The organism is Lentzea sp. NPDC054927, assembly GCF_053610285.1.
The window spans coordinates 1-55,600 of sequence record NZ_JBSGXZ010000008.1 but is presented as its reverse complement, the minus strand read 5'-3'; the positions used below and the strand labels follow the sequence as shown (position 1 = coordinate 55,600).

At 68.6% G+C, this 55,600-nt stretch carries 55 protein-coding genes and 2 pseudogenes (1 of these 57 cut by a window edge); 34 read left to right on the top strand and 23 right to left on the bottom strand.

Annotated elements, in window-relative coordinates:
• Positions 1 to 219, top strand: partial view of a hypothetical protein gene (locus tag ACWGE0_RS14940; RefSeq protein ID WP_452261454.1) — the end only. The gene continues 381 nt to the left of window position 1, outside the view; only the last 219 of its 600 coding nucleotides appear in the window; its start codon lies off the left edge, out of view; the stop codon is at positions 217 to 219.
• Entirely contained in the window at positions 216 to 3,419 is a 3,204-nt protein-coding gene (locus ACWGE0_RS14935) for an ATP-binding protein (RefSeq protein WP_452261453.1), read from the top strand. Before ACWGE0_RS14940 ends, ACWGE0_RS14935 begins: the two co-directional genes overlap by 4 nt.
• A gap of 42 nt (positions 3,420 to 3,461) precedes the next feature.
• Here ACWGE0_RS14935 and ACWGE0_RS14930 read toward each other — a convergent pair whose 3' ends face one another.
• Entirely contained in the window at positions 3,462 to 4,106 is a 645-nt protein-coding gene (locus tag ACWGE0_RS14930) for a hypothetical protein (RefSeq protein WP_452261452.1), read from the bottom strand.
• 217 nt (positions 4,107 to 4,323) lie between these two features.
• Here ACWGE0_RS14930 and ACWGE0_RS14925 point away from each other — a divergent pair, with 217 nt between their 5' ends.
• Together ACWGE0_RS14925 and ACWGE0_RS14920 are read left to right on the top strand one after the other, a co-directional pair.
• Complete coding sequence (locus tag ACWGE0_RS14925; RefSeq protein WP_452261451.1) at positions 4,324 to 4,503, top strand: hypothetical protein; 180 nt, start codon at positions 4,324 to 4,326, stop codon at positions 4,501 to 4,503.
• A gap of 100 nt (positions 4,504 to 4,603) precedes the next feature.
• On the top strand, positions 4,604 to 5,788 hold the full coding sequence (locus ACWGE0_RS14920) for a helix-turn-helix domain-containing protein (RefSeq protein ID WP_452261450.1): 1,185 nt from the start codon (positions 4,604 to 4,606) through the stop codon (positions 5,786 to 5,788).
• Here ACWGE0_RS14920 and ACWGE0_RS14915 read toward each other — a convergent pair.
• Positions 5,779 to 8,664, bottom strand: a complete 2,886-nt coding sequence (locus ACWGE0_RS14915; RefSeq protein ID WP_452261449.1) for a tetratricopeptide repeat protein — start codon at positions 8,662 to 8,664, stop codon at positions 5,779 to 5,781. The two genes, ACWGE0_RS14920 and ACWGE0_RS14915, sit on opposite strands and share 10 nt — an antisense overlap.
• Positions 8,665 to 8,813: 149 nt before the next feature.
• Between ACWGE0_RS14915 and ACWGE0_RS14910 the strand changes: the two genes are divergently transcribed.
• Positions 8,814 to 9,386 carry a vWA domain-containing protein gene (locus ACWGE0_RS14910; RefSeq protein ID WP_452261448.1) on the top strand — a complete coding sequence of 191 codons (573 nt, stop codon included), beginning with the start codon at positions 8,814 to 8,816 and terminating at the stop codon, positions 9,384 to 9,386.
• Positions 9,387 to 9,476: 90 nt separating this feature from the next.
• Positions 9,477 to 10,415, top strand: coding sequence for a hypothetical protein (locus ACWGE0_RS14905; RefSeq protein WP_452261447.1), 939 nt, complete (start codon positions 9,477 to 9,479; stop codon positions 10,413 to 10,415).
• Here ACWGE0_RS14905 and ACWGE0_RS14900 read toward each other — a convergent pair.
• Together ACWGE0_RS14900 and ACWGE0_RS14895 are read right to left on the bottom strand one after the other, a co-directional pair.
• Positions 10,410 to 10,811, bottom strand: coding sequence for a PPOX class F420-dependent oxidoreductase (locus ACWGE0_RS14900; RefSeq protein WP_452261446.1), 402 nt, complete (start codon positions 10,809 to 10,811; stop codon positions 10,410 to 10,412). The genes ACWGE0_RS14905 and ACWGE0_RS14900 overlap by 6 nt on opposite strands.
• A gap of 33 nt (positions 10,812 to 10,844) precedes the next feature.
• Positions 10,845 to 11,351: a hypothetical protein gene (locus tag ACWGE0_RS14895; protein ID WP_452261445.1), complete on the bottom strand. Its 507-nt coding sequence runs from the start codon at positions 11,349 to 11,351 to the stop codon at positions 10,845 to 10,847.
• Between the two features lie 36 nt (positions 11,352 to 11,387).
• On the opposite strand from ACWGE0_RS14895, the gene ACWGE0_RS14890 reads away from it, so the two are divergent.
• The 7 genes from ACWGE0_RS14890 (at position 11,388) to ACWGE0_RS14860 (ending at position 17,343) form a co-directional block, all read left to right on the top strand.
• Positions 11,388 to 11,876 carry an HAD domain-containing protein gene (locus ACWGE0_RS14890; protein ID WP_452261444.1) on the top strand — a complete coding sequence of 163 codons (489 nt, stop codon included), beginning with the start codon at positions 11,388 to 11,390 and terminating at the stop codon, positions 11,874 to 11,876.
• 89 nt (positions 11,877 to 11,965) lie between these two features.
• Positions 11,966 to 13,087 carry an ABC transporter substrate-binding protein gene (locus tag ACWGE0_RS14885; RefSeq protein ID WP_452261443.1) on the top strand — a complete coding sequence of 374 codons (1,122 nt, stop codon included), beginning with the start codon at positions 11,966 to 11,968 and terminating at the stop codon, positions 13,085 to 13,087.
• Positions 13,088 to 13,182: 95 nt separating this feature from the next.
• A complete protein-coding gene (locus ACWGE0_RS14880) occupies positions 13,183 to 14,001 on the top strand; it encodes an ABC transporter permease (protein ID WP_452261442.1) in 819 nt (272 codons plus the stop codon).
• On the top strand, positions 13,989 to 14,792 hold the full coding sequence (locus tag ACWGE0_RS14875) for an ABC transporter permease (protein ID WP_452261441.1): 804 nt from the start codon (positions 13,989 to 13,991) through the stop codon (positions 14,790 to 14,792). The genes ACWGE0_RS14880 and ACWGE0_RS14875 overlap by 13 nt, the downstream gene beginning before the upstream one ends.
• Before the next feature lie 4 nt (positions 14,793 to 14,796).
• A complete protein-coding gene (locus ACWGE0_RS14870; protein WP_452261440.1) occupies positions 14,797 to 15,834 on the top strand; it encodes an ABC transporter ATP-binding protein in 1,038 nt (345 codons plus the stop codon).
• A complete protein-coding gene (locus ACWGE0_RS14865) occupies positions 15,831 to 16,940 on the top strand; it encodes a low temperature requirement protein A (protein WP_452261439.1) in 1,110 nt (369 codons plus the stop codon). The genes ACWGE0_RS14870 and ACWGE0_RS14865 overlap by 4 nt, the downstream gene beginning before the upstream one ends.
• A 7-nt stretch (positions 16,941 to 16,947) precedes the next feature.
• A complete protein-coding gene (locus ACWGE0_RS14860; protein ID WP_452261438.1) occupies positions 16,948 to 17,343 on the top strand; it encodes a VOC family protein in 396 nt (131 codons plus the stop codon).
• A 32-nt stretch (positions 17,344 to 17,375) separates the two neighbouring features.
• On the opposite strand, the gene ACWGE0_RS14855 is transcribed toward ACWGE0_RS14860, so the two are convergent.
• Complete coding sequence (locus tag ACWGE0_RS14855; RefSeq protein ID WP_452261437.1) at positions 17,376 to 18,569, bottom strand: RNA-guided endonuclease InsQ/TnpB family protein; 1,194 nt, start codon at positions 18,567 to 18,569, stop codon at positions 17,376 to 17,378.
• Positions 18,570 to 18,718: 149 nt separating this feature from the next.
• On the opposite strand from ACWGE0_RS14855, the gene ACWGE0_RS14850 reads away from it, so the two are divergent.
• Positions 18,719 to 19,879 (top strand): MFS transporter, encoded by a 1,161-nt coding sequence (locus tag ACWGE0_RS14850; RefSeq protein ID WP_452261436.1) that lies wholly within the window; start codon positions 18,719 to 18,721, stop codon positions 19,877 to 19,879.
• 15 nt (positions 19,880 to 19,894) lie between these two features.
• Here the strand turns inward: ACWGE0_RS14850 and ACWGE0_RS14845 are convergent, their stop codons facing one another.
• The gene (locus ACWGE0_RS14845; RefSeq protein WP_452261435.1) at positions 19,895 to 21,376 is read right to left on the bottom strand and encodes an LVIVD repeat-containing protein; all 1,482 of its coding nucleotides are present in this window, start codon (positions 21,374 to 21,376) and stop codon (positions 19,895 to 19,897) included.
• A gap of 149 nt (positions 21,377 to 21,525) precedes the next feature.
• On the opposite strand from ACWGE0_RS14845, the gene tnpB reads away from it, so the two are divergent.
• Both tnpB and ACWGE0_RS14835 read left to right on the top strand, forming a co-directional pair.
• Positions 21,526 to 22,881, top strand: coding sequence for an IS607 family element RNA-guided endonuclease TnpB (gene tnpB / locus ACWGE0_RS14840; RefSeq protein ID WP_452261434.1), 1,356 nt, complete (start codon positions 21,526 to 21,528; stop codon positions 22,879 to 22,881).
• A 17-nt stretch (positions 22,882 to 22,898) separates the two neighbouring features.
• A complete protein-coding gene (locus tag ACWGE0_RS14835; protein WP_452261433.1) occupies positions 22,899 to 23,501 on the top strand; it encodes a DUF305 domain-containing protein in 603 nt (200 codons plus the stop codon).
• Here ACWGE0_RS14835 and ACWGE0_RS14830 read toward each other — a convergent pair.
• Together ACWGE0_RS14830 and ACWGE0_RS14825 are read right to left on the bottom strand one after the other, a co-directional pair.
• Complete coding sequence (locus tag ACWGE0_RS14830) at positions 23,467 to 25,872, bottom strand: tetratricopeptide repeat protein (RefSeq protein ID WP_452261432.1); 2,406 nt, start codon at positions 25,870 to 25,872, stop codon at positions 23,467 to 23,469. The two genes, ACWGE0_RS14835 and ACWGE0_RS14830, sit on opposite strands and share 35 nt — an antisense overlap.
• Before the next feature lie 14 nt (positions 25,873 to 25,886).
• A complete protein-coding gene (locus ACWGE0_RS14825; protein ID WP_452261431.1) occupies positions 25,887 to 26,216 on the bottom strand; it encodes an antibiotic biosynthesis monooxygenase family protein in 330 nt (109 codons plus the stop codon).
• Between the two features lie 80 nt (positions 26,217 to 26,296).
• Between ACWGE0_RS14825 and ACWGE0_RS14820 the strand changes: the two genes are divergently transcribed.
• Positions 26,297 to 26,887, top strand: coding sequence for a TetR/AcrR family transcriptional regulator (locus tag ACWGE0_RS14820; protein WP_452261430.1), 591 nt, complete (start codon positions 26,297 to 26,299; stop codon positions 26,885 to 26,887).
• On the opposite strand, the gene ACWGE0_RS14815 is transcribed toward ACWGE0_RS14820, so the two are convergent.
• Together ACWGE0_RS14815 and ACWGE0_RS14810 are read right to left on the bottom strand one after the other, a co-directional pair.
• Entirely contained in the window at positions 26,880 to 27,704 is an 825-nt protein-coding gene (locus tag ACWGE0_RS14815) for an SDR family NAD(P)-dependent oxidoreductase (protein ID WP_452261429.1), read from the bottom strand. The two genes, ACWGE0_RS14820 and ACWGE0_RS14815, sit on opposite strands and share 8 nt — an antisense overlap.
• Before the next feature lie 3 nt (positions 27,705 to 27,707).
• Positions 27,708 to 28,616 (bottom strand): SDR family NAD(P)-dependent oxidoreductase, encoded by a 909-nt coding sequence (locus tag ACWGE0_RS14810; protein WP_452261428.1) that lies wholly within the window; start codon positions 28,614 to 28,616, stop codon positions 27,708 to 27,710.
• A gap of 71 nt (positions 28,617 to 28,687) precedes the next feature.
• Here ACWGE0_RS14810 and ACWGE0_RS14805 point away from each other — a divergent pair, with 71 nt between their 5' ends.
• From ACWGE0_RS14805 to ACWGE0_RS14785, 5 genes are all read left to right on the top strand, one after another.
• Positions 28,688 to 29,596, top strand: coding sequence for a LysR family transcriptional regulator (locus tag ACWGE0_RS14805; protein ID WP_452261427.1), 909 nt, complete (start codon positions 28,688 to 28,690; stop codon positions 29,594 to 29,596).
• A 79-nt stretch (positions 29,597 to 29,675) separates the two neighbouring features.
• Positions 29,676 to 30,569 carry an ABC transporter ATP-binding protein gene (locus ACWGE0_RS14800; RefSeq protein ID WP_452261426.1) on the top strand — a complete coding sequence of 298 codons (894 nt, stop codon included), beginning with the start codon at positions 29,676 to 29,678 and terminating at the stop codon, positions 30,567 to 30,569.
• Positions 30,553 to 31,278: an ABC transporter permease gene (locus tag ACWGE0_RS14795; protein ID WP_452261425.1), complete on the top strand. Its 726-nt coding sequence runs from the start codon at positions 30,553 to 30,555 to the stop codon at positions 31,276 to 31,278. Before ACWGE0_RS14800 ends, ACWGE0_RS14795 begins: the two co-directional genes overlap by 17 nt.
• 9 nt (positions 31,279 to 31,287) lie before the next feature.
• Positions 31,288 to 32,442: a sensor histidine kinase gene (locus ACWGE0_RS14790; protein ID WP_452261424.1), complete on the top strand. Its 1,155-nt coding sequence runs from the start codon at positions 31,288 to 31,290 to the stop codon at positions 32,440 to 32,442.
• Positions 32,443 to 32,835: 393 nt separating this feature from the next.
• Positions 32,836 to 33,459 (top strand): response regulator, encoded by a 624-nt coding sequence (locus tag ACWGE0_RS14785; protein WP_452261423.1) that lies wholly within the window; start codon positions 32,836 to 32,838, stop codon positions 33,457 to 33,459.
• Positions 33,460 to 33,542: 83 nt separating this feature from the next.
• Here the strand turns inward: ACWGE0_RS14785 and ACWGE0_RS14780 are convergent, their stop codons facing one another.
• The 9 genes and pseudogenes from ACWGE0_RS14780 to uraH form a co-directional block, all read right to left on the bottom strand.
• Positions 33,543 to 33,905, bottom strand: a complete 363-nt coding sequence (locus ACWGE0_RS14780) for an allophanate hydrolase-related protein (RefSeq protein WP_452261661.1) — start codon at positions 33,903 to 33,905, stop codon at positions 33,543 to 33,545.
• Positions 33,906 to 34,023: 118 nt separating this feature from the next.
• A pseudogene (locus ACWGE0_RS14775) lies at positions 34,024 to 34,845 on the bottom strand (XdhC family protein); the annotation flags it as partial.
• Positions 34,846 to 34,905: 60 nt separating this feature from the next.
• Positions 34,906 to 36,309 (bottom strand): annotated as a pseudogene (locus ACWGE0_RS14770) (NCS2 family permease); the annotation flags it as partial.
• A gap of 93 nt (positions 36,310 to 36,402) precedes the next feature.
• On the bottom strand, positions 36,403 to 36,864 hold the full coding sequence (locus tag ACWGE0_RS14765) for a nucleoside deaminase (protein WP_452261422.1): 462 nt from the start codon (positions 36,862 to 36,864) through the stop codon (positions 36,403 to 36,405).
• A 25-nt stretch (positions 36,865 to 36,889) separates the two neighbouring features.
• Entirely contained in the window at positions 36,890 to 39,076 is a 2,187-nt protein-coding gene (locus tag ACWGE0_RS14760) for a molybdopterin cofactor-binding domain-containing protein (protein WP_452261421.1), read from the bottom strand.
• Positions 39,073 to 40,425 carry an 8-oxoguanine deaminase gene (locus ACWGE0_RS14755; RefSeq protein WP_452261420.1) on the bottom strand — a complete coding sequence of 451 codons (1,353 nt, stop codon included), beginning with the start codon at positions 40,423 to 40,425 and terminating at the stop codon, positions 39,073 to 39,075. The genes ACWGE0_RS14760 and ACWGE0_RS14755 overlap by 4 nt, the downstream gene beginning before the upstream one ends.
• Positions 40,422 to 40,883, bottom strand: coding sequence for a (2Fe-2S)-binding protein (locus ACWGE0_RS14750; RefSeq protein ID WP_452261419.1), 462 nt, complete (start codon positions 40,881 to 40,883; stop codon positions 40,422 to 40,424). Before ACWGE0_RS14750 ends, ACWGE0_RS14755 begins: the two co-directional genes overlap by 4 nt.
• Complete coding sequence (locus tag ACWGE0_RS14745; RefSeq protein WP_452261418.1) at positions 40,874 to 41,734, bottom strand: FAD binding domain-containing protein; 861 nt, start codon at positions 41,732 to 41,734, stop codon at positions 40,874 to 40,876. Before ACWGE0_RS14745 ends, ACWGE0_RS14750 begins: the two co-directional genes overlap by 10 nt.
• 2 nt (positions 41,735 to 41,736) lie before the next feature.
• Complete coding sequence (uraH, locus tag ACWGE0_RS14740) at positions 41,737 to 42,051, bottom strand: hydroxyisourate hydrolase (protein ID WP_452261417.1); 315 nt, start codon at positions 42,049 to 42,051, stop codon at positions 41,737 to 41,739.
• 127 nt (positions 42,052 to 42,178) lie between these two features.
• Between uraH and ACWGE0_RS14735 the strand changes: the two genes are divergently transcribed.
• From ACWGE0_RS14735 to ACWGE0_RS14680, 12 genes are all read left to right on the top strand, one after another.
• Entirely contained in the window at positions 42,179 to 43,618 is a 1,440-nt protein-coding gene (locus tag ACWGE0_RS14735) for a PucR family transcriptional regulator (RefSeq protein ID WP_452261416.1), read from the top strand.
• 9 nt (positions 43,619 to 43,627) lie between these two features.
• Positions 43,628 to 43,933, top strand: a complete 306-nt coding sequence (locus ACWGE0_RS14730; RefSeq protein ID WP_452261415.1) for a hypothetical protein — start codon at positions 43,628 to 43,630, stop codon at positions 43,931 to 43,933.
• 66 nt (positions 43,934 to 43,999) lie between these two features.
• Complete coding sequence (locus tag ACWGE0_RS14725) at positions 44,000 to 44,323, top strand: hypothetical protein (protein ID WP_452261414.1); 324 nt, start codon at positions 44,000 to 44,002, stop codon at positions 44,321 to 44,323.
• Positions 44,324 to 44,373: 50 nt separating this feature from the next.
• Positions 44,374 to 45,138 carry a hypothetical protein gene (locus ACWGE0_RS14720; RefSeq protein WP_452261413.1) on the top strand — a complete coding sequence of 255 codons (765 nt, stop codon included), beginning with the start codon at positions 44,374 to 44,376 and terminating at the stop codon, positions 45,136 to 45,138.
• Between the two features lie 123 nt (positions 45,139 to 45,261).
• The gene (locus ACWGE0_RS14715; RefSeq protein ID WP_452261412.1) at positions 45,262 to 46,104 is read left to right on the top strand and encodes a helix-turn-helix domain-containing protein; all 843 of its coding nucleotides are present in this window, start codon (positions 45,262 to 45,264) and stop codon (positions 46,102 to 46,104) included.
• Positions 46,105 to 46,354: 250 nt separating this feature from the next.
• Positions 46,355 to 46,537, top strand: a complete 183-nt coding sequence (locus tag ACWGE0_RS14710; RefSeq protein ID WP_452261411.1) for a hypothetical protein — start codon at positions 46,355 to 46,357, stop codon at positions 46,535 to 46,537.
• Positions 46,528 to 46,968 (top strand): Imm1 family immunity protein, encoded by a 441-nt coding sequence (locus ACWGE0_RS14705; RefSeq protein WP_452261410.1) that lies wholly within the window; start codon positions 46,528 to 46,530, stop codon positions 46,966 to 46,968. The genes ACWGE0_RS14710 and ACWGE0_RS14705 overlap by 10 nt, the downstream gene beginning before the upstream one ends.
• A 101-nt stretch (positions 46,969 to 47,069) precedes the next feature.
• The gene (locus ACWGE0_RS14700; RefSeq protein ID WP_452261409.1) at positions 47,070 to 47,981 is read left to right on the top strand and encodes a superoxide dismutase; all 912 of its coding nucleotides are present in this window, start codon (positions 47,070 to 47,072) and stop codon (positions 47,979 to 47,981) included.
• A 364-nt stretch (positions 47,982 to 48,345) separates the two neighbouring features.
• The gene (locus tag ACWGE0_RS14695; protein WP_452261408.1) at positions 48,346 to 50,547 is read left to right on the top strand and encodes a nitrate- and nitrite sensing domain-containing protein; all 2,202 of its coding nucleotides are present in this window, start codon (positions 48,346 to 48,348) and stop codon (positions 50,545 to 50,547) included.
• Positions 50,544 to 50,978, top strand: coding sequence for a roadblock/LC7 domain-containing protein (locus ACWGE0_RS14690; protein WP_089913172.1), 435 nt, complete (start codon positions 50,544 to 50,546; stop codon positions 50,976 to 50,978). The genes ACWGE0_RS14695 and ACWGE0_RS14690 overlap by 4 nt, the downstream gene beginning before the upstream one ends.
• A complete protein-coding gene (locus ACWGE0_RS14685; RefSeq protein WP_452261407.1) occupies positions 50,978 to 51,343 on the top strand; it encodes a DUF742 domain-containing protein in 366 nt (121 codons plus the stop codon). Before ACWGE0_RS14690 ends, ACWGE0_RS14685 begins: the two co-directional genes overlap by 1 nt.
• On the top strand, positions 51,324 to 51,908 hold the full coding sequence (locus tag ACWGE0_RS14680) for a GTP-binding protein (RefSeq protein WP_452261406.1): 585 nt from the start codon (positions 51,324 to 51,326) through the stop codon (positions 51,906 to 51,908). The genes ACWGE0_RS14685 and ACWGE0_RS14680 overlap by 20 nt, the downstream gene beginning before the upstream one ends.
• A 1-nt stretch (position 51,909) precedes the next feature.
• Here ACWGE0_RS14680 and ACWGE0_RS14675 read toward each other — a convergent pair whose 3' ends face one another.
• Genes ACWGE0_RS14675 through ACWGE0_RS14660 form a run of 4 tightly spaced genes read right to left on the bottom strand, consistent with a single transcriptional unit; the run spans position 51,910 to position 55,275 of the window.
• Positions 51,910 to 52,620 carry a class I SAM-dependent methyltransferase gene (locus ACWGE0_RS14675; protein ID WP_452261405.1) on the bottom strand — a complete coding sequence of 237 codons (711 nt, stop codon included), beginning with the start codon at positions 52,618 to 52,620 and terminating at the stop codon, positions 51,910 to 51,912.
• 52 nt (positions 52,621 to 52,672) lie between these two features.
• Complete coding sequence (locus ACWGE0_RS14670) at positions 52,673 to 53,536, bottom strand: 3-hydroxybutyryl-CoA dehydrogenase (protein WP_319970808.1); 864 nt, start codon at positions 53,534 to 53,536, stop codon at positions 52,673 to 52,675.
• Positions 53,529 to 54,422, bottom strand: a complete 894-nt coding sequence (locus tag ACWGE0_RS14665; protein ID WP_452261404.1) for a reductase — start codon at positions 54,420 to 54,422, stop codon at positions 53,529 to 53,531. The genes ACWGE0_RS14670 and ACWGE0_RS14665 overlap by 8 nt, the downstream gene beginning before the upstream one ends.
• A 13-nt stretch (positions 54,423 to 54,435) precedes the next feature.
• A complete protein-coding gene (locus ACWGE0_RS14660; protein WP_452261403.1) occupies positions 54,436 to 55,275 on the bottom strand; it encodes an IniB N-terminal domain-containing protein in 840 nt (279 codons plus the stop codon).
• Between the last annotated feature and the right edge of the window lie 325 nt (positions 55,276 to 55,600).

The window sequence follows — 55,600 nt, the reverse complement described above, 5'->3', positions numbered from 1 at the left end:
GTCGAGCCGCAGGACTGGATCCGGCTCGCCCGCATCCGCCCGAGGCTCGACGGGGCGGACAAGAGCGAGGTCGACGACGTGCTGGTGAAGATGATGAAGAACGGGACCGTGCACCTGGCGCCTGAGTCCAACACCAAAGTGCTCACTGCCGATGACCACGCCTCGGCGATCCGGGTCGGTAGTGAGGATCTGCATCTCGTGGCGATGGAGGAGTCATGACCGCGCAGCTGCGGGAGGCGTTGGCCGCGTTGCGCTTCAACTCCGCGGAGACGCCGGACGACGTCTGGCGCAGGTCACCATCCCATGTGGACGGATTGCACACGAGGGCGGAACACCGCATCAGGAGCGCCATCGCGGACGCCAGAGACAGCACCGGTTCCAACCCCATCGGGCTCGTGCTGCAGGGGCGCAAAGGTGTGGGTAAGACCCACCTGCTCGGCACGGTGCGCAGCATGGTGCAGGAGACGGGCGGCTACTTCTTCCTGATCGAGGTGTCTTCCGCGGCGATGTTCTGGGACGACGTCGCCGACGCCATGCGCAGCGAGTTGCTGAGGACCGATGACGGTGGCGAACTGCAGCTTCTTGTGCTGCTGAGGCAGTTGTGCCGGGGCGCCGACGTGTCCGAGGAGGTCACGCGGGCGATCGTGAACGAGGCCCCGCTGACGTCCGAGCACCTCGGCGCGCTCATCAGCGGCTTGTGGAAGGTCGATGCGCGGATCGCGAGCGAGTGCGAGGACGTGATCCGCGCGCTGGTGCTCTACGCGTCCAAACACACCGCGGTCGGACGCACCTACCTCGAAGGGCTCGACGACACGGAGGGCGAGCGCGGCACGTGGGGTCTGTCGGCCAGGTCGAAGTCCGCGCAGCAGCTGGTGCGGGACATCTCGCGTGTGCTGGCGATGACAGGCCCTTGCGTGATCGCGATCGACCAGCTGGACACCGTCGTCAACAAGACCCAGGAGCTCATCGAGGACGAGATCAGTCCTGAGGCGGCGCGGGAGATCGCGCTCATCTCGGACGGGTTGATGCAGCTGCGCGAGATCACGCGGCGAACGTTGACCATCGTCGCCTGTCTGCCGACGACCTGGACCAAGCTGCGCAAGGTCGCGAGTGACACGGTCGGCGATCGTTTCACCACGACCCCGATCCTCGGCGCCATCATGGATCCGGCGATCGCCCGGACGTTGGTGGAGAAGTGGCTGGGAGTGATCTACCACAGCCACGGGATCACACCTCCCCATCCGACCTGGCCGGTGTCGCCGGAAGCTTTCGGTGACGGATGGCAGACGGAAACTCCGCGGACCCTGCTCAAGCGCGTCCACTCGCACGCGGAAGCATGCCTGCACGGCGAAATTCGCGAGCTGCTTTCGTTCCAGGAGACGAAGTCCGAGGAGATCCTCGAGCCGGTCGAACCCGTGCCGATGGCAGCGGCGGGGCCGGAACCGGATTACCTCGCCGACCTCGACGCCAAGTTCGCGCGGTTGAGGACGAAGGCCGCGTTCGCTGCCGCGGACGTCAAGCCGCACAACGAGGACGACGTGATGCCGGCGTTGCTGCTGGCCGGGTTGAGGTCGTGGGTCACCGAGATCGGCAACGACGACCTCGCATGGCACCCAGAGCCCCAGTCGGAGGACAACAGCCTGCACGCGTGTCTGCGGCACACCGTGGACGAGGAACAGGACGTCGAGGAGCGCTGGGTCTTCCGGCTCATCGCGAGCAGCCACGGCAACCGGGTGCTGCGCAGGTTGCGGGACGCGCGGGCGGCGGCGGCGGGCGGGCGTGGCCGGCACCTCGTGCTGATCCGCAACGGCTCCAAGGGCTGGACCGGTGCGAAGACCAAGGGCGAGGTGGCGGAGTTCGAGAAACGCGGTGGCAAGAGCATCGACGTGTCCGACGACGATCTGCGCACCTTCATCGCGCTCAAGGAGATGTGGTCCTCGCAGTCGCACCAGTTGCTGGCCTGGCTGGTGGCGCGGAAACCGGCCAGCAGCAACACGTTCCTGCAGGTGATCCTGCCCGACCCCGCGCGGACCGGGAGCAGGGGCAGGAGCGGGCACCAGGAGACTCGGCCTCCGCCGAAGACCGCGCCGAAGTCGACTTCGCAGCCGGCGCCGGAAACCACACCGGAGCCGCAACCAAAGCCGAAGCCGCCGGTACAGCCGCAACCGAAGCCGACGGTCCAGGCTCAGGAGCCTGCAGCCGGCGGCGAGATCGTGCTCGGGATGGACGGGGAGATCCGGATCGAGCTGGAGTCGTTGCGCAAGCATGTGATCGTGTTCGCGGGGTCGGGTAGCGGGAAGACGGTGTTGCTGCGCCGGATCGTCGAGGAGTGTGCGTTGCGCGGGGTTTCGGCGATCGTGCTGGATCCCAACAACGACCTGGCGCGGCTTGGGGATGCGTGGCCTGAGGTGCCGGGGGAGTGGCGGCCTGGGGACGAGGCGAAGGCTGCTGAGTACCTGGCCGGCACCGAGGTCGTGGTGTGGACGCCGGGGCGGGCTGGTGGGCGGCCGTTGAGTTTTCATCCGTTGCCCGATTTTGCCGAGGTTCGGGGGGATGAGGACGAGTTCGCGGCTGCGGTGGAGGCTGCGGTGGCGCGGTTGGTGCCGCATGCGCGGATTGCCAACGAGACCAAGTTCGCGGTGCGAGGGCGGGCTGTGCTTCGCGAGGCCCTCAAGCGGTATGCGCGGGAGGATCGGCGGGACCTGAACGGGTTCGTGGATCTGTTGGCCGAGTTGCCGGAGGGTGTCAGCAAGTTGCACTCCGCGGCGGCTACGGCGGCTGATCTCGCGGAGACGTTGCGGGCCGCGATGGTCAACGATCCGTTGCTTGGCGGGCAAGGGGAACCTACTGATCCCGGGGTGTTGCTCCGGCCGTCGCCGGGTAAGCGGGCGCGGGTTTCGGTGATCAGTTTTGTCGGGTTGCCTTCTGAGGAGCAGCGGCAGGGGTTCATCAGCCAGTTGCAGTTGGAGGTGTTCGCCTGGATCAAGCGCAATCCCGCGGTGGATCGGCCGCTCGGCGGGCTGATGGTCATGGACGAGGCGCAGACGATCGCGCCTTCCGGTGGGGTCACGGCGAGTTTGCAGACCACGATCCTGCTGGCCTCGCAGGCGCGCAAGTACGGGCTTGGGCTGGTGCTCGCCACGCAGGCGCCCAAAGGCGTGCACAACCAGGTGACCGGCAACGCGACCACGCAGTTCTTCGGGCGGTTGAACAGCCCTGCGCAGATTGCCGCGGCCGTGGACATGGCGCGGGCCAAGGGGAGTTCGATCGCGGACATCTCGCGGTTGGAGCGCGGGCAGTTCTACGTCACCGGGGACACGTTCGGGTTCCGGCGGATGCGGGCGCCGTTGTGCCTGAGCCATCACCCTCCCAGCCCGCTGCGGCTCGAGGAAGTGGTCGAGCGGGCCAGGAAGCAGTGAGAAAGGGCGGTGCCCCCGGTCGGGGGCACCGCCCTTTTCGCGTCACGCGGTCGCGGTCAGCATGTCCTCGATTCGCTGGCACAGCGTGGGGAACAGCTCGGTGGAGCCGCCGAGCACCACGAAGTTCACGGTCTCCTCGGCGCCGCGCTGGACTTCCAGCGCGTACACGGTGTCGCCTGCCTGTTCGACGCGCACGGCGATCGTGCTGTCGCCCAGCTGCATGGTGCCGGCCAGGCCGCGCTTGGTGAGTTCGGGTGACGCGGCGGCGAACTGTTCGGCCAGGGCCCGCAGGCCGGTGCTCGCGGGTGGCGGTTGTTCGATCGCGGTTGCCACCGTCACGTCGGCGAGGGACACCTCGGCGACTGTCACCCGGTCCCTGCCGGCGGTCTCGGCCGCCTCCACCCGGCTCACCAGAGCGTCCACCAGGCCTTCGTCAGCACGCAGGTAGGTGGACGACTCGGGGGCTTCGCCGGTGAGCACCGGGAGCACGTGGTCATCACTGTTGGGCGGGACGTCGTCCACAGTGGACACGAACGGCACGAAGAAGCGCACTTGCGCTTGAGGCAGGTCGTTGCCCTCCAGCACGGTCAGGCCGCGCTGCCGGCAGGCCTCGACCACCTCGTCGACCACGGCGCGCTGTTCCTCGGCGAACGACACGGCGATGTCGTAGGTCGCGGATTCGATCACTCCTACCTCCTCCTGCAAGACCGGCCGGCGGCCGGTTGCGCGCAGCATCCGCGCCCGGTGTTGACCAGAAGTGGATGAGGAGTGGACGTGTTGACCGCCTCGGCGGGCAACGGGAAACACCTGTTTTCACGGTTTTTGAAGATGAATCCTCGAAGTAGCCCGCAGAACGGCGGGCGAAATCCCGAAATCAATCGTGATTTCCTTCGGAGGATTCGTCATGTCCAGAATCGTGTCCACTTTCGTCGCTGGCGCCACCACGCTGGTGACCGCACTCGCCGTCGCCGCGGCTGTTTCCGGTGGCGGCACGGCCAGCGCGGACGACAACCCGCCGCCGCCTCCCACCACCACTACCACCACGGAAACCCAGGAAGGCGGCGGCAACCCGTGGTACGGGTGAGCTAGCGGCAATTGCGCCCTGGCCATTTTTTGTCATGGCCAGGGCGATTGCCCTCAACACATTCGGATGGTGTACTCGGCTGACGGAGCGGGAGGCAATCGTGGCCGGAAGTTTTGGGGAGTTGCTGCGCGAACACCGCATCGCCGCGGGGTTGTCGATGGGACAGCTGGCGAAGCTGATTCATTACAGCAAGGGCTATCTCAGCAAGATCGAGAACGACGTCAAACCGCCGACGCCGACGATCGCCAGGCTGTGCGACGGCGTGCTGGACGTCGGTGGCCGGCTGATCGAGGCCGCCGTGCACGACGCACCGGCGCTCGCCCGCCGCCGGGTACTGGTGGCCGGCACGATGCTCGGTGTCGGCGCACTCGCCGGCAGCGGGCAGCGGGCGGTACCGGACGAACAGGTGATCGCGGGGATGCGCGTCTCGTTCGAGAACCTGCGGGCACTGGGTCTGCGCACCAGCCCGATGGTGCTCATCGAACCGCTGAAAGCCTTGCAGCACACCGTGCACGGGATGGCCAGGGAGAACACCGGACCGGTCGGCACGAGGTTGTTGCTGCTCGCCGCGCGCATCGCCGAGTACACCGGCTGGATGAGTCAGGAGGCCGGCGACGAGCAAGCGGCGCTGTGGTGGACCAGGCAGGCATCGGAACTGTCGCGCGCGGCAGCGGATCCGGACATCGCGAGCTACTCGTTCGTGCGGGAGGCGGGGCTCGCGTTCTACCGGCAGGACGCCCAGAGCACGATCAACCTCGCCCAGCAGGCGCAGTGGATCGGCAGCGCGGGGGCACGCGTCCTCGCGCTGGCCGCCCGGCGTGAGGCGCAGGGTCACGCGCTGGCCGGAGATCGTCGTGCCACGGAGAGCGCGTTCGACCGCGCGGTGCGGCTGATGGATTCCGCGCTGCCGGACAGCCCGTACCCGGCGCTCGGTCCCAGCGCGCCCGATCCATTGGAACTGGCCAGGGGATGGGCGCTGAGCGACCTCGGCCTCAACGCCGAGGCCGCGCGCGTGCTGGACCGGCAGCTCGCACTGGTGCCCGCGACGTCACGCCGCACCAGGGCCCGCTTCGGCGCCAGGCGATCGCTCGCCCACGCGTTGTCGGGTGACGTCGACCAGAGCTGCCGGACGCTCGCCGAGACGATCGACGACGCGGCGCACGTCGACTCGGCGACCGTCCGGACCGACCTGCGGCAGCTGGCCAGAACCCTGGGCAGGTGGCACAACCACGGCGCGGTCAGGGAGATCTACCCCGACCTGAAACGACTTCTGACTCACCGCTGACCGCACGCGCAGGTCAACACCGCCCGCTCGGCCCGCACCTCCTCCGCCTCCGGCTGGCCGAGCTCGGCGTACACGGCCTCGGCCGCGTCCCAGTGCGGCGGGGCGGCGGAGTGCCTGCCGAGCGCGTGCATCGTCCGCGCCGCACCGAGTTCACCGTGGGCCTGGTGCGTGCGGTTGCCCGTGCCGGTCGCGATGTCGAGCAGCGTCAGGTACAGGCGCAGCGCCGCGGCCAGATCGCCGCCGTCCCGTGCCGTCAACGCCCTGTCGCGCAACAACCTGGCGCGCAGGTCCGTGTCGGCCACCCCGGCCGCGGCAGTGGTTGCCAGCTCGTGGTGGTGCAGTGCTTCGCCGAGCCGGCCCGCGAGCCGGTGGGCGTCGGCGATGTTGGTCAACGCGTAGGCGGCCACGCAGCCGTCCCCGACCTGGACCGCGATCTCGTGCGCCTCGATGTGGTCGGGGATGGCCTCGTCCAGCATCCCGAGGTGCTGCCGGATCGCGCCGCGGTTGTTCAACGCGTGGGCGAGCCCCTGCAGGTGGCCGACCTCCCGCAGCAACCGCACGGCGTCGGTCTGCTGCCGCAGCGCCACCTCGTACTCGCGGTGCTGTTCGTTGAGATAGCCGAGCATGCTCAACGCGTGCGCCTGGCCGCGGGGGTCGCCGCACAGCTCGTACTTCGCCAGCGCGGCCTCGAAATGCCGCATCGCCTCGTCGTGGGTGCCGAGCGCCATGGCGGCGAGGGCCAGCGCGCACAACGTCGCCGCCTCACCCGCCAGGTCACCGAGCCGGGACCACCTCGGCAGTGCCTGTCCGGCCAGGCCGAGGGCCTCGGTGTGCCGGCCGAGCCGGTTGTTCGCGAAGGAAAGGCGCAGCAGCACGTGCGCTTGGCCGTAGTCGTCGTCCGCACGCACGGACGCGACGGCCTCGACCCAGTCCTCGAACCGGTTCGCCGTGTTGAAGTGCCGCCAGATCAACGCGGCCAGCTGCCACGCGTGGCCGGCAGCCGAGTGCTGGATCGCGGCCATCAGGTTGTCGCGTTCGGCGGTGATCCACGCCAACGCCTCGTTCTCGCGCGTGAACCGCAGGCTGTACGGGCTCGTGCGGTCCACCGACGGCAGGGCGGCGCGGTCGAACGGGTACGCGAGGCTCACCGCGTTCGCCAGCGTCACGAGGTAGAAGTCCAGCAGCCGGTCCAGTGCGTCCGCGGGCGGGGGTTCCCCGGCGGCGAACTCCTTGACGGAGTCGAGCATCTGGTAGCGGTCCGGCGCGACCTCCTCCAGCAGGCAGACCTCGTGCAGGTCGTCGAGCAGCTTGCGGGTGTCCGCGACGTCGCGGCCCACCAGCGCCGCTGCGCCGAGGAGATGGACATCGGGCCCTGGAAGGTGGCCGAACAGCCGGAAGACCTGCTGCAGCTGGTCGTTGAGCTGCAGGTACGACACCTGCACCGCGGCGATCTCCCGCAACGGGCCCTGCTCCTCCATCAGACCGAGCAGGTGGTCCAGCGACCACCTGTCGTGCCTGCGCAGCAACGCAGCCGCGATGGTGATCTCCACCGGCAGGTACCCGCAGCGCTTCACCAGTCCCGCCACGTCCGCCGCCCTGCCGCGCACGCGGAACGGGTCGGTCAGCGCCCGGAACAGGTTGGAGGCGTCCTGCGGCGGCATCGGCGCCAGCCGCACGTGCTCGCTGATGTCGGGATCGCCCATCTTCCTGCTCGTCACGATCGCGAAGCAGTCCGGCGTCTCGGGCAACAGCGGCCTGATCTGCTCGGGTGAGAGCGCGTTGTCCAGCACCACCACCGTTTTCGTGCCGTAGAGCTGGGACTGGTAGACGGTGGCCTTGCGGCTGACCGTGTCCGGAATCTGCTCGGCGGGGACACCCAGCTCGGTCAGCAGCTGGGTCAGCGCGTCCGACACGGACATCGGCGCCACACCCGGCGTGAACCCGTTGAGCCGCACCAGGAGCTGGCCGTCCGGGAACCTGTGGCGCAACCGGTGTGCGGCCTCGACGGCCAGGCCGGTCTTGCCGACACCGGGCGCGCCGCTGATCCACACAGCCCGCCGTTCGCCGGTGCCCGCCGCGGCGACCTCGATCGTCTCCAGCTCGGCCGACCGGCCGGTGAACCCTCCCGGACGCGACGGCAGCGAGCTGACCGGCTCACCGTGCTCGGCGCGTGCCGCGAGCTTTCGCAGCGCCGACCCCGGCTCGTACCCGGCGTCCGCGAGGGCGGTGCGGGCGCTCTTGTAGACGCGGATCGCTCCCACGCCGTCGCCTCCCGCGATCAGCGCGCGCATCAACAGTTCTGCGTACCTTTGGTTGGCTGGATCGGTCGGCAGGGCGCGTCGCATGCGGTCGCGCGCCGAGCGGTGGTCGCCGATGAGGAGTTCCAGTTCGGCGAGGTCACCGAGTGCGTCGCTGTAGCTCTCGGCCGGCGAGATCACGGCGGCGCCACCGACCCGGTCGATGTCGATGTCGTCCAGGAAACGACCGCGCCACAACGCCACAGCGGCGCGCAGCAGGTCGACGGCCTTGCGCTGGTCGTTGTCCTGCAAGGCGAGTGCTGCTTTCTCGCGCAGCCGGTCGAAGCGGACCGTGTCGATCTGGTTCTCGTCGACGCGCAGCACGTAGCCGGTCGGCGTCGTGTCGATTTCCACGTCGGTGGGCTCGAACGCCTTGCGCAGCTTGTTGATGTAGCCGCGTACCAATGTTCTGCGTTCGGGGTTGTCGGGCCACACGGTCTCGGTGAGCCGTTCGGGTGACACGGGTTTGTTCGCGTGCAAGAGGAGTACGACGAGGATGAAACGTTGTTGCTGGTCGCCCAAGGACACGGATGCGTTGCCGTGCCACGATTCCAACGGACCCAGCATAAGAAATTCCACGCCGTCCTCCTGGTGCCTGAGCCTCCATCTGGGAGGAATGTCGCGCAAGAGCCCTTTGGCGTGTCAGCGAATCATCTTTTTGTCCACGATCGATCAACACGATCCGGTAACCGTTCTCCGCGTCACGCTTGGTGCTGGGAGGAAGACGGATGGTGTCCGATGTGTTGCCCTGCTACGTCGTGTGCGACGTGTCGTTCTCGATGACCGACCACATCGACGAGGTGAACGCCGGAATGCGCGAGTTCCGCGGTGTGGTGCACGCCGATCGGCGCGCCACGGCCCAGATTCGGCTCTGCGTGGTGGTTTTCGCGGAACGGCCGCTGGTCGTGCGACCTCTCCTGCCCGCGCTCGACCAGGCGGAACCGATCGGGCCGCGCCAGGAATCGGGCTCTGACTTCGGTTCCGCGTTCACCCTCCTGCGCACCACCATCGAGCGCGATGTGAACAGCCTGAAAGCACAACGAATCAGGGTGCGCCGCCCGATGGTGTTCTTCATCTCCGACGGCAGAGCGACAGATCAGGGCTGGCCTCACGCGCTGGCCCGGCTGGCGGCGACGGCGTCGTGTCCGGAGATGATCGCGTTCGGCCTCGGCGTCGTCGACCAGCCGGCGCTGGACCGCATCGGCACCTCGCGGGTGTTCCTGGAACGCGACGGCGTCCGGCTGGGCATCGCGCTGGCCTCGTCGGTCGCGCGGACGGTCCTGAGACCGGAGCACGTCTGAGGCGATCCACGGTGTGTCCACTTCTCGTCCACACGCCCGCCGCAACCTGCCTCCGCCGCACGTGAGCGGGCAAGGGGAGGGAGAGCGGAGATGACGACGCACGCGACATTGGTCCGTGAGCTGAAGACCATTCGCAAGGGACGGGGTGTACACGCCGGGCGGATCGTGGACAAGGTCGGTCCGGCACTGGCCGCAGCCTGCGGGATCACCAGGGCCGACGGGCCCGCCGCCGCGAGGCAGAAGCTGGTCTCCCGGCTGACCGAGCTGATCGAGCAGCTCCCGGAGGACCTGCAGCTCGCGACCCGGGCCGCGTTCGGCCTCGTCTCCGATGTCCGGCACCCGCTCTACCAGGACCGGGTCAACTGGGTCGCGGCCGTGGTCGACCGCGACTCCCGCACCGTGCGCCGCCGCGTCGACGAGGCCGTCGACCAGCTCGCCGAACTCGCCGCGACGACCACCCCGCGCGACGCCGCCGGCTGGCACACCGCGGAGCTGAGCGTCGCCGTGGCGCTCGACCAGGGACAGCCCGAGGTGCTGGAGCGCTATCAGGTCGTCGTCGACGGGGACGGCGTGGACAAGCTGGAGTTCGGGTCGGCGTTCCCGGTGCGGAGGCGGGACGTGGACGTCCATCTGCTGTACGGCGGGACGTTGCTGGACCGCAGTTCCGCGGTGGAACGTCCGGGCTTCACCCTGCTTCCCGCTGAACCGCTGACGCGCGGCGCGACTCACGACTTCGCGATCCGGTACCGGCTGTCGAACCGCGACGTGATGCACCCGTGCGTTCTGCATGTGCCTGAACGGCCGTGCGAGGTGTTCGACCTGCGCGTTCGGTTCGAGCACGACCGCAAACGGCTGGTGCGGACGTTCGACGGGGTCCTGCAGCGGTCTGACGCCGAACCGAGCGGAACCCAGCACGAGGTGGACCGGGCGGGGGAGATCCACCTGCGGTTCCGGCGACTGCTGCCCGGCCTGCTCTACGGCGCCCGGTGGGGTGGGTCGGCGGTGTGCTCGGCGCGGCGGGCCTCATGAGCGGCGAGGCTCGTACCAGGTCTCGCCCGCCGGTTCGCCCGCCATGTTCCACGCCCACGCCCTGGTCGGCGTGATCCGGCTGTAGATGCCGGGGCCGACGAGGCCGGTGCGGTCGATCGGGTCGTCCGCGATGCCGTAGACGCGGATGGCCCGTGCGACGAACGGGTCGAACGACGCCAGGTCGTCGATCACCAGTGACACCTTGCGGCGGCCGGCGGTGATGTTGCGGAACTTGCGGGTGTGCAGGACCTGCGCGCCTACGCCGCCCACCCAGAAGTGCGTGCCGTCGTAGTCGAACGACAGCGGTACGACGTCGGGCTGGCCGTCCTCGTTGATCGTGGCCAGGCGGGCCAGGGGCTGCGAGCGCAGGTAGGCGATCTCTTGTTCGGTGAACATGCCACCTATACGAACAGGGAATCGCGATTTCGACTACGCGGCGGGTGGCCAGCCAGGCGGCGGCGGGTACTGCTGTGTCTTGGTGCGGCGTGAGCGGCGCACCAGGAACACGATGAGGACGATCAGGCCCACGAGGAACAGCAGGAACACCACCGCGCCCACGATCAGCCAGGTCACGATGGTGCGCGTGGTGTCGGCGTCGTCGTCGGGTTTCTCGGTGACCTGGCGGTCGCCGAATGCCTTGTTCAGGTCGTCCTCGCTGTAGACCTCGTAGGTCCCGTTCAGCGTGACGGACACCTGGTCGAGGTGCTGGGGGTAGCTGTCCCAGACGATCTCGGCGATCTGGTCGGTGGAGTGGCCCGGGTCCGAGCTGGCCGCCCTGACCTCCAGGCGGTCGGATCCGTTGACCGAACCGTGGTCGGTGGAGACGCTGGTGTAGCCGGCGTCCTTCAGGCGGACCTGCAGGTCGGCCATGTCGCTGATCACGCCGCAGCCCGCCAGCGTGGCGGCGAGGAACAGCAGGAGCGCTAGCCGTTTCATGCGACAAAGGGTAGGCGGCGGGGCATGCTGGGCGAGGTGAAACCGCTGATCCTGATCGACGTCGACGGCCCGCTCAACCCGTGGGCGGCGCATCCCAAGCCGCCGAACTACCAGCTGTTCGAGATCAAGATCCACTGGCGGCGCAAGCTGCGCATCTGGCTCGACCCGGCCCACGGTGACCAGTTGAGACAGCTGGCGGAGGAATTCGACGCCGAACTCGCCTGGGTCACCACGTGGATGCACCGGGCGAACACCGAGATCGGGCCGCGCCTGGGCCTGCCGGAGCTCACGGTGGTCGAGTTCCACGCCGAACAGGGCTGGAAGTACCCGCCCGTCGCCCGGTACGCCTACGGACGGCCGCTGGTGTGGTTCGACGACGACTTCGGGCTGCACCGGGACAGGAACCGGGAATTCGTCCACAAGCGACAGCCTCTGACCACCGCACTCATCGACGTCGACCCGGCCACCGGGATCACGGCGGAACACTTGAGTGAAGCTCGGAAAGCATTCGGCGGCAACCCCTAGGGCGCCAAGAATTCACGGTTGGAGTCGAGAAGGTCTCAACCGGCGCGGCTGGCTTGACAACGAAAGCTTTCCGCGCGAATCCTCCGCCTGTGCTGAAGCGAGGGAACGTCACCACAAAACTGATCGGTGTCGGTGCGTTGGTGCTGGCGGTGGCCGCCTGTGGCGCCCCGCCCGCCAAGGAGACGCCGGCTGGTGCCGCCGGAACCGCGAAGTCGGCGAGCGAGCTCGGCGGCATGGACAAGCTGGTCGAGGCCGCCAAGAAGGAGGGCAAGCTCAACGTCATCGCGCTGCCCCCGGACTGGGCGAACTACGGCGAGATCATCAAGGCGTTCGAGGCCAAGTACGGCATCAAGGTCGACTCGGCGCAGCCGGACGCGTCCAGCCAGGAAGAGATCAACGCGGCCAAGCAGCTCAAGGGCAACGACCGGGCGCCGGACGTGTTCGACCTCGGGCTGAACGTGGCTCTGGCCAACAAGGACCTGTTCGCTCCCTACAAGGTCAGCACCTGGGACGACATCGCCGCGGAGCTCAAGGACGCGGACGGTGCCTACTACGGTGACTACGGCGGCTTCATGTCGATCGGCTACGACGCCGCCAAGGTGCCGGCGCCGACGAGCGTGAAGGACCTGCTCAAGCCCGAGTACAAGGGCAAGGTCGCGCTCAACGGCGACCCGACGCAGGCCGGTGCCGCGTTCGCGGGTGTCGTGATGGCGGCGCTGGGCAACGGTGGCTCCGCCGACGACATCGCCCCCGGTGTCGAGTTCTTCAAGCAGCTCAAGCAGGCCGGCAACTTCCAGCCGGTCGACCCGTCGCCCGCGACGATCGAGTCCGGCCAGACGCCGGTCGTCATCGACTGGGACTACACCAACGCCGCCCAGACCGAGAAGCTCAAGGGCAAGCTCGACTGGAAGGTCGTCGTCCCGGCGGAGGCCCAGATCGGCGGCTACTACAACCAGGCCGTCAGCAAGGACGCGCCGCACCCCGCGGCCGCGCGCCTGTGGCAGGAGTTCCTCTACTCCGACGAGGGCCAGAACCTCTACCTGAAGGGCATGTCCCGCCCGGTTCGCCTGGACAAGATGGGTGACAAGGCGGACAAGGCGGCGAAGGAGAAGCTGCCCAAGACCGACGGCAAGCAGGTGTTCCAGACGCAGGCGCAGGCCGACAAGGCCAAGGCCGTGCTGACCGCGACCTGGGCGCAGGCCATCGGATGACCTCAGTCGCTCCCGTAGCGACGACGCCCGGCGGCTCCACCAAGATCAAAGGTGGGGCCGCCGGTCGGCCATCTGCGGCCGCTTGGCTCGTCGCGGTGCCGTTTCTCGCGTTCGTCGGCATCTTCCTCGTCTACCCCACGGTGCTCGTGCTGTTCGGTGCCTTCCAGGACTCCAACGGCGCGTTCACACTCGACAACCTCAAGAGCCTGTTCACCGGTGTTGTCTTCGACGCTTTCGTACGCAGCATCGAGCTGTCCGCGCTCACCGCGGTCATCGGCGCGGTCTTCGGCGCGCTGCTCACCTGGGCGATCGCGGTCGGCAAGTCCGAGGGCATGCTGCGCCGAGTCGTCGTCGCCGGGTCCGGTGTGCTCGCCCAGTTCGGTGGCGTGCCGCTGGCGTTCGCGTTCCTCGCGACGGTCGGCTTCGAGGGTCTGGTCACGAAGTTCTTGCGTGACAACGTTGGCATCGACCTGTTCGCCGGCAGCGCGTGGCTGTTCGAGCTGCCCGGCCTGACGCTCGTCTACACGTTCTTCCAGATCCCGCTGATGGTCATCGTGTTCCTGCCCGCGCTGGACGGCCTGCGTCCACAGTGGCGTGAGGCGAACGCGAGCCTCGGCGGCACGAGCTGGACGTTCTGGCGGCACGTCGGCGGCCCGATCCTGCTGCCGCCGTTCCTCGGCGCGCTGCTCCTGCTGTTCGCCAACGCCTTCAGCGCCTACGCCACGGCCGCCGCGCTCGTCTCGCAGGGCAGCCCGATCGTGCCGCTGCAGATCCGCGGCTTCCTCACCGGCGAGGTCGTGCTCGGCCAGGAGAACCTGGGCAAGGCGCTGGGCCTCGGCATGGTCATCGTGGTCAGCATCGCGATGGGCGTGAACGTGCTGCTGCAGAAGAGGGTGGCCAAGTGGGTTCGCTAGTGAAGCAGCGCGTCCTGCGCACGGTCGTCCTGCTGGTCCTCGGCGTCTACTTCATCCTGCCGCTGATCGCGATGGCGGAGTTCTCGACGCGGGGCAGGGGCGGCAGCCGCAGCCTCGAGTCGTGGACGTCCATCGTCGACGACGAAGGGCTGATGGAAGCCCTCGTCAACTCGCTGCTGCTGTCGGTCACCAGCGCGGTGCTGATGCTGGTGCTGCTCGTGCCGACGATGGCGTGGATCCGGCTCAGGCTTCCTCAGCTGCAGCGGCTCGTGGAGTTCCTGTGCCTGCTGCCGCTCGCGATCCCCGCGATCGTGCTGGTGGTCGGCATGGCGCCGCTCTACGCGTGGGTGAACTACTTCCTCGGCGACTCGCCGCTGACGTTGACCTTCGCGTACACGATCCTGGTGCTGGCGTTCGCCTACCGCGCGGTCGACGCCGGTCTCGCCGCGATCGACCTGAAGACGCTCGCGGAGGCCGCACGCAGCCTTGGCGCGTCGTGGTTCACGGTGCTGTGGAAGGTCGTCGTGCCGAACATCCGTGTCGCGCTCATCGGTGCGTCACTGCTTTCGGTGGCCTTGGTGCTCGGCGAGTTCACCATCGCGTCGCTGCTCAACTTCGACACGCTGCAGGTGCAGGTCAACCTGCTCGGCAAGCGCAACGCGGGTGTGTCCATCGCGGTGTCACTGCTGTGCCTGCTCTTCGCGTTCGTCCTCCTGTTCGCACTTTCCTACGTCGGCCAGCGGCGCCGTCAGACCGTTGCCGAAGAAGAAGTTCTGCCGGGGAGTAACTGAGACAATGGGCCACCTGGAACTCAAGGGACTGCGCAAGTCCTTCGGCGGCAACACGGCGCTGGACGGTCTGGATCTGGAACTGGCGGAAGGCGAGCTGGTGTCGCTGCTCGGCCCGTCGGGCTGCGGCAAGACGACGGCGCTGCGCATCGTCGCGGGCTTCGAGACGTCCGACTCCGGCACGGTCACCGTGGGCGGCAAGGACATCACGAAGGTCCCGGCCAACAAGCGGGACATGGGCATGGTCTTCCAGGCCTACAGCCTCTTCCCGAACATGACCGCGGCGCAGAACGTGGCGTTCGGCCTGAAGCTGCGCAAGGCCGGCAACGGCGGCAAGCGCACGGACGAGCTGCTCGAGCTGGTCGGCCTCGGTCACCTCGGTGGCCGGTACCCGCACCAGATGTCGGGTGGCCAGCAGCAGCGCATCGCCCTGGCGCGTGCGCTGGCGATCCAGCCGCGCGTGCTGCTGCTGGACGAGCCGCTGTCCGCATTGGACGCCAAGGTCCGCGTCTCGCTGCGGGACGAGATCCGTCGCATCCAGACGGAGCTCGGCATGACGACGCTGTTCGTCACGCACGACCAGGAGGAGGCGCTCGCCGTCTCCGACCGGGTCGGCGTCATGTCGCACGGCCGGCTGGAACAGCTGGACACGCCGTCCGTTGTGTACCGGCAGCCCGCCACGGCGTTCGTGGCGCAGTTCGTCGGTGTCACGAACAGCGTGGTGGCCAAGGCCGAGGGCCAGACGGTCGTCGTCAACGGCGTCACGGTCGCGGCGGAGCACGACCAGCCGTCCGGAAGCGACGTTCGCGTCATCGTGCGGCCGGAGGACATCGGCGTTTCCGCGCATGACGGCGACGCCAGTGGCAAGATCGTGGGCGACGTGCTGACCCAGTCGTTCCTCGGGCCGGTCACGCGGATCTCGGTGCGGGTGGGCGAGCAGGTGCTGCGCGTCGACCAGCCGTCGAACACCGCTGCCGCGTTCGGGCCGGGCACGCAGGTCGCACTCGACCTCAGTGAGTCCCGAATCATGGTGGTGCCTGGATGATCAGAAAGCTCCTCGCGCGCGACACGGCGGAGACCCACCGGGTCGCGACGCCGTTGGAGCTGTTGTTCGACCTGAGCTTCGTGGTGGCGGTCGCCCAGGCCGCCGCCTCGTTGCACCACGCCGTGTCCGAGAACCACGCGGGCGCCGGCCTGCTGGCGTTCTGCATGGCGTTCTTCGCGCTGTGGCTGCCGTGGCTGAACTTCACCTGGTTCGCCAGCGCGTTCGACAACGACGACACGCTGTACCGGATCATCACGATGGTGCAGATCGCCGGTGTGCTGGTGATCGCGGCGGGCATCCCGGCCGTCTTCGAGCACCAGGACTACCGGATCGTCGTCAGCGGCTACGTCGTCATCCGGCTCGCGATGGTCGCGCACTGGCTCAGGGCCTCGCGGGACAACCCCACGCACAAGAGCTGCACCCGCCGCTACGCCGCCGGTATCGCCGGCATGCAGGTGCTCTGGGTGCTGTGGGTGGTCGTGGCGCCGCCGAGCCTCCAGCTCCCGCTGTGGGTGCTCTTCATGATCGGTGAGCTGCTCGTGCCGGTGTGGGCGGAGCGCAACGAGGCGACGACGTGGCACCCGCACCACATCGCGGAACGGCACGGCCTCTTCACGCTGATCGTGCTCGGCGAGTCGATCCTGTCGACCACGATGGCGTTCCAGAAGGGCTTCGACAGCGGCGTCAACCTCATCTCGCTCGCCGTGGCCAGCCTGGTCATCGTGTTCTCGGTGTGGTGGATCTACTTCGAGGCGCCCGCCCACCTGCACTCGCTGAAGAAGGCGTTCCTGTGGGGCTACGCGCACCTGTTCATCCTCGGCTCGATCGCCGCGCTCGGTGCCGGTCTCGCGGCCAGCGTCGACTACGACCTGCACCTCTCGCACGCACCGGGCACAACGATCGCCGCGTTCACGACGGTGCCGCTGGCGGTCTTCTTCGTGTGCGTCTGGTACGTGCAGGACTGTCCCGGCCAGGCAGGGCTGCGCAAGTACCTGCTGCCGCTCGGATCCGCCGCGGTCCTCGCTGCGACGTTCGGACCAGCGCCGATCCACGTCACGGCGGGGATCACCCTGGTTCTCGTGATCCTCACACGGCTGGTGCGATGATCAGTGCATGACCGGTGTTCGTGAACTCCGTCTAGTCGTCACCGCCGCCGACTACGACGAGGCCCTGCGCTTCTACCGCGACGTGCTCGGCCTCGAACAACGGGCGGCGTTCGCGTCCGACGGCGGGCGGGTCACGATCCTGGAGGCCGGGCGGGCCACGCTGGAGCTCGCCGACCCGCCGCACGCGGAGTTCATCGACGACGTCGAGGTGGGCAGGCGCGTCGCCGGGCACATCAGGGTCGCGTTCGAGGTGGACGACTCCGAACGCACGACCCGTGAGCTCGAAGCCGCCGGGGCCGAGGTGATCGCGGAGCCCACGCGCACGCCGTGGAACTCGCTGAACGCCCGGCTGGCGGCGCCGGCCGGGTTGCAGCTGACGTTGTTCCAGGAGCTGGGCGAGTAGTTGGCTTCCTCCGCTCGTGAACGAGGGGATACCTACGGCTCGCGCTGCAGGGTTTTCTGCTTCGTCACCGATTGCCCGCCCGGAGTGTTCCGTTGAGGTCTTACACCGGCTCCACAGACTGTCACCGCCAGCCCGGCGGCCAGAATGTTGCGTGCCGCGTTCACGTCCCGATCATGGGTCGCGCCGCAGCCACAGGTCCACGTACGCACGTGCAGCGGCATCTCCGCCGCGAGCGCGCCGCAGACCGAGCACAGCTTGGACGACGGGAACCAGCGATCCACTGTAATCACGTCCCGCCCGTACCAGCCGGCTTTGTACTCCAGCAGACGCCGGAACTCCCGCCAGCCCGCATCGCCGATCGCACGGGCAAGGCGGTGGTTGCCGACCATGTTCGACACGGCCAGATCCTCGATCACGAGCGTTTGGGTTTCACGCACGAGCCGAGTAGTGATCTTGTGCAGATGGTCGGTACGCCGGTCGGCGATCCGGGCGTGCACGCGGGCGACTTTGACGCGAGCTTTGGCCCGGTTGGTGCTGTCTTTCTGCTTGCGACACAAGGCCTTCTGGGTCTTGACCAGGCGTTGCCGGTCGCCGCGTTCGTGTCGGGGATTGCCGATCTTCTCCCCGGTCGACAGGACCAGCAGGTGATCGAGACCGACATCGATGCCTACCACCGAATCCGTGGCAGGCAACGGCGTCACGCCGGGATCTTCGCACAGCAGGGATACGAACCAGCGTCCAGCCGCATCCCGCGACACGGTCACCGTGGAGGGCAACGCACCTTCGGGCAACGGCCGCGACCAGCGGATGTCCAGTGGTTCGGACATCTTGGCCAGCGTCAACACCCCATCACGCCATCGGAATGCCGACCGCGTGTACTCCGCCGAAGTGCGAGACTTCTTCCGCGACTTGAACCTGGGGTGCCGGGCACGCTTGGCGAAGAAGTTCGTGAACCCAGTTTGCAGATGCCGCAACGCCTGCTGCAAAGGCACCGACGAGACCTCATTGAGGAACGCCAAATCCTCGGTGCGCTTCCACGCGGTCAGCAACGCCGACGTGGCCTCATAACCCATCCGCTCCCCACGCAGCGTCCACGCCTCCGTACGTGCCTGCAACGCCAGGTTGTACACCTTGCGGACACACCCGAACGTGCGCGACAAATCCACAGCCTGCGCCTCTGTCGGATAGAAGCGGAACTTGAAAGCCCGCTTCACCTGACCATTCACCGTTCACAAACTATCAAGCCGTGTGCCGTCATGTGGGTGGGGCTTGGACACCGTGCCGTCCTGACTCCGACACGGCTGTCCCGGTCCTGCTCCACAGCGGCCCAATTCCTCCCCGCCCCGAAGGCCGGGGTCTCCTCGGAGGATTTCAGATGACGATCTCCGCTGCCGGCTATCGCGATCTCGCGAACCGGGACGTGCTGGCGTGCGCCGTGGTCACGGTCGCCGCGAAGCTGCCGATGTCGATGACGCCGCTGATGATGGTGTTCCTGACCAGGGGACTGCCCGGCGGGTACGTGCTGGCCGCGTCGCTGGTCGCGGTCTACGTGCTGGGGGAGGTGCTCGGCGCGGCGCTGCTGGGGCTCTGCCTCGACCCGTCGCGGATGCGGGGCCAGCTGTCGGTCGGCCTGCTCGTCGGCGCGGCCGCGTTCACGACGCTGGCACTGACCACGAACGTGACGGTGCTGGTGATCGCGGCGCTCGTGGCCGGTGCCGGGCCGTCGACGACACCGGGCGGGCTGCGGGCGATGCTGCTCGGGCTGGTGCCGGACTCGTTGGTGCCCAAGGCGATGGGCTTCGACGCCATGATCACGCAGGTGGTGTGGGCGGTCGCGCCCGCGTTGGTGACCATCCTGGCGTTGAGCGTCGATCGCCGTGCGCCCGTTGTGGTGTCGGTGTCGTTGATCGTCGTCGCGGCCTGGCTGGTGTTCATCCTGCCGCGCGGGCACGTGACTTCCCGCTCCGGCACGGCGAAGGTGCGCGTGGTGGCGTCGGCGTGGCCGATCTACCTGGTGAGCGCGGCGGCGCTGGCGCAGCTGGCGGTCGCGGAGCTGGTGCTGCCGGCGTTGCTGGAGCACCGGGGGATCGCGATCGGGTGGATCGGGCCGCTGCTCATGGGTTTCGCGGCGTGCAGCGCGCTGGGTGCGGTGCTGTACGGGCTGCGGCCGTGGCCGGGAACGTTCCGCACACAGGCTTTGGTGCTGCTCGTGATCACCGCGACCTGTGTCGGTGCGGTGGCGTTGTTCCCGAACCTGCCGGGCATCGCTGGGGCGTTGCTGGCGGCCGGGTTGTTCCAGTCCGGGGTGCTCGTGACGCGGAGTCTGGCGTTGCGCGAACGGCTTCCGGTCGGCGCGCACGCGGCCGGGTTCTCGATGATGTACGCGGTGACCGGCGCCGGCTACGGGCTCACGGCCGTCGTCGCCGCGTGGGCGTTGGACGTCGGCTCACCGATCTGGGCGGTTTTCGGTGGTGTCGCGGTGACTCTGGTCCTGACAGCAGTCAGCGCGGCTGCCGAGAAACGGCAGCCGCGCTGATTCAGGCGTTTCTACCTATCCGCGGTAGAAGTTGCCCTGGGTCTGCACGTTGAGCTCGTCCGTGCGGAAGAACTTCGCCGCGAACGTGCGCGGGTCGCGCATGTCGATCACGTCGAAGCCGCGGCCCATCTCCGAGGAGTAGATGTAGCCGTTGTACCAGTAGGTCGACCAGGTACCGCCGCCGCCACCGTTCGGCATCGGGCCACGCTCGAAGAAGCCGATCTCACGCGGCTTGCTCGAGTTCGTGAAGTCCCACACCGAGATGCCGCCCTGGTACCAGGACTGCACCATGATGTCCTTGCCGGGCACGGGGATCAGCGAGCCGTTGTGGGCGACGCAGTTCTCCGTGTCGGTCTGCATGCGCGGGATCTTGTAGTAGGACTTGAAGACCAGCTTGCGGTCCTTGCCCTTGCCCACGATGTCGTAGATGCCGTTGGCACCACGCGTCGGGCCGATCTTCTCGTTGCACGTCGCCGCGCCACCGCCACCGAGCTCGTCGGTGAAGACGACCTTGGTGCCGCTGTTGTTGAAGGTCGCCGAGTGCCAGAACGCGAAGTGCTTGTCGTCCTGGACTCGGTTGATCTCCACCAGGTTCTCCCGGTTGGAGATGTCCCACAGCACGCCGTCACCCATGCACGCGCCCGCCGCGAGGTCGAGCTGCGGGTAGACGGTGATGTCGTGGCAGCCGGAGGTGGCCGAGGTGTAGCCGGTCTCGATGGTGCCGGGGTTACCGGGGTTACCGCCGTCCGGGAAGAGCACCGGTGCCTTGAGCAGCGACGCCGAGGCCGGGGCCTTCAGCGGGACCTTGACGATCGAGATCTTGTCGTGCGGCGGCTGGCAGTCCGGGAACGTGGCGTTCGGCGAGTAGGACGAGATGTAGAGGTAGACGCTCTTCTTGTCCTTGGCCGGCACCATCGTGTGGGTGTGCGAACCGCAGTCGGTCTCGACGGCGGCGACGTACTTCGGTGCCGCCTTGTCACTGATGTCGAAGACCTTGATGCCTTCCCACGACGACTTCTCGGTCGCGGGCTGGGACACGCTGTTGCAGGAGTTGTCGTTGCGCGACGAGTCGGTCGACAGGAACAGCAGGTTCCCGTACACCGAGACGTCGTTCTGCGAGCCAGGGCAGAGCACCTGGCTCTTGATGGACGGCTTCTTCGGGTTGCGGATGTCGTAGATGACGAAGCCGTTGTAGTTGCCGACGAACGCGTAGTTGCCCTGGAACGCGATGTCGGTCTGCGTTGCGTCGAGCGGAGCCTGCTTGTCCAGGTGGGAGACCAGGACCATGTTGCGGCTGCGACTGATCTCGTCGACACCCGGAAGGCCGTTGACACCCTCGGCCTGCGACTCGAGCTGAGCCTCGCTCAGCCCCGCGCCATCGGCGGGAAGGTCAGGCTCGGCGAACGCGGGCGCCGTCAACGTTGACAGCGTCAGCGCGAGCGCCCCCAGAACCGCGAAAGGCGTTCTGCGCCGCCGGGCCGTTTCGCGTGAAGTCACTGCTGTACCCCCTCAGTACGGGTTGGTGAGGGGGAGTATGACCCTTTCGCCTTGCTAAGGGCCAGCGTCTTTCGGAGGGTTCTGCACGCTTTGCCCACAGATGAAAGGGTGGACAAGAGTGTCGATCACCTGTTCGATACGATCGTGCGGTGAGCCCTGTTCTGCAGGCGTATCGGTATGCGCTTGATCCCACGTTCGCGCAGGTCGCAGCGTTGCGATCGCACTGTGGTGCGCAGAGGTTCGCCTTCAACTGGGGCCTGGCACGGGTCAAGGCCAACCTTGATCAGCGCGCTGCCGAACGTTCCTACGATCTGGACACCGCTGCGCTTACGCCACTCGTCAACTGGTCCGCTTACGGACTGCGCAAGGACTGGAACCTGGCCAAGGGCGATGTGGCGCCGTGGTGGAGTGAAAACTCCAAAGAGGCGTACTCCTCGGGGTTGGCCAACCTCGCCGCCGGGCTGCGCAACTGGACCGACTCCAACAGAGGTCTGCGCAAAGGACGCAAGCTGAGCTTCCCGAGGTTCAAGAGCAAGCGTGCGTTGTCGTCGTGCAGGTTCACCACCGGCGTCTTCGGCCTTGTCGACCACGACCGCCGGCATGTGAAACTGCCCCGAATCGGGTCTGTTCGCACACATGAATCGACGAGGAAACTGGCTCGGCGCGTGGAACGTGGCACCGCACGGATCCGTTCCGCGACAATTTCCTCGCGGGCGGGCCGGTGGTTCGTGTCGTTCTCGGTCGAGATCCACCGCACCGCCACGTCACCGGCCAATCCGCACGACGTTGTAGGCGTGGACCTCGGTGTCAAGTCGCTCGCGGTGCTGTCGACCGGTGAGGTGCTGCCCAACCCCAAGCATCTCGAGCTGGCCCAGCGCACGCTGCGTCGGTTGCGACGGCAGGCTTCCCGCCGAACAGGACCAGACAGGCGCATAGGTCAGTCGCCATCGCAGCGGTGGCGGAAAACGCAGGCCCAGACTGCGCGACTGCACGCGCGAGTGGCGAACGCGCGGCGCGATGGCCTGCACAAACTCACGACTCGTTTGGTCCGCACTTACGGCACCGTGGTGATCGAGGACCTCAACGTCGCGGGCATGCTGCGCAATCGCAAGCTCGCACGCCACGTCGCTGGACTCGGCTTGGCAGAACTTCGTCGCCAGCTGGAGTACAAGTCCGCCTGGGCGGGCGTGTGCTTGCGTGTCGCTGATCGATGGTTTCCCAGTTCCAAGATGTGCTCGGGTTGTCGTGCGGTGAAAGCCAAGCTGCGCCTCGCCGAGCGGACCTACCACTGTCAGGCGTGCGGCTTGATCCTGGACCGGGATCTCAATGCCGCTCGCAATCTCGCGGCTCTCGTCGAGAGCAGGTCTTCGGTGAGTTGCACCGTGACGGTAAACGAGCCCGATGGAAACCCATGTAAGCCATCGCTTGACGGTGCAACGGGTACTGCCACGGGAAGACCCACGTGGTCAACGCCCCGCCGCAAGGCGACGGCTCAGAGTTCATGAACGGTATTCTCCGTCCCATGCGTTCTGCGGTTGTGGTCATCGTGGCGGCATTCGCCCTGTTGGCAGGCTGTACATCGGAGCCGGATGCGGTGCCGGTCATCGCGCCGGACACGCCTGGAGGGTCAGCGCCGACACTGGCGCCGTCGGACGCTTCCCGTGCGGTTCCACCACCGCCGAACGACGCCGACCGGCAGTACGTGGACATGATGATCGCCCATCACGAGCAGGCGCTGGCGATGACCAGGTTCGCCCCCGAGCGCGCCGGGAACGAGACCGTGAAGGGCCTGGCCGACCGCATCCGGTACAGCCAGGAACCCGAGATCGGCGCCATGAAGCAGTGGCAGCGCACGTTCAACATCGTCGGCGGGCACGCCGATCACGCGACGATGCCGGGCATGGCCACGCAGGACCAGTTGAACGCTCTGGGGGCCGCGCGGGGCAAGGACTTCGACCGGATGTTCCTGGAGCTGATGATCAAGCACCACGAGGGTGCGATCAAGATGGCGACGGACGTGCGCGGGGCCGGTGCGAACGTCCAGGTCGAGGAGATGGCGGACGACGTGGTCGCCACGCAGTCGGACGAGATCAACCGGATGAAGGCGCTGCTGCCCACTCTGTGAGACGCCGCCGGGCGTCTTCGGCGCCTTGGTGTTCGAGGTGCTCGTAGAGGGCCAGCGCGTGTTGCCACGCCTGCCGGGCCTGGTCACGGTTGCCCGAGGCGTGGTGGGCGTCGCCGAGACCGCGCAGCGATTCGGCTTCGTCCTCCAGGGATCCGGTGGTGGCGATGAGCTCCACCGAGCGTTCGGCGGCGGCGAGCGCTCCCGGCAGGTCGCCGAGGTTGCGCCGTGCCTTGGCGAGGCTGTCCAGCACCGCGGCTTCGACCAACGCGTGCCCCGTGTCCCGCAGCAGGGCGAGCGCCCGCTCGCAGTACTCGACGGCGGCGCGGTGGTCGCCCAGCTCGCCGCTGAACCAGCCGATCTGGTTCAGCGACGCGGCGACTCCCGCGGCGGATCCCGCTTCCTCGGTCAGCGCCAGCGACTGATGTGCGGCGGCCAACGCCTCGGCGTGGCGCCCCTGGTCGCCGTACAGCGCGGAGAGCACCTGGTAGATGGTGCCGACGGAGAGGGTCTCGCCCAGGGTGCGGTAGTCGTCCATCGCCTCGTTCAGCAACGTCACCGCGTCGTCGAAACGTTCGACACGGCGGTAGGCGCGCCCCAGCGCCTCACGCATCTGGGATCGGGCGTACACGTCGCCGTGCCGGAGGGCCGCCGCCAGCGCGATCTCGGTGACGTCCGTCCACTCGTGCTTGCGGCCCGTGCGGTCGAGAACGTTGGTCATGCACCACGTCAGCTGCCACGCGGAGGTGTCGAACCCCTCCTGTGCCGCGACCGAGACCAGGCCGATCAGCACGTCGATCTCGGCCTCGAACCAGGCCCAGCCCCGCTCCGCGCCGATCGTCTCAGGCGTCACTCCCGGCAGCGGGTCGCTGAGCGGCAACACCCTGCGGGAGAGGTGCAGCGTCTGCATCGTGCGGTGGGCGCTGTGCACGTAGTGGTCGAACAGCCGGCGCAGCGCGTCGTGCCGTTCGTCGTCGGTCGTGAGCTCGCGGGCGAAGAGCCGGACGAGGTCGTGGAAGTAGTAGCGCCCGTTCTCCGTCCGCTGGAGCAGGTGGGCGTCGGTGAGCTCGTCGAGCGCGGGTGACGCGCCCACGAGACTGAGCACGGCCGCCGCGGAGAAGTCCGGGCCGGGGTGTGCGCCGAGCAGCCGGAACAGCCGGGCGGCCGCGGCGCTCAGGCGCTGGTACGACCACGAGAACGCGGCGCGCACGCTGGTCAGCTCTTCGCCGGTGTCGAGGAAGTCGAGCCTGGTCTGCTCGTCGGCGAGTTCGTCGGCCAGCGCGGCGAGCGGGAGCTGGGCGTCGGCGGCCGCGCGGGCCGCGACGACGGACAGCGCCAGCGGCAGACCGCCGCACAGCTCGACCAGGCGGGCGAGTGCCTCGGGTTCCGCGGCCGCACGCTCGGCGCCGATGCGGGCCGTGACCAGTGACGCGGCTTCCGCGTGGCCGAGCGTGCCAAGGCGCAGTTCTCGTGCGCCGGCGAGGTCGCCCATCCGGTCGCGGCTCGTGATGATGACCTGGCAGCGGTCGCCGTCCGGCAGCAGCGGCCGCACCTGGCCGGCGTCGCGGGCGTTGTCCAGCAGGAGCAGCAAACGCTTGTCGGAGACCAGATCGCGGTAGAGCTCGGCCTGGCCGGCGTCGTCGTCCGGCATGCGTTCGTTCGACACGCCCAACGCCGTGAGGAAGCGCCGGATCACCTCCTGCGGCCGGACGGGCTCGATCGCCGGATCGAACCCGCGGAGGTTGACGTAGAGCTGGCCTTCCGGAAAGCGGTCGGCTGCCCGATGGGCCCAGCGCATCGCCAATGCGGTCTTGCCGACGCCGGCGGCACCGCTGACCGCGGAGATCACCAGCGGTCCGTGTGCGGCGTCGAGCTCTTCGAGTTCGTGGTCGCGGCCGACGAACTGGGCCGGTGGCGAGGGGATCTGTTTCGGGACGGTCAGTTTCCGCCGCGCCGCACGGCGTTCCTCGACGAGCGCGGACACCTCGTCGCGCACCCAGGCCGAGTCGATCTCGGCGAGAGCGGGACCGCGCCACAGCTTCAACGCCTCGGCGATCTGGCCCTGCCGGCACAGTTCGCGGAACCTCAGCAGGTCGAGGTCCTTCGGCTCGGCCGCGTAACCGGTGCCGATCGTGCGCACGCAGTTCGCGTCGCCCAGGGCGGTGCGGAGCCTCGTGACGGCCTGGCGCAGTGCGCCGATGCTGCCGCCGTGCGGCCAGGCCCGTTTGATGAGGTCGTCGGCCGGAACAACCTCGTTGGGGCACAAGAGAAGAACGGCGAGCACCGCCTGGCAGCGCCCGCCGGGTACCGCTACTTCACGTCCATTGACCTCGACCGCGAGCGGGCCGAGCACTCGAAAACGCGCATCCCCCACACGGGGAGTATCGCCTAGGCCTCGGTGCGCTGCTGAGGCAGCACCAGGTCTTCTGCGTGCGTGAACCTTTCCGGTTCGTTGCCCGTGACGAGGCGTGCGATCGTGCGGTGACCCTTGTGCGCCTCGCGGAACGCGTCGGAAGCCACCCAGGCCCGGAAGGCCTCCTCCGACTCGAACTCGTTGACCGAGACGTACGGCTGGTCGTCCTTCGTCGGCTTGAGCAGCGTGCTGCGCAGCAGGCCGGGGACTCCGGGGAGGTGGGTGTGCATGTTGCCGCGGAAGTAGCGCTCGAACTCCTCGGACATGTCCGGGTTCACGAACATCCGGTTGGTCGCGATGAACATGCAGGCCTCCCTGATTCCGACGCTCTGTCGGGAACTATTCCAACTCCCCGTCGGGAAAGCAAGCGCGATACGATCCCGATGTGCCGAGGATCAGTGCCGACACCGTGGCGGAGCACCGCGCGAACCGGTTGCGCGCCCTGCTGGACGCGGGGCGGGACATCGTCGCGACCGAGGGAGCGGAGGCGCTGACGCTCGCGTCGCTCGCCAGACGCGTGGGACTGTCCCGGCCGAGCCTCTACGAGTACTTCCGGTCGCGCGAGGAACTGGTCGCCGCGATCGTGTCCGACGCGCTGCCGGAATGGGCGGACAAGCTGGAGGACGCGGTCAACGGCGCCGCGTCCGTGCCGGAGAAGATCGAGGCCTACCTGCGCACCGAGCTGGCGATCATCACCGACGGCAGTCACGGGGCGGTGGTGGCCCTGTCCGCGCACACGTTGCCGGACTCGTCGCGCGAGCAGATCAGGGCCGAGCACGAACGGTTGCTGGCACCGTTGGTCGGCGTGTTCAAGACGGCCGGGGTGCAGCGCGCGCCGCTGCGGGCGATGCTCGTGCACGCGATGGTCGAGGCGACGTCCCGGATGATCACCCCTGGCCGCAACGAGCACAACGAGGCGGTCATCCAGACGCTGCTCGACCAGGTGGTGCACGGGCTGGACCAGCGCATCAGCTGAACGGCAGCACCTCGCCGTTGCGGACGAGCTCACCGTAGTGCTCTGACTTCACCGGGTTGAGGGCGAGGTCGAGCAACGCCGTTGCGGCTTGCGCTGGAGTCGGTGCGGTGCTGACGTTCCACCACAGCGCGGACGTCGGCGTGTTGATCATCCCCGGACAGACTGCGGCGATCAGGATGCCGCGTTGTTCGTCGGATTCCTTGCGCTGCCGGGCGAGCACGCGGACGGCGGCGACCTGGCCGACCTTGGACGGGATGTTCACGAAACCCGGCCACGCACCGGCTTTCGCGCGGCCGTCCTTGATCGCGTCACGCCAGAGCGCGATCTGGTGGTCCACCTCGTCCAAAGTGGACGGCTCGGTGAACCGCTGGTGCAACACCGGTGCCAGGTAGTGCAGCGTGCCCAGCGAACTGGCGACGATCAGCAGTCTGCCGTTGTCGTTGAGCAGTGGCGCGAATGCCTTGAGCAGTCTCGTGGTGCCGAAGTTGTTCACCTCCGTGTACTGGTCGGCGATGACGCGCGGGTCGTCGTCCGGGCCGACGCGCATGACCGCGTTGCCGAAGACGATGTCGATGCCGCCGTGCCGTTCGTGGATCTGCTGGGCGAGCTTGGCGGCCGCGGTGGGGTCGGCGACGTCGAACAGCTCGCCGCGGACCTCGGCGCCGCCGCCGGGCATGGACCCGACGGCGGTCATGACGCGGTTCATGTCGCGACCGGTGAGGTAGACGGTGTCGGTGGGCGCCAGGCGTTGTGCGAGCCCCTCGACCAGGGCCAGGCCGAGGCCCTGGGTGGCGCCGGTGACGAGTGCGGTTGTCATGGTTCAGGCCTTCGCGAGGAGGGTTTCGGAGTACGTCCACAGGCGTGCGGCGCTGTCCGGGTCAAGGGCGTAACGGGCGACACCGTGCAACGGCGGGGCTTCGCCGCGGCGGTCGACGGTCTTTGCCTCGTCGCAGTCGTCGAAGTAGCGGCCGCCGATGCCGTCGAGCAGCGGTGAGGTGGCCACCAGGACCGACGTCGCGGCGCCCTGTTCGGGCGTCTTGATCACGCTGGGGTCTACCGTGCCGCTGCCGCGTCCCTCTGTGTGGCGCTGGAGGTTGGTGTAGATGGCGCCGGGCATCACGGCGTTGGCGGTGATGCCGTCGTTCGCCCATCGACGCGTTGCTTCGACCGCGAACAGGACGTTGGCGGTCTTGCTTTGGCCGTACGCGAGCCACGGGTCGTAACGGCGGAACGCGAAGTTGACGTCGTCGAAGACCACGGGCGAGAGCATGTGTCCGGTGGAGCTGACGGCGACGATGCGAGCGCCTTCCGCCTGGAGAGCGTCGTGCAGGCCCGTGGCGAGGGCGAAGTGGCCGAGGTGGTTGGTGGCGAACTGCCATTCCCAGCCCTGCTCGGTGTACTGCTCGGGGCTCGCCATCACGCCGGCGTTGTTGATCAGGACGTGCAGCGGGCCTCGCCAGTTCTGCGTGAACGTGTCGACGGAGGCGAGGTCGGTCAGGTCCAGTTCGGCGACGCGGACGTTGCCGCCGATGTCCTTCGCGGTCCTCTCACCTGCGGCGACGTCGCGGACGGCCAGGGTGACCTCGGCGCCGGGGCCGGCCAGCGCTCGCGCGGTCTCGATGCCGATGCCGGAGGACCCACCCGTCACGATCACGCGCTTGCCGGTCAGGTCGATGCCCGCGGCGACCTCGGCGGCGGTGCTGCTGAACCCGAACTCTGTTTTGATCACGCCTTCGACGCTAGGCTCGGTCTGGGCATGCGGGTAGCGAAAGTACGTCAACCTGGGTATGCGAGGACGTCATGGCCCTCACGGATGCGTCGCTGGTCGCTCTGCGGGTGTTCCGCGAGGTCGCTGAGCGCGGCACGCTGACCGCGGCGGCGTCCGCGCTGGGCTACACGCAGTCCGCGGTGTCGCGGCAGATCGCGTCGCTGGAACGGGCCGCGGGCGTTGAGCTGCTGGAGCGGCGGCACGACGGCGTGCGGCTCACCCCGGCCGGGCGGCTCGTGTTGCGGCGCGCTTCGGCGGTGGTGGACGAGGTCGACGCGGGTGCGCGGGAGCTGGCCGGGCTGCCCGAGGACGTGAGCACCATCCGGCTCGGCTGGTTCGCGACGGCCGGGGCGTGGTTGGTGCCGCAGGCGTTGTCGTCGTTGGGGCGGACACATCCGTCGATCACGGTCGTCACGCGTGAGGGCAGCACACCGGCGTTGGTTCGCGCGCTGCGTGCGGGCACATTGGACGTTGCGTTGATCGCGTCCTCACCGCCGTTTCGTGCGCCCGACGACGAGACGCCCGCGCTGGCGGCCGACGTGCTGGTCGAACGGAGTCTGCGGGTTGCGGTGCCTGCCGCACATCCGTTGGCGCGCAACGACTTCATTGATGTGGGAGACCTGCGGGGGCAGCGCTGGATCGCCGGGCCCGGTGACCAGTTGGTGATGGGCGTGTGGCCAGGGTTGGACGAACGGCCCGTTGTCGCCCACACGGCGCGTGACTGGCTGGCCAAGTTGCAGCTGGTCGAGGCGGGGTTCGGCATCACGACGGTGCCCGCCGCGCTGGTGGCCGTCGTTCCTGCCGGGGTGCGGGTCCTGCCGGTGCGGGGCGGGCCTGCCGAGCGGCGGCAGATCCTGCTCGCGCGGTTGCCGGGGCCGGTGCCGGAGGCCGTCGAACGGTTGGCCGCCGCGTTGCGCGCCGCCGTGCTGGAGTCTGAGTAGCGGCATCAACCGATCGGTTGATCCGGGTGTCGCCGGCTGTTCGATGATCTTCCGGTCGTGCTGCTCGATCGTGGACGGCATGGCAATCATCGAAGTGCGCGACCTCGGCAAGAGGTACGGGCCGAAGATCGCGGTGGACTCCGTGTCCTTCGAGGTCGCCGAGGGGGAGATCTTCGGCATCCTGGGGCCGAACGGGGCAGGCAAGACGACGACCGTCGAGTGCGTGGCGGGGCTGCGCGTGCAGGACCGGGGGAGTGTGTCGGTGCTGGGGCGGGCGCCCGCTGACGTGCGGTCGGCGATCGGGGTGCAGCTGCAGTCGTCGGAGCTGCCCGAACGGATGCGGGTCAGCGAGGCGTTGTCGTTGTTCTCGTCGTTCTACCTGTCGCCAGCGGACTGGTCCGCCCGGCTGGGGCTCACGTCGCATCTGAAGGCGGAGTTCGGGCAGCTGTCCGGTGGGTTGAAGCAGCGGTTGTCGATCGCGCTGGCGTTGATCGGGTCACCGCGGGTGGCGATCCTGGACGAGCTGACGACGGGGCTGGATCCGCAGGCGCGGCGGGACACGTGGTCGGTGATCGAGGAGGTGCGTGCGGCCGGCGTGACGATCGTGCTGGTCACGCACTTCATGGAGGAGGCGGAGCGGCTCTGCGACCGGGTGGCGGTGTTCCGCGACGGGCGGATCGTCGCGCTGGACACGCCTTCCGCCCTGGTGTCGCGTGTGGACGGTTCGGTGCGGGTGCGGTTCGTGCCGTCCGTGGCTTTGGACGTCGCTCTGCTGCAGGCGCTGCCGGAGGTCGCCGAGGTGACGTCGGTGGGCGAGCAGCTCGTGGTCAGCGGGTCGGAGAACCTGCTGCACGCGGTGACGTCTCTGTTGGCGCGCAAGCAGATCGTGGCGCGGCAACTCCGCGTCGACCAGGTTTCGCTGGACGACGCCTACGTTGAGCTGACCGGGGGTAGTGATGTTGCGGATCATTGAGGTCGAGGCGCGGCTGTTCGTGCGCGATCGGCTGAACTCGTTGTTCGCGATCGTGTTCCCCAGCCTGCTGTTGCTGGTGCTGGGCGCGATTCCGGCAATGAGGACGCCTGATGAGAAGTTCGGTGGTCTGAGCTTCATCGACACGTACATGTCGGCGCTGGTCGTGTTCACGTTGGCGTTCATCGGGTTGCAACGCGTGCCCACGGTCGTGGCGACCTATCGGGAGAAGGGCGTGCTGCGGCGGTTGTCCACCACGCCGATGCACCCGGCGCGGTTGCTGGTGGCGCAGATGGTGGTCAACTTCGCCGCGGTGATCTTGTCGGTGCTGCTCACTATTGTGGTGGGGTACGTCGTTTTTGGCGTCGACCTGCCTCACCATCCACTCGGCCTGGCGTGTGCCGTGGTGCTGGGAGGCGCGGGGACGTTCGCGCTGGGCCTGGTGATAGCCGCACTGGCCCCGAACGCGCGGGCGGCCGGTGGCTGGGCGACGGTGGTGTTCATGCTGCTTATGTTCTTCGGCGGCGTGTACCTGCCGCGGTTCATGCTGCCCTCGGTGGTGCAGACGATCGGCTCGTACTCGCCTCCCGGCGTGGAGGCGCTGCAACAGGCGTGGCTGGGCAGCGCGCCGGACTGGAGGCATCTCGCGATCATGGGGCTGGTGAGCCTCGTGGCGGGTACCGTCGCGGCCAGAACGTTCCGCTGGGAGTAGCTCGTGGACATGGCCGCGTTGGACACGTGGGAGCGCAGGCTCGCCGCGATCGCCAGGGTGATCCCGTACTTCGTGCTGACCGTCACGACGGTGCTGTACGCGATCTTCACGACGCAGCCGGCACCGGAACGCTGGTTCACCTACGGCGTCGTGGCGTCCTGCTTCGTGTGGATGGCGTGGTGGTTCACGTTGCACCCCGCGTGGCGCGACCGTCCTGGGCTCATGGCCGTGTTCATCGGTGGCATGGTCGTGTTCTACGCGGTGCTGGGCCTGCAGGAGCACTGGTTCGGTGCGGTGTCGTACGCGGTGTACGTCTACGCGAGCGAGGTCCTGCGCGGTCGCTGGATGTTCGTGGTGGTGGCGCTGACCGCGGGCCTGGCGGCGCTGTCGTTGTTCGGTGGCTACCCTCCGGAGGGCGAAGAAGCCGCGTTCTGGTTGCTGCTGCTCGTCTTCGTGGTGCTGGCGTGCACCTTCACGTACGTCGGCCACGTGACGACCGAACAGTCCCGGCTGCGCAAGGAACTGCTGGAGGAGAACGAGGGCCTCCACGCCCAGTTGCTGGTGCAGGCGCACGAGGCAGGCGTGCAGGACGAACGCCACCGCATGGCCGGCGAGATCCACGACACCCTGGCCCAGGGCCTGGCGGGCATCATCACGCAACTGTCCGCGGCGACCGGGTCGGACTGGGAACGCCGCGTGGCGGTCGCCGCGGAACTGGCGCGCGCGAACCTGGCCGAGGCCCGCCGCTCGGTGCACGCCCTGCAACCACCCGCTCTGGACTCGGCGGCCCTGCACGAGGCTCTGGACGACGTGGCGGCAGGCTGGTCGAGGCACAACGGCGTACCGGTCTCGGTGACGCTGACCGGAGCCGTGCGCGAAATGCACCCGGAGGTGGAGGTCGCCCTGCTGCGCACCGCCCAGGAGGCCCTGGCGAACGTGGCGAAGCACGCCTCGGCGTCCCGCGTGGGCCTGACCCTGTCGTACATGGAGGACGTGGTGACCCTGGACGTGCGCGACGACGGCGTGGGCTTCGACCTCGCGCGCCCCTCGGACGGCTTCGGCCTGCCCGCGATGCGCCACCGCGTGCACCGCCTGTCCGGCGCGCTGTTCGTGGAGTCGGAGCCGGGATCGGGGACGGCGATCTCGGCGCGGGTGCCGGCGTGAGTGGGGCGCGCTCGGGGGCCGTGTTGGCGTGAGTGGCGCAGGCTCAGGGAGTCGGCGGCGGCCGGGGCGCGAGTGGCGCGCCGTGCGTGCGTCGTGCCGGCGTGGCGGGCGACGGCGTGAGCGGTGCGGGCTCAGGGAGTTGGCAGTGGTCGGAACGCGGGTGGGGTGCGCTGTGCCGGCGGGAGCGCCGGGCCCGGTGTTGGCATGGAGCAGGTGTGCGTACAACCGGCGTGGCGGGTGGATGCGGGGGAGTGGCGTGGTGACAGATGTCGGCATGAGCGGCGGGTGTGGCTTCGACGGTGTGGCGTCCTGGGCCGGGTGCCGGCACGACACGCGTGCTGGCCTGGTCTGCGAAGGCGTGCTGGCTGGCGTTGGAGCTGTGCGGGTGCCCGCATGATCAGGCTGGTGATCGTCGACGACCATCCCGTGGTGCGCGACGGCCTGCGCGGCATGCTGTCCGCCGCACCGGATTTCGAGGTCGTGGGCGAGGCCGCGTCCGGTGACGAGGCGGTCGCGGTCGTCACGGCGATGTCGCCGGACGTCGTGCTCATGGACCTGCGCATGCCCGGCTCCGACGGGCTGTCGGCGATCGAACGGTTGCGCGCACACCCGTGCCGTGTCCTGGTGCTCACCACTTACGACACCGATCGTGACGTGTTGCCGGCCATCAAGGCAGGCGCCACCGGTTACCTGCTGAAGGACACGCCGCGCGACGAGTTGCAGCGTGCGATCCGGGCTGCGCACAGCGGTGAGGCCGTGTTGTCGCCCGCGGTGGCGACGCGGTTGCTGGGGCAGGTGCGGGAGCCGGCGTCGGAGGCGTTGTCCGCGCGGGAGCTGGACGTGCTGGGGTTGGTGGCGAAGGGATCGACCAACCGGGCGGTGGCGGCGGCGCTGTTCATCTCCGAGGCCACGGTGAAGACCCATTTGCTGCACGTGTACGCGAAGCTCGGCGTCTCGGATCGGGCGGCGGCCGTCGCGGTGGCATATGAGCGCGGGTTGTTGCGCAGCGGGCGATGAGGTCCACCGCGGCGGGACCACTTCGGTTGGTCCCGCCGCGTGCGGCAACTCCCCCTTGCCAATGGCACCCCCGTGCCACTTCCTCACCCCTCGCGATGAAGGAACTCCCGCCAGTCGCCGAGATACGAGATGTCCCGGATGTCACCCGATCGGAGTAGCGACGCGTCTTCGAGGACCGCGTCGCGCAGCACGGTGGCCAGTGCGGCGCTGCCGTCCTCCAGTTCGATCACGCCGATCTCCAGTTCCGGCGGTTCGGCGGGCACGAGGTGGTCGCGCAGGATGGTCAGCGGCAGGTCGTAGAGCTCACCGACCACCTGTGCCGACCCCGATTCGTGCATCGCGGGGAACTTGCCCCGCACCGAGAAGTAGCGATACCTCGCCGCACTGCGCGCCCGGCACACCATCGGGGTGCCCTGGAGCTGGTCGTGCAGCGGGCCGCCCTGCATGCCGCCGCCGTTGAGGAAGATCAGTGCCATGACTCTCCGGGGTCCGGTGGATGGGTGAGGACAGTGAGGACAGCGGCAGGCCGGTGCCGCCGTGGCGCAGGGCCACGAGTTCGGCCGCGATGGACACGGCCGTCTCCGCCGGGCTGCGGCCGCCGAGGTCCAGGCCGATCGGTGACCGCAGCCGGGCCATCGCGGCCTCGGGCACGCCCGCCTCGCGAAGCCGGTCGAGTCGCTCGAAGTGGGTGCGGCGGGAGCCCAGCGCGCCGACGAACGCCAGCGGCCGGGACAGCGCCTCGGTGAGCACCGGGATGTCGAACTTCGGGTCGTGGGTCAGCACCACCACCGCCGTGTCGGAATCGGTGTGAGTGGCGGCGAGATAGCGGTGCGGCCAGTCGACGACAACGGAGTGCGCCGCGGGAAAACGATCAGCAGTCGCGAAGATCGGGCGGGCGTCGCACACCGTGACGTGGTAGCCGAGGAAACGCCCGATCTCGGCCACGGCGGCGGCGTGGTCGATGGCGCCGAACACCAGCAGGCGCGGCGGTGGCAGCCACGACTCGGTGAACACACGGCCCTCGACACCGAACCGCAGCGAGACCGGATGTCCGTCCACAGAGGCCTGAAGAGCCGCGCGCAACGAAGGGGTGTCGCGCTGCACCAGGACGTCCAGCGAACCGCCACAGGTCAAGCCGACCGAGAACGCCGTGTCGTCGGAGTAGCCGAACGTGGCCAACGACGAAACGGACGTTTCCAGAACAGTGCGGGCCAGCTCGTACACCTCGGCCTCCACGCAGCCGCCGGACACGCTGCCGATCACCTCGCCCGCCGGGCCGACCGCCATCGCGGCGCCGACCGGGCGTGGTGCGCTGCCCCGCACGGCCACCACCGAGGCGACCGCGAACCGGTCCCACGACAGCAAAGTCGATGCCAGGTCACGCATCCGAACCTCCCTCAGGCGAGAGGTGCGGCCGGGGGGGCGCCCGGCCCGGCCCCCCCGGCACAGTCCCGGGATCACCTGCACCCCCCAGAAAAAGGCGGACAAAAGGGCGAGGCCGGTCATCAGCCAGCCAGGCCAGCGGCCCTTGCAGATGCGCAGCACGACGTAGGACACGAGGCCCGCGCCGATGCCGTTGGTGATCGAGTACGTGAACGGGATGATGGCCACGGTCAGGAACACCGGGATGGTGAAGTCCGTGTCCTGCCAGGGAATCCGGCGGATCTGGGTCATCATCAGGCCGCCGATCACCACCAGGGCCGGTGCCGCGGCCTGCGCGGGCACCACGGTGGCCAGCGGCGTGAAGAGCAGCGCCACCAGGAACAGGCCGCCGGTCACCAGTGAGGCCAGGCCGGTTCGGGCGCCTTCGCCAACGCCCGCCGCCGACTCCAGGAACACGGTGTTCGGGGCCGAACCCGTGACGCCACCGGCGATCGCACCGGCGCCGTCGACCATGAGGATCTTGCCCATGCCCTCGACCTTGCCGTCACGGGTCAGGCCCGCTTCGTCGGACACCGAGGTGATGGTGCCCATCGCGTCGAAGAAGCCGGACAGCACCAGGGTGAACAGGAAGATCGTCGCCGCGATCACGCCGGCCGACACGAAGCCGCCGAACAGGTCCACCCTGCCGAACAGACCGAAGTCCGGTGAGCCCACCACGGAAGAAGGCAGCGTCGGCGTCACCAGCCCCCAGCCCTTGATCGTGAAGACCGAGTTCACCACCACGGCGACCACGGTGGCGACGACGATGCTGATCAGGACGGCGCCGGGAACACCCCGGGCCATCAGGACGATCATCAGCAGCAGGCCGAGGCAGAAGATCACGATCGGCCAGCCGCTCAGGTGGCCGTCCACGCCCATCCGCACCGGGACCGTGGACCCGACGGCATCGGGCGTGTGGGTCACGAACCCGGCGGAAACCAGTCCCACCAAAGCGATGTAGAGGCCGATGCCCACGGTGATCGCGATCTTCAACGGCTCGGGGATCGCGTTGATGATGCGCTCACGGACGCCGGAGGCGGCCATGATCACGATGCACACGCCCTCCAGCACCACCAGACCGAAGGCCTGGGCCCACGTCATGGTCGGCGCCATCTGGAACGCCACCACGCCGTTGACGCCGAGACCTGCGGCGATCGCCAGCGGCGCGTTGCCGACCAGTCCCATCAGGATGGTCATCACGCCGGCCGCGAGTGCGGTCGCGGTGGTGATCTCGGCGATGGTGAGCTTGGCGCCGGTGATGTCGGCGGACGCGCCGAGGATCAACGGGTTCAGCAGCACGATGTACGACATCGCGACGAAAGTCGTTATGCCACCCCGAACTTCACGGCCCAACGAGCTGCCACGTTCGGTGATGCGGAAGAACTGGTCGAGGGCCGACGTCGATTGTCGGCTCCGTAACTGGGTCATGGAGGACGGCCTTTCCCATGCCGGTGGGCGCGTTCCAACGCCGGAACGCGTTTGTGCGATGCAGCTCCGGTCAGCTAGACAGGCTTTTGGCCGTCAGTAATCGATACGGGTTGCGAGTGACATCCACGCGGTAAACGGGGCGTTGTCCTCGCCTGTGGAGATCTGGTGCACGGGCAAGTCCCAGTCAGAACGGGGCTTGCTGAACAGTTCGTAGAACTCGCGGTCGTCGAACCCGGCCGCGGCCGCGTCGTGGCGGTCGGCGGCGTAGACGACCCTGTCCACCCGCGCCCAGAGCGCGGCGGACAGGCACAGGGGGCACGGCTCGCACGAGGAGATGAGCGTGCAGCCGGTCAGCCGGAAGTCGCCGACGACCTGGCAGGCCGCGCGAATCGCGACGACCTCGGCGTGGGCGGTGGGGTCGAGGTTCGGCGTCACCTGGTTCACGCCGGTGGCGATGACCTGGCCGTCGCGGACGATCATCGCGCCGAACGGGCCACCGCCGGAGGCCACGTTGCGGGTGGCCAGGTCGATGGTGGCGAGCAGATGTGCGTTCACAGCAGGAAACTCCCAAAAACAGAGATCAGGTACCGGTGAGGTGTTCCGGGCGGACCGGGACGCGGGTGAGCGCCAGGCCGGTCGCCGCGCGGATCGCCGCCACGATCGCCGGGGTCGACGAGATGGTGGGCGGTTCGCCGACGCCACGAATGCCGTAGGGGGCATGGGGATCGGCGAGCTCGAGCACGTCGATGCTCATCGGCGGCATGTCGAGCACGGTGGGAATGAGGTAGTCGGTGAACGACGGGTTGCGCACCTTGCCGCCGGAGGTCTGGATCTCCTCCATCACCGCGAGGCCGAGGCCCTGGGCGGAACCGCCCTGGATCTGACCCACCACGGCCTGCGGGTTCAACGCGCGACCCACGTCCTGGGCGCAGTCCAACGAGACCACGCGCACAAGTCCGAGCTCGACGTCCACGTCGACAACGGCGCGGTGCGCGGCGAAGCCGTACTGGACGTGCGCGTTGCCTTGTCCGGTAACGGGATCGAGCGACTCGGTCGCGCGGTGCCGCCACTCGGTGGTCTCGTCGATCACTTCCGAACCGATGTCGGTGCGGCCCGCCAGCCGGTCGCGCACGATCGCGCAGGCGGCCTTCACCGCGCCACCGGTCACGTAGGTCTGGCGCGACGCCGACGTGGAACCGCCGTTGCCGATCGTGGTGTCCATCGGCAGCACGGTCACGCGCTCGATGCCGAGCTCGGTCCGGACGATCTGCTGCATGATCGTCACCAGGCCCTGGCCGACCTCGCAGGCGGCGGTGTGCACGGCGGCGGCCAGCTCTCCGTTGACCATCGACACCCGCACCCGAGCGGTTGAGTAGTCGTCGTAGCCCTCGGAGAAGCAGATGTTCTTGATGCCGACCGCATAACCGACACCGCGCACGACACCCTCGCCGTGGGTCGTGTTGGACACGCCACCGGGCAGTTCGCGGATGTCGGACGACGTGCCGGCGGGCAACGGCTTGTCCTGCACCAGCTTCAGCAGCTGCGCGACGGGCGCGGCGGAGTCGACCACCTGACCGGTCGGCATCACGGAACCCTCGGTCATCGCGTTGCGCACCCGGACGTCGACGGGCGACATCCCGAGAGCCTCGGCCAGCTTGTCCATCTGGGACTCATAGGCGAAACCGGCCTGCACCGCACCGAATCCGCGCATCGCACCGCAAGGCGGGTTGTTCGTGTAGACGCCATAAGCATCAACGGTCACGTTGTCGACCTCGTACGGACCCACGCCCAGCGTCGCCGCGTTGGCCACGACAGCGGGAGTCGAGGACGCGTAAGCCCCACCGTCCAAGTACATGCGGGTACGAACGTAGACGAGCTTGCCGGTGTGGTCGGCGCCGTGCTCGTAGTACAGCACGGCCGGGTGCCGATGCACGTGACCGTAGAACGACTCTTCGCGGTTGTAGACCATCTTCACGGGCTTGCCCGTGTACAGGGCCAGCAGGCACGCGTGCACCTGCATCGACAGGTCCTCGCGGCCGCCGAACGCCCCGCCGACGCCGGACAACGTCAGCCGCACCTGCTCCTGCGGCAACCCCAGCGCGGCGGCGATCTGGTCGCGGTCGACGTGCAGCCACTGCGTCGCGATGTACAGGTCGACCGAACCGTCGGTGGCCGGCACCGCGAGCCCGGACTCCGGCCCGAGGAACGCCTGGTCCTGCATCCCGACCTCGTACCGGCCGGTGACCACGACGTCGGCCTGGACGTCCTGCGAGCCACGTCGAATCGGTACGTGCCGCACCAGGTTCCCGCCGGGGTGCAGCGGGGTGTCGTCGATGGCGGTTTCCATGTCCACCACGGGGTCGAGCACGTCGTAGGTCACGACGATCTTCTTCATCGCCCGCAGCGCGGTCTCCGGGTGGTCGGCACCGACGAGCGCCACCGCCTCGCCCTGATAGCGCACGATGTCGACCGCCAGCACCGGCTGGTCCTTGTGCTCCAACCCATACAGGTTGCGCCCCGGCACGTCCGAATGCGTCAGCACCGCGTACACGCCCGGCACCTTCAACGCCTCGGTGATGTCCACCGACGTGATGCGGGCATACGGGTGCGGTGAACGCAGGGTCGCGCCCCAGATCATGTCCTCGTGCCACAGGTCGGACGCGTAGGCGAACTCGCCGCGCACCTTGAGGTTGCCGTCCGGGCGCTGCGGCGACGTCCCGATGCCACCCGACACCGCGGAGGTGAGTTCGGCGGGAGTGAGGGTCATCGCGCTGCCTCCTGAAGCTTCAGACTGGCGGCGGAAAGATCACGCGCCAGCTCGTCGGTCGACGCCGTCAGCAGAACCCCGTCCCGCACCACGACCCGGCCGCCCACGATCAACAGTTTCAACGGCGGGGGAGTGCCGAGCACCAGAGCCGCCACCGGGTCCGCGATGCCCGCGTAGTCCATTCCGGACAGGTCCCAGACCGCGAGGTCCGCCACCTTGCCCGGTTCGATCGAGCCCAGCGCGTCCGCCCGGCCCAGCACCTGCGCGCCGCCCATCGTGCCCATCCACAACGCCTTGCGGGCGTCGAGAGCGCCCGGTCCGCCCCGCTGACGTGCCTGGTACAGCGCCGAACGCAGCTCGACGACCAGTCCACCGTCCTCATTGGACGCCGCACCGTCGACCCCGAGCCCGACCGGCGCACCCGCGTCCAGCAGGTCGCGCACCGGCGCGATCCCGGTGCCCAGCCGCCCGTTCGACGTCGGGCAGTGCGCGGAGCCCGTCCCAGTCGCTCCGATGCGCTTCACCGCGTCGGCGTTCAAATGCACGGTGTGCGCGAGCCACACGTCCGAGCCCAGCCAGCCGAGCTGTTCGGCGTACTCGGTCGGCGTGCACCCGTTCTCCGCCAGGCACTGCTCTTCCTCGTCCATCGTCTCGGCGAGGTGCGTGTGCAGCCGGACGCCGTGCCGTCGCGCCAATGCGGCCGCGCCGGTCATCAGCTCCTTCGACACCGAGAACGGCGAGCAAGGCCCCACCGCGACGCGAACCAGCGCGTCGTCCGCGGTCGAGTGGTAGTCACCGATCGCCTGCTCGGTCGCGATCAACGCGGCCTCGGTCTCCTCGACCAGGTTGTCCGGCGGCAACCCGCCGTGCGACTGGCCCCGGTCCATCGACCCGCGGATGGCCTCCAGCCGGATCCCGATCCGCCGTCCCGCCGACACCAGCGCGTTGAACACGTCGCCGCCACCGGACGGGAAGACGTAGTGGTGGTCCGCGGCCAGCGTGCAGCCCGTCAGCGCCAGTCGCGCCAACCCGGCCGAAGCCGCCGCGTGCGTCACCGAGTCGTCGAGGCCGCGCCACACCGGGTACAGCGTGGTCAGCCACTCGAAGAGCGTCGCGTCCTGGGCCAGCCCGCGCGTCGCCCACTGGTACAGGTGGTGATGGGTGTTGATCAGGCCGGGCGTGACCAGGCACGACGACGCGTCGACATAGGTGTGCGACTCGTAGGGCCGAGGCGCCGGACCCGAACCGACCGAGACGATCCGGCCGGCGTCGACGACGACGTGCCCGGACGCGTGCTCGGTTCCGGCCGAATCCACAGTGGACACCGCACAGCGGTCAAGAACGATCATCGGCGCGACGCCGCCAATCGCACAGCGTCCAGGATCTTCTCGTACCCCGTGCAGCGGCACAGGTTCCCGGCGAGCGCCTCGCGGATCTCCGGGTCGGACGGCGACGGCACGCGGTCCAGCAGGTCGTGCGCCGCGACCACGAGACCGGGCGTGCAGAACCCGCACTGCACCGCGCCCGCCTCGACGAACGCCTCCTGCACCGGGTCCAGCCGATCGCCCTCGGCCAGCCCCTCCACGGTGCGCACCTCACGGTCCTGCGCCTGCCCGGCCGCGACCAGGCACGCGCACACCGGCACGTTGTCCATGTACACCGTGCAGGAACCGCATTCGCCCTGCTCGCAGGCGTTCTTCGAGCCGGGCAGGCCGAGCCGCTCGCGCAGCATGAACAGCAGCGACTCGCCTTCCCAGACGTCGTCGGCCTGGCGCTGCTCGCCGTTGACCGTCACGTTCACGCGCATGCTTTTTCCCCGTCCAAGAGTTCCTGCCAGGCCCAGCCCAAAGTCCGGCGAGCCATCACTGCGAGCGCGTGCTTGCGATACGCCGCCGACCCCCGCACGTCGTCGATCGGCGACGCGGCCTGCGAGACCAGGTCCCCGAACTCGCGCTTCACCGAGTCCAGCAACGGCCTGGGGTTCTGGAAGTCCAGCTCCGCGGCCAGGAAAGCCTCGGCGTCGTGCGCCCGGCGCGGCGTGGGAGCGGCGGATCCGACGGCCGCGCCCACCCGGTTCTCCTCGGGGAACAGGGAGATCCCGAACGAGCACACCGCGATCACCATGGCGTTGCGCGTGCCCACCTTGGAGAACTGTTGTGGCCCCTTGGCAGGCGACAGGTGAACCGCGACGATCAGCTCGTCCTGCTCCAGCGCGTTCCGCTTGACCCCGAGGTAGAACTCGGCGGCCGGGATCATCCGCGTCCCGCGCACCGAGGCCACCTCGATCACCGCGTCGGACGCGAGCAGCACCGGGTGCGTGTCCCCGGCGGGGGAGGCCGCGCCGAGGTTGCCGCCGACCGTGCCGCGGTTGCGGATCTGCGGCGACCCGACCGTTCGGGCGGCCATGGCCAGACCGGGCAGTTGCGCGCCCAGTTCGTCGATGATCCGCACGTACGGGACGCCCGCACCGACCCGCAGCCCGTCTTCCCACCGCTGGAGCTCGGGAATCCGGGTCAGGTCGAGCAGCGCGGCGGGCCTGCGGTGGTCGAAGTTCAGCTCCACCATGACGTCCGTGCCACCGGCGATCGGCACGGCGTCCGGCCGGGAGGCCTTCAGCTCCAACGCCTCCGCAAGCGTTTCCGGTCGAAGGAAGTCCATCGTCAGCTACCTCGGTAGGTGGAGTAGGCGAACGGCGACAGCAGCAGCGGCACGTGGTAGTGCTGCGCCGGATCGGAGTAGTCGAACGTGAGCACGACCTCGGGGAAGAACGGCGCGGCCTCCGCCGTGTCGAACACCAGCCGGTACACCCCGGCCTCCAGGCCATCACCCCATCCGGTGATCCGGCCATCGGCGTTCGTCTCGGCGGACCCCACCTCGGTCCCGTCACGGCGCTGCAGCGACACGGCGATGCCCGCGAACGGCCTGCCTCGTGCCGCGTCCAGCACATGCGTGGAGATCGTCACTCGCCCTCCCATCTGGTTGTGAGCCAGTACACAGACCCAGAGGTCCGCACCTCTACGGCCGGACACATGAATCAGCAGGCTCCTACACGTAACGAATTTGTGCTTTCCTACAAACACGAATGGACGAAAGTGACCCCTCATGTTGTTGTTGCGGACGTTGCTGCAGATGCCGGAACTGCGCCTGAGCCTGCAAACCGGTGAAGACCAGCTCGATCGCACGGTCACCCGCGTGTACGGAACGGAGCTGCCCGACCCCAGCCGGTATCTGTCCGGCGGGGAGCTCGTGCTGTCCGGCCTGCTCTGGCACCACAGCCCGCAGGACTCCGAGACGTTCGTCCACTCGCTCGCCACGGCCCGGGTCGCCGGCCTGGCCGCGTCCGAGACCGAGAACCGCTCGCTGCCCGCCGATCTCGTCGACGCCTGCGTGCGCCACCACGTGCCGTTGCTGGAGGTGCCGGTCGACCTGTCGTTCGCGACGATCACCGAACGCGTGTCGATGGAGCTCGTCGGCCTGAGTCGCCACCGCCGGCTGTTGAACGTCGTCGCGGAGGGCTCCGGACTGCCCGCGTTGTTGTTGGCGGGCGGACACGAGCTGAACGCGCCGTGCTGGGTGCTGTCGACGGCCGGCCGGGTCGTGGCGGGCGGCGAGTTGCTGGAGCGGGTCACGCTGGTAAGAGAGTTCCTGCAGGCCGACCGGCTCCCGAAGACGGTCAGGGGCATGACGCTCGTGCCCGTCTCCGAACGCGGCGGCAACCGGCTCACCAGCTGGATCCTCGTCGTGGGCGGCGAGCCGCAGCAAGAGGCCGCCGCCGAGCTCGCGTCCCTGGTCGGGCTGGAACGCCTGCGCCAGGCCCAGGGCCGCCAGATCGAGAACCGGACCGCCGGACCGCTCGTCAGCGCGGTGCTGACCGGCTCGGCGGACGTCGAGTCACGGCTGGCGGCCGCCGGACTGGAGAACACCCGGCTGCGGGTGATCAGCGCCGTCACCTCCGACCAGCGAACGGACCTCGCGGCCGCGGTGCTGGAGGAGACGCTGCCGCAGGCGTTGGTGACGCCCGTCGGCGACACGGTCTACGCGGTCGCCAAGGCCGACGACTCGCTGCCGGACGACGTGCGCGAGGCGATGCGCGTGATGGAACCGGGCCTCGGGTCGTCCCGCGTCCTGATCGGTATCAGCTCGCCGGTCGAATGGCGTGGACTGCGTGGCGCCGCGGAGGAGGCAACGCACGCGCGCCGGCTCGGCGAACGGCGTGGCGGTCGCACGTGCGTGGTGGCGGGCGAGGAGATCGCGCTCTACCAACTGCTGCTCGCCGGGGTTCCGGAAGAGCTGCGGACGTCGTTGCGGCGAAGGCTGCTCGGCCCGGTGCTGGATTACGACGCCGAGCACGGGTCGGATCTCACCGGGACGCTGAAGGTGTTCCTGGACTGCTCCGGCTCGTGGACCGCGGCGGCGGCCAAGCTGCACGTCCACGTGAACACGTTGCGATACCGGGTGGGACGCGTGGAGGACCTGCTCGGCATCGACCTGGCGGAGTTCGAGGCCCGCGTGGACCTCTTCCTGGCGCTGCAGGCGGGGTAGCTTGAAGGGGTGGCCTTCGATCTGATGAAGGTGCTGCGCAGGCTTCGTCCCCCTGCCCCGGTGTCCGACCATCGGCCGATCGAACGAATCGCGGCCGACCTTCGTCGTGTGCGCCGGACGCTCGCCTCGTTCGAGCCGGGGACGTCGGCGGTCAAGAAGATCGCCGCTCGTCAGGCCTATGACGCGCTGCTCGTGCAGGCTTGTTCGGCATTGGAGGTCGAACACCGGTTGCGCCTTCTGCCGGAGGGGATGGACCGCGAGATCGAGCGGTTCCGGGTCGAGGAACGTCTGCGACGCCTCGGGTTGTCACTCTGACGGCTGATGTGGTTCGAGCCTTCAGGCTGATGTATCCGCGGGCTCCTTTTTCCTACCGTTCCCAACATGAAGACCGCCGCCTTAGTCGTGGGCCTGCTGCTGGCCGGAAGCACCGGCTGCGCGGCAGCGCCCAACATCCGCGTGGTGGTGGAGGGATCGGGCACGACGGATCAGCTCACCTACGCGTTTCCCGGCGAGGAGGAACGGACGCTGCGCAACCCCGACATGCCGTTCGAACGGATGGGCGCGCGCAAGGGGTGGGTGGCGATCAGGCTCGAGGGCGTGCACGGCGAGCTGACGTGCAAGATCATCATCAACGGCCGTCAGGTGAAGACCGCCACGTCCAACACGGGTGCCGCACTCACGTGCGATCACTCTATGGCTGTCTGACGCAAGACGAGGAAAGCCCGTAACTTCAACGTGTTGGGGAGGTACGGGTGATGAGTGACGTTTTGACGGGCACCACAGGCACCGCGGGCACCACCACAGGCACCATTCGCTTCCGGGGCTGGAACGAGGTTCCTCCGCAGTTCCGGCCACCGTCGCCGCCGCGGCACTTCGTGGGCAGGGACACGGAGCTGGCGGGCATCAGGGCTGGTGGGGTGACGGTGCTGAGCGGGCCCGGCGGGGTGGGGAAGACCGCGCTGGCGCTGAAGTGGTTGCAGGAGCGGCGATCCGGCGACCAGCTGTACGTCGATCTGGCCACGCAGGATCTCGATCAGCTGCTGCGGGCTTTCCGGCTCACCGGCGTGGGCGTCGACGAGCGAGCGGCGGTGTTCCGCAGCCTGGTGATCAGACGGCAGTTCACTCTTCTGCTGGACAACGTGGACTCCGCCGACCAGGTGATACCGCTGCTGCCCTCGTCCGGGACGGTGCTCGTGACGAGCAGGGTGAGGCTGAACCTCCCGCAGGCGCGGGAGATCGACGTCGAACCGCTCGCCGACGACGGGCGCATCGGGCAGTTGCTTGATCGGTCCTATGTGGAGCTTCCGGAACGGCAGGCGCGGCTCTACCGGCTGTGCGCGTGGGAGCCGGGCACGTTCGGCGTGCCGGTGGCGGCGGCGATCGCCGGGGAGTCCGACTGCGACGTCGAGGACGCGCTGGACGACCTGGTGGAGAAGTCGTTGCTGACCGAGGTCGGCGACGACGCGTTCAGGTTCCATGATCTCGTGCGTGCTCATGCGCGCACGAAGCGCTATCAATAGTAAATTGCACACACGGGCGTTTAACGGCATAGGGTTCTGATAAACGAGGAAATCCGGCGCTAAAGGGTTGTCCACACCGGGTGGTCCCATTCGGGAATCCGAATTGGTCATATCCTTCGCGGTATGCCGAAGGATTTCCGGGCCACGACGCTCGAACGCGCCATCGGGCGGCAGCTGGCCGGGTGGCGCAACGAGCGCGAGCTCAGCCTCACCGAGGCAGGCCAGCGCGTGGGCTTCAGCAGCGCCAAGCTGTCCATGATGGAGAACGCGGTGCAGCCGTCGGCGCCCGTGGACGTCATGGCGCTCGGTTACGTCTACAAGGTGCCCACTCCGGAATGGCAGGCCGTGGTGCTGCGCGCGCAGCACGCGGAACAAGTCCGCACGCGCGCGCTCGGCGCCGCGCTTCAGTTCGATCCGGCCGCGGACTTCGTGAATCTGGTGTTCGAGGCGACGTTGTTGCGCGTGTTCACGACAGACCTCGTGCCGGCCGTCTTTCAACTCGCCGGCTACACGAATGCCGCGATGCAGGCCGACGACCCGGTCCGGATCGCCCGGTACGCGATGGCGCGGGAGGCGTGGTCCAGCCGTCTCAAGGACAAGGACCCGTTGATCGTGCACGCGGTCTTCCCGGAGGCCGTGCTGCGGCAGGTCGTCGGCGGGCCGCGGGTGATGAAGGCGCAGCTGCTGCACCTGATGGAGGTCAGCGAACATCCGACGGTGAGCGTGCGGGTCGTGCCGCGCGGTGCCGGGGCGTATCCGGCGATGGGGTCGCCGTTCACGTTGCTGGGCTTCCCGCACCGCCAGCACAACGACGTGGCGTACCTGGAGACGTTCGTCAAGGGCGAGTACGTCGAGGAACCGGGTCTGGTCGAGCAGTGCGCGCAGCGGTTCGCGGGCCTGCAGCAGCTGGCGCTCGACACCGGGGAGTCGCTGGAGCTCATCGCCGAGGCCGCCGCTGAGCTGTAGAGATGTCGGCGAGGGCCTCAACAAGGTGCTCGACAAGGCGGTGGAGGCCGGCGCTGCGCTTCAAAGCGCCGCGGAGTGGGCAGAGGAAGCACGGGACCTTCTGAAGCCGGCCGCCGGCGGCAGCCTTCAAGCGGACAGCGCGGGAGGAGCTCGAACGGCGGTTCTATCGCAGAGAGCGACACGAGGAGGGCAGCCTCGGCCAGGTACCTCCGAGCACGTCGACCAATTGCGTCGAGGTCTTCCGCCGCCGGTGCAACCTCGATCGGGCCGGAAGACCCACGGGCGCTGGTTCACGGACGCCGAACAACACCTCCTCGGCATGGGCATACCTGGCACGCCGGTGACGGCCGCGGACGTGGAGATCAAGATCGCGGTCCACGGCCGGTTCATGACGAAGACCTACACAGGAGGGGCAGCAGCGTCGTGGAGCTAGAAATCTGGGGTGACGAGGGCACCGACGAAGCGACGCTGATCCGGACTTCCGCAGAGCTGGAGGCGCTCCTCGAGAGGGCACGGGGAGTTGACTACCCGATCTTGCTCGAAGTTCTCGACGCCGCTTCCCCGAACTGGGTGATCCTCAACGTGGGGCTGAACGGGGACCTCGGAGTGCTGCGGTACGCGGGCGGGGACCATCGCCGCGGCCTGTACAGCAGGAACCGGGAAACCGGGACTTCGCAGGCTGAAATAGTTTTGTACTACTACATGAACAGCGACAGCGAGTTTCCGGCAAGCGCCCAGTGTCCTGTTGATGTGGTGCTGCGAGCGTGCGTCGAGTTCATGGCGACCGGGGGAGATCTGCCTACCGGCGTGGAGTGGCAGCCGTGGCCCGAGTTGGCAGGCCGGGGCGCCACCGCCGAGCTGTAACGCCGCTGAGCTGTAGAGATGTCGGATTGCTGAGAAAACTCCGGTTCGGCCGCCACCTGGAGAAGGATCAGGGCGCACCCCAATCCGATGGAGGAGGCGGCATGTACCGCAGATTCGGTGTCCTGCTAGCGGCGGTTCTGGGCGTCACGCTCACCGCGGCCGCGCCGGCCACCGCAGACGGTTCGCAGCACGGTTCCAGGCAGTTCCCGACGGAGTTCTCCCTGCCCAACGGGTGGCAACCCGAAGGCATCGCGATCAGCGGCACCACGGCCTACTTCGGGTCGCGGGCCGACGGGTCGATCTACGCGGCGGACCTGCGCACCGGCAAGGGCAAGGTGCTCGCGAAGGGGCCGGGCACGCCGTCGCTCGGCATGAAGGTCGACGCGCGCAAACGGCTGTGGGTCGCGGGTGGTGTCGGTGGCGACGGACGCGTCTACGACACCCGCACGGGCGCGTTGCTGGCGACGTTCAAGTTCGCTACCGCGGACACGTTCGTCAACGACGTCGTGCTGACCGACAGGTCGGCGTGGTTCACCGACTCGCGCAAGGCGGTGCTGTACGAGGTGCCGCTGAACCTCAAGCCGCACCGGACCCTGGCACTGACCGGCGACCTCGTCGTCACGCCCGGCGCGACGAACCTCAACGGCATCGTCACCGGGCTCGACGGCGGCCTGCTCGCCGTGCAGAGCAACACCGGGCTGCTGTTCCGAATCGACGCACGATCGGGCATGACCACAAGTGTTAATTTGCACGGTCAAACACTCACGAATGGTGACGGTCTGTTGCGTGAGGGACGCCAGTTGTACGTGGTGCAAAACAGGCTGAACAAAGTCGCGCGCTACACCCTCAGTCGTGACGGCGCGACGCTTGCGGCGGAACGCACGGACCCGCGGTTCGACGTTCCCACGACGGTCGCCGCGTTCGGCAAACGCCTCTACCTGCCGAATGCCCGCTTCAGCACGCCGCCGACGCCGGAGACGACCTACAACGTCGTCGCCGTCGAACGGCCGTAGAACGAGCACGAGAACTAGCCCGTACGGGGGTTCTTGCCTTGTGAGAACCCTCGTACCGGGTGTTGCTCCGCTCACTCGACTGGGTAGCCTGCCAACCGCGTACTGCGTGTGATCGCTGTCATTGGGTAACGATGATCGCTACTTGTAACCTAATTTCAGCCGAAGGAGTGACTCGGGTTACCCGCAGCGCTAGCCGTGGGACACAGGAGACCGTGAGAGCGCTGTGAACGAGAAGAGCGGTTACACACCGACCAACCCCCGGACCATTCGGTCGCGGCTGGCCGGTGTTGTGGTCGTGCCCAGCGTGGTGCTCCTGGTCATGTGGGCCGTTTTCTCCTCTTACACCCTTTTTGACGGTATCTACATGCGGTCGATCGCGTCGAGCGTCAAGAACGCCGCGATCCCGTCCGTCGAGGCGTTCGTCGGGCTGCAGAAGGAACGTCAGCTGAGCCTCGAGCTGCTGAGCAAGGCGGGCGGGGTGGACCCGGCCGCGCTGAAGCGGCAGCAGGACGCGACCGACGAGTCGGTCCGGAAGATGAAGGACGCGTTCGCCGAGCTCTCGGCGAGCTCGCCGCAGGACATCGCCGACCGGATCAACGCGCTCAACTCCGTGCTGAACGAACTGCCGCAGCAGCGATCGCAGGTCGCGTCAGGCGCGGCGAACCAGCAGGCGGTCTACGACTACTACAACAGCCTGCTCGACGCGGGCGTGGCGCTGTTCTCCCGCCAGGCGCGGCTCGTGCCGGACGCGGAGTCCGGCCAGGCGAACATCCAGGCCGTGACGATCTTCCAGGCTGCCGACTGGATGTCCCGCGGCACCACGATCGGCTCGCGCGGGTTGCTCAACGGCACGTTCACCCCGGCCGAGCGCGTTGAGTTCGTGCGGCTCGTGGGTGCCTATCACTCGAGCATCGACTCCACGATCCCGTTCGCCTTGCAGCAGCCGCGCGCGCAGTACGACGAGTTGCGCACGAGCTCGGAGTACCGGACGTTGCTCGATCTCGAAGGCCGGATCATCAACAACGACACGGCCGTCACCGACCAGCAGTGGCGGGCGGCGGCGGGTCCGGTGCACGAGAAGCTCGTCGGGATCGCGGTCCGCCAGGTCGGGGACGCCGCCGACCTGGGCCTCGCCAAGGCCAACAGCCGGTTCACCGCCGTGCTGATCGGCAGCCTCATCGCGTTGCTCGCGGTCGTCGTCGGCATCGTGCTGGCGTTGCGCATCTCGAACCGGCTCGTGAGCAGGGCGCTGGTCACGCGGCTGGCGTCGTTGCGGGAGGACACGCTGCGGCTGGCGCAGGAACGGCTGCCGCACATCGTGGCGCGCCTGCGTGGCGGCGAGCAGGTGGACGTCCACCGCGACATGCCTCCGCTGGACTACGGCAACGACGAGATCGGCCAGGTCGCGGACGCGTTCAACACCGCCCAGTACACGGCGGTCGCGGCGGCGGTGAAGGAGACGCAGGCCCGTGAGGGCGTGAACCGGGTCTTCCTCGACATCGCGCACCGCAACCAGGGGCTCGTCCACCGCCAGCTCAAGATCCTCGACAAGCTGGAGCGGGAGGAGGAGCACCCCGAGCAGCTCGACTCGCTCTTCCAGCTCGACCACCTGGCGACGCGGGCCCGCCGCAACGCGGAGAACCTGATCATCCTCGCCGGCGAGCAGCCGGGCAGGCAGTGGCGCAAGCCGGTGCGGCTGAGCGACGTCATCCGCTCCGCGGTCGCCGAGACCGAGCAGTACGTCCGGGTCAGGGTCAACCCGGTGCCGGACCGCGCGCTGGTCGGGGTGGCCGTCGCCGACACCATCCACCTGCTGGCGGAGCTCGTCGACAACGCGACGGCGTTCTCCTCGCCACGCTCCGAGGTGATCATCCACTCCAACGCCGTGCCGCACGGGATCGTGATCGAGATCGAGGACCACGGGCTCGGCATGACGCAGGAGGAGCGACTCCAGGCCAACGCGAAGCTCTCCAACCCGCCGGACTTCGAGACGATGGCGTTCCGCGGGGAGTCCCGGCTGGGACTGTTCGTCGTCGCCAGGCTCGCCGCGCGGCGTGGCATCAAGGTGGAGCTGCGCGACTCGCCCTACGGCGGCACGGTCGCGTTGTGCGTGCTGCCGCCGAACATCGTCGCCCCGCACAGCGCCGCCGGTGACATCACCGAGACCACGCAGATGCCGGTGCGGTCGTTCCACGACCACCACCACGGCCACGTCGAGGAGCACCCGAGCTTCCCGCTGACCGTGACGCCCGAAGGACTGCAGGCTCTGCACGCGGGACTGAACTCCCTGGAGCCCCCAGCCGTTTCCGGAGCAGAAGCACCGGTGGAGGAACCGACCCCCGCGCCACCTCCGCAGGACGGGAAGGCCCCACTTCCCCGCAGGAAGAAGCGGCAGAACCTCGCGCCGCAGCTCATGCAGGCCGCGGACGAACCGCAGCACGCCGAGCCGGTGACCGGCGAAAGGCCGGCCGAGCGCATCCGAGACGGGCTCGCCGCGTTCCAGCGCGGTACCCGTGACGCCCGGCTGACCGACGACTGGAGATCAGAAGGAGCCCCCTCGTCATGAAGGACAACACCAGCCAGCACGGCGAACTGAACTGGTTGCTGGAGGACCTGATCCAGCGCGTGGTCGGCGCCCGTCACGCGGTCGTGCTGTCGGCGGACGGACTTCTGCTGGGCCGTTCGGCAGGGCTGTCGCGCGACGACTCCGAGCACCTGTCCGCGATGGCGTCGGCGTTCCAGTCGCTCGCCCGCGGCACGGGCAGGCACTTCGGCGGCGGCGCGGTGCGGCAGACCATCGTCGAGATGGAGCACGCCTACCTGTTCGTGACGGCGGCGGGGCATGGAGCGTGCCTCGCGGTGCTGGGCGAGGAGGACGCCGACATGGGCATGATCGCCTACGAGATGAACATGCTGGTCAAGCGGGTCGGCACCTATCTCTCGTCGGCCCCGCGCGCAGAGACCGCGACAGTCCCCTCGGCGCGTGAGTCGCGCTGATGACCGCGCGGGAGGACTGGTGGTACGACGAGGCCGCGGGGCCTCTCGTGCGGCCGTACGCCATGGTGCGCGGCCGCACCCGGCCGAACGCGCCTGATCTGCACCTGGTGACGCAGGTCCGTGCCTCCTCGTTTGCGTCCGACCAGACGTCGCTGACGGTCGAACATCGCGAGATCATGGCCCTGTGCGCACGCCCGTTGTCGGTAGCCGAGGTCGCCGCCTACCTCGACGTCCCCCTCATCGTCGTGAAGGTCCTGCTGTCGGACCTGATCGAGCGCGGTGACGTGCTCGTGCAGAACTCCTCCCCCCAGATTCCCGACCGGAATCTCCTGCAGGCCGTACTGGATGGTGTTCGTGGGATCTGACGTCCAGCTGACCGTGCCGACCGCGGTCAAGATCGTCATCGCGGGCGGCTTCGGCACCGGCAAGACCACCATGGTCGCGTCGGTGTCCGAGATCCCGCCGCTGCGGACCGAGGAACTGCTCACCGAGGCCGGTGTGCACGTCGACGACCTCGCCGGGATCGAGGGCAAGGACACGACGACCGTCGCCCTGGACTTCGGGCGCATCACCATCAACACGACCGTCGTGCTGTACCTGTTCGGCACGCCCGGCCAGAACCGGTTCTGGTTCATGTGGGACGAGCTCGCGACCGGTGCGATCGGCGCGGTCGTGCTGGTGGACACGCGGCGGCTGGACTCGTCGTTCCCCTCGATCGACTTCTTCGAGCACCGCGGGATCCCGTTCGTCGTCGCGGTGAACTGCTTCGACGGGTCGCAGCTGTACACGGTCGACGAGGTCAGGCACGCGCTGGACCTGGACGAGGCGATCCCGGTGGTGCTGTGCGACGCGCGGGACCGGGAGTCGTCCAAGACCGTGCTGGTCGGGCTGATCCAGCACTCGATGAACCGGCTCGAGGCAGCCGTTTAGTTCACCGGGTCAGCACGAAGAACAGAAAGCTCGGACTCGTGGTGAGCGCGGCGTAGTCCTCGGGAAACAGCTCGCGCGCTTCCGGCACCGGCAGGGGTTCGGCGATCTCACTGACGGTGAACCCGGCCGCGGTGAAGGCGTCGGTCATGGCGTGCAGCGGCCGGTTCCAGAACGACATCTCGACGGGTTCGCCGGTGTGATCCCAGGTCTCGGTCCAGTTGTAGGTCTCGAAGTAGTTGGTCCGGCGTCCCTCGGCGCGGTGAATCATGTGGATCACGAACGGGTGGTCCACCGAGACCAGCAGCCGCCCGCCGGGCACCAGCACCCTGTGCAACTCGGCGAGCGCGGGGTCCCAGTCCTCCAGGTAGTGCAGCACGAGTGACGCGACGACGTCGTCGAACGCGCCGTCGGCGTAGGGCAGCGGGGCGGCGAGGTCGGCGACCCTGAGGTCGACGTCGTCGCCGAGCCGGCGACGGGCCAGGTCCACCATGCCCGCGCTCAGGTCGAATCCGCTCACGGCGGCGCCTCGCTCACGCAGTTCGGCGAGGAGCGGCCCGGCGCCGCAGCCGGCGTCCAGGATCCGGCGTCCCGCCACGTCCCCGGCGAGCGCCAGCACGGCAGGCCGTTCGTAGTAGGCGTTCTGGATGTCGGTCTCGTTCGACTCGCTGTACGTCTCGGCCAGCTGGTCGTAGTCGTTGGTCACCCCAGGCATGTGATCAATACAAGCAGAAGGCCCGCTCCGGGGAGCGGGCCTTCGCGTCAGGTCACTTGGCGTAGTTGTGGAACCCGCGGCCGGACTTCTTGCCCAGCAGGCCCGCGTCCACCATGCGCAGCAGCAGCGGCGGCGGCGAGTACAGCGGCTCCTTGAACTCGTCGTACATCGACTCGGCGATGGCCTTCGTGGTGTCGAGGCCGATCAGGTCCGTCAGGCGCAGCGGGCCCATGGGGTGCGCGCAGCCGAGCACCATGCCGTTGTCGATGTCGTCGGCGGAGGCGAAGCCGGACTCGAGCATGCGGATCGAGGACAGCAGGTAGGGGATCAGCAGCGCGTTGACCACGAAGCCGGCGCGGTCCTGCGAGCGGATGACCTCCTTGTGCAGCGTCGCGCGCACGAAGGCCTCCGCGCGGACCTGGGTGGTGGCACCGGTCAGCAGGGACGGCACGATCTCGACGAGCTTCAGCACGGGCACCGGGTTGAAGAAGTGCACGCCGATGACCTGCTCGGGGCGCTGGGTCGCCATGCCCAGCTTCATGATCGGGATGGACGACGTGTTGGACGCGAAGATCGCGTCCTCGTCCTTCACGACCTTGTCGAGCGCGGTGAAGACGTCCGTCTTGATCTGCTCGTTCTCGGCGACCGCCTCGACCACGAACTGCCGGTCGGCGAACTCGCCGATGTCGGTGGTGAACCGGATGCGGCCCAGTGCGGCCTCGCGGTCGGATTCACTCAGCTTGCCCGACTTGACGCCCCTGGCCAGCGATGAGGCGATCCGCCCCTGCGCTGCGGCGGCCGCGTCCACGTTGACCTCGGCGACGATGACGTCGAGGCCGGCGCGGGCGCTCACCTCGGCGATTCCGGAACCCATGAGGCCGGAACCGACGACTCCCACTCGTTGAATGTCACTCACGGGCCCGATCCTGCCACGACCTGCTCGAAACGAGGTCGCGGAGCGTCTCCTGGACGGTGAGGGCGTAGTCGCCGACCGGTCGGTAGCCGAGTGCGAGAGCGGCGGACGTGTCCAGGACGAAGCCCCGGTGCCACGGGTGACGGCCGGCCTGGTCGTGGTCCAGCAGGATCTCGTGCCACTCGTGCCCGAGCGAGCGCGCGATGATCCGGGAGATCTCCAGGCCGTTCGGCGCGTCCGGGTCGGCCGCGTTCAGCACGCGCCTGCCGGGGTGCAGGGCGGCGGTCTCGATCAGCGCGGCGATGTTGGCCGCGGCGGACGTGTGGTCGACGCCTGTGCCGCGTGACGCCAGCACGACGACCTTGTTCCCGGCGAGCACCCGTTCGACGAAGTACCACTCGAGCGGCCGCTTGTTGCCGGGTCCGTGCACTTTGGACGGTCGCAGCACGGTGATCGGCAGGCCGCTGCCGAGCAACGTCCGTTCGGCGGCGACCTTGTTCGGCCCGTATCCCTCGCGAGTGAACGGGTCCGAGTCGAGTGGCGCGAGCGTCGGCTGGTCCTCGGTGACGGGGGCGTCGAAGCGCGGTGGCTCGGGAGAGTTCGCGTGGCGTCCGTGAGAGTCCGCGTACACGGCCTTGGCTGAGATCATCACGGTCGAGATGGCCTTGCGCGCCAACGGCACCAGTGTGCGGGCGTCGGCGGCCGAGTAGCAGAGGGTGTCCACGAGGAGGTCGGCGCCGTCGCCCATCGCGACGGCCAGGGCTTCGGGATCGCCGCGATCGACCTCACGGCCGGGAGCGTCGACGGTCCAGCCCGCCTGCCTCAAACGCCGAGCGGCGGCACGGCCGATGAGGCCCGTGCCGCCGAGGATCAACGCTCGTCTGCTCACTCGAGCAATCAGATCAGAGACCGAGGCCTTCGGTCAGGCCGCCGACGCCGTCGAGCAGGTCGAGGTCGGTGACGCCACCGAGCACGTCGCCACCGAGCACGTTGCCGACGGTGCCGTCGACGACGCCGTGGACGGTGTCGTGCACACCGCTGACCGGCGCGACGTCCGGGACGACCTCGTGGACCACGTCGGTGACGGTCGTGACGTCGGTGGTGACGGCGCCGAGCACGCCGGGCACGCCGTCGACGGAGACGACGTCGGTCACGCCGGTGACGGTGCCGAGGACGCCGTCGACGTCCGCCACACCGGCCACCCCGGTCACCGTGCCGAGCACGTCGCCGGTGTCGGCGAGACCCGTGACACCGGACAGGTCGGTGACGTTGCCGAGGTCCGTGACGCTGCCCAGGCCGGCCACGTCGCCCAGGCCGGCCACGTCGCCGAGGCCGGGGACGACGCCGGTGACGCCGTCGAGGGTGCTCGACACGTCGCCGAGGCCGGACAGGTCGCCGGTGAGGCCGTTGGCGGCGTCGAGGTTCGCGAGGCCCGTGAGGGCGTTGTAGGACGAGAGGCCGTCGACGTCCGCGATCGAGGCGGCGTCGAGCACCAGCGGGAGGATCTCCTGGACGTCACCGGGGGTGATGTCGCTCAGGCCGCAGGCGCTGAGCACACCTTCGGGGTCGAGGTCGAACGCCGACAGGGCCGCCGGGTCGTTCAGGAGGTTCAGGGCGAACTCCTGCAGCGTGGCCGGCTGGGCCTCCTGCGGCACGGCCGCCGGGGTAGCCGGGCTGGCCGGGGCGGTCGCCTCAGGCGCGGCGGGCTGAACGGGCTGCTGCGGGGTGGCCTGCTGCATCATGGAGTGGAGCTCCTACGGCGGTTCGGGGATGTCGCCACGAACCGTATTGAGATCAACATCCCCTGACATCGGGTGTGATCCCTAGGTTTCAGGCGGCCGAGATCCTTAGGGGCTGAAGGTCACCCGTTAGGGGATGTCGCACCTCGTTAGGGGCACCGAGTCCGCCCGCGGGCGCCCAGCGGCGGGGGGGGCGCGGGGGGGGCGGGGGGGGGGGCGGCGGCGGGCGGGGGGGGGGGGGGGGGGGGCGTTGCAGCACCGGCAAGGACAACGTCGCCGACCGCACGACAACGGCCATCTGCGACCACGGCACCTCATCGGCCAGGTG

Excerpts from the sequence above, each read along its gene's own strand:
- ACWGE0_RS14750 (WP_452261419.1), bottom strand. The coding sequence starts at position 40,883 with ATGCGCGTGAACGTGACGGTCAACGGCGAGCAGCGCCAGGCCGACGAC.
- ACWGE0_RS14785 (WP_452261423.1), top strand. The coding sequence starts at position 32,836 with ATGATCAGGCTGGTGATCGTCGACGACCATCCCGTGGTGCGCGACGGC.
- uraH (WP_452261417.1), bottom strand. The coding sequence starts at position 42,051 with ATGGGAGGGCGAGTGACGATCTCCACGCATGTGCTGGACGCGGCACGA.
- ACWGE0_RS14825 (WP_452261431.1), bottom strand. The coding sequence starts at position 26,216 with ATGTTCATCGCGACCAACCGGATGTTCGTGAACCCGGACATGTCCGAG.
- ACWGE0_RS14935 (WP_452261453.1), top strand. The coding sequence starts at position 216 with ATGACCGCGCAGCTGCGGGAGGCGTTGGCCGCGTTGCGCTTCAACTCC.
- ACWGE0_RS14675 (WP_452261405.1), bottom strand. The coding sequence starts at position 52,620 with ATGCCTGGGGTGACCAACGACTACGACCAGCTGGCCGAGACGTACAGC.
- ACWGE0_RS14835 (WP_452261433.1), top strand. The coding sequence starts at position 22,899 with ATGCGTTCTGCGGTTGTGGTCATCGTGGCGGCATTCGCCCTGTTGGCA.
- ACWGE0_RS14895 (WP_452261445.1), bottom strand. The coding sequence starts at position 11,351 with ATGAAACGGCTAGCGCTCCTGCTGTTCCTCGCCGCCACGCTGGCGGGC.
- ACWGE0_RS14690 (WP_089913172.1), top strand. The coding sequence starts at position 50,544 with ATGAAGGACAACACCAGCCAGCACGGCGAACTGAACTGGTTGCTGGAG.
- ACWGE0_RS14760 (WP_452261421.1), bottom strand. The coding sequence starts at position 39,076 with ATGACCCTCACTCCCGCCGAACTCACCTCCGCGGTGTCGGGTGGCATC.
- ACWGE0_RS14735 (WP_452261416.1), top strand. The coding sequence starts at position 42,179 with ATGTTGTTGTTGCGGACGTTGCTGCAGATGCCGGAACTGCGCCTGAGC.
- ACWGE0_RS14870 (WP_452261440.1), top strand. The coding sequence starts at position 14,797 with ATGGGCCACCTGGAACTCAAGGGACTGCGCAAGTCCTTCGGCGGCAAC.
- ACWGE0_RS14860 (WP_452261438.1), top strand. The coding sequence starts at position 16,948 with ATGACCGGTGTTCGTGAACTCCGTCTAGTCGTCACCGCCGCCGACTAC.
- ACWGE0_RS14720 (WP_452261413.1), top strand. The coding sequence starts at position 44,374 with ATGAGTGACGTTTTGACGGGCACCACAGGCACCGCGGGCACCACCACA.
- ACWGE0_RS14790 (WP_452261424.1), top strand. The coding sequence starts at position 31,288 with ATGGCCGCGTTGGACACGTGGGAGCGCAGGCTCGCCGCGATCGCCAGG.
- ACWGE0_RS14815 (WP_452261429.1), bottom strand. The coding sequence starts at position 27,704 with ATGACAACCGCACTCGTCACCGGCGCCACCCAGGGCCTCGGCCTGGCC.
- ACWGE0_RS14695 (WP_452261408.1), top strand. The coding sequence starts at position 48,346 with ATGCGGTCGATCGCGTCGAGCGTCAAGAACGCCGCGATCCCGTCCGTC.
- ACWGE0_RS14700 (WP_452261409.1), top strand. The coding sequence starts at position 47,070 with ATGTACCGCAGATTCGGTGTCCTGCTAGCGGCGGTTCTGGGCGTCACG.
- ACWGE0_RS14715 (WP_452261412.1), top strand. The coding sequence starts at position 45,262 with ATGCCGAAGGATTTCCGGGCCACGACGCTCGAACGCGCCATCGGGCGG.
- ACWGE0_RS14780 (WP_452261661.1), bottom strand. The coding sequence starts at position 33,905 with ATGCAGGGCGGCCCGCTGCACGACCAGCTCCAGGGCACCCCGATGGTG.
- ACWGE0_RS14725 (WP_452261414.1), top strand. The coding sequence starts at position 44,000 with ATGAAGACCGCCGCCTTAGTCGTGGGCCTGCTGCTGGCCGGAAGCACC.
- ACWGE0_RS14800 (WP_452261426.1), top strand. The coding sequence starts at position 29,676 with ATGGCAATCATCGAAGTGCGCGACCTCGGCAAGAGGTACGGGCCGAAG.
- ACWGE0_RS14865 (WP_452261439.1), top strand. The coding sequence starts at position 15,831 with ATGATCAGAAAGCTCCTCGCGCGCGACACGGCGGAGACCCACCGGGTC.
- ACWGE0_RS14795 (WP_452261425.1), top strand. The coding sequence starts at position 30,553 with ATGTTGCGGATCATTGAGGTCGAGGCGCGGCTGTTCGTGCGCGATCGG.
- ACWGE0_RS14745 (WP_452261418.1), bottom strand. The coding sequence starts at position 41,734 with ATGGACTTCCTTCGACCGGAAACGCTTGCGGAGGCGTTGGAGCTGAAG.
- ACWGE0_RS14805 (WP_452261427.1), top strand. The coding sequence starts at position 28,688 with ATGGCCCTCACGGATGCGTCGCTGGTCGCTCTGCGGGTGTTCCGCGAG.
- ACWGE0_RS14755 (WP_452261420.1), bottom strand. The coding sequence starts at position 40,425 with ATGATCGTTCTTGACCGCTGTGCGGTGTCCACTGTGGATTCGGCCGGA.
- ACWGE0_RS14905 (WP_452261447.1), top strand. The coding sequence starts at position 9,477 with ATGACGACGCACGCGACATTGGTCCGTGAGCTGAAGACCATTCGCAAG.
- ACWGE0_RS14900 (WP_452261446.1), bottom strand. The coding sequence starts at position 10,811 with ATGTTCACCGAACAAGAGATCGCCTACCTGCGCTCGCAGCCCCTGGCC.
- ACWGE0_RS14925 (WP_452261451.1), top strand. The coding sequence starts at position 4,324 with ATGTCCAGAATCGTGTCCACTTTCGTCGCTGGCGCCACCACGCTGGTG.
- ACWGE0_RS14850 (WP_452261436.1), top strand. The coding sequence starts at position 18,719 with ATGACGATCTCCGCTGCCGGCTATCGCGATCTCGCGAACCGGGACGTG.
- ACWGE0_RS14660 (WP_452261403.1), bottom strand. The coding sequence starts at position 55,275 with ATGATGCAGCAGGCCACCCCGCAGCAGCCCGTTCAGCCCGCCGCGCCT.
- ACWGE0_RS14910 (WP_452261448.1), top strand. The coding sequence starts at position 8,814 with ATGGTGTCCGATGTGTTGCCCTGCTACGTCGTGTGCGACGTGTCGTTC.
- ACWGE0_RS14685 (WP_452261407.1), top strand. The coding sequence starts at position 50,978 with ATGACCGCGCGGGAGGACTGGTGGTACGACGAGGCCGCGGGGCCTCTC.
- ACWGE0_RS14680 (WP_452261406.1), top strand. The coding sequence starts at position 51,324 with ATGGTGTTCGTGGGATCTGACGTCCAGCTGACCGTGCCGACCGCGGTC.